General features: G+C 73.7%; 57 protein-coding genes (2 of these 57 cut by a window edge). 34 read left to right on the top strand and 23 right to left on the bottom strand.

Annotated elements, in window-relative coordinates:
• Both ispD and LG396_RS03510 read right to left on the bottom strand, forming a co-directional pair.
• Positions 1-598 carry the 5' portion of a 2-C-methyl-D-erythritol 4-phosphate cytidylyltransferase gene (ispD, locus tag LG396_RS03515; RefSeq protein ID WP_018841452.1) on the bottom strand. The gene continues 212 nt to the left of window position 1, outside the view, so the window shows 598 of its 810 coding nt (coding positions 1-598); the start codon lies at positions 596-598; the stop codon falls past the left edge of the window.
• A 607-nt stretch (positions 599-1,205) separates the two neighbouring features.
• Complete coding sequence (locus tag LG396_RS03510; RefSeq protein WP_018836077.1) at positions 1,206-1,688, bottom strand: CarD family transcriptional regulator; 483 nt, start codon at positions 1,686-1,688, stop codon at positions 1,206-1,208.
• 558 nt (positions 1,689-2,246) lie between these two features.
• Here LG396_RS03510 and LG396_RS03505 point away from each other — a divergent pair.
• Positions 2,247-2,987 carry a hypothetical protein gene (locus LG396_RS03505; protein ID WP_100299785.1) on the top strand — a complete coding sequence of 247 codons (741 nt, stop codon included), beginning with the start codon at positions 2,247-2,249 and terminating at the stop codon, positions 2,985-2,987.
• A 288-nt stretch (positions 2,988-3,275) separates the two neighbouring features.
• Here the strand turns inward: LG396_RS03505 and phoP are convergent, their stop codons facing one another.
• Positions 3,276-3,956, bottom strand: a complete 681-nt coding sequence (phoP, locus tag LG396_RS03500; RefSeq protein ID WP_018836075.1) for a two-component system response regulator PhoP — start codon at positions 3,954-3,956, stop codon at positions 3,276-3,278.
• An 88-nt stretch (positions 3,957-4,044) separates the two neighbouring features.
• Positions 4,045-5,319: a two-component system sensor histidine kinase PhoR gene (gene phoR / locus LG396_RS03495; protein WP_018836074.1), complete on the bottom strand. Its 1,275-nt coding sequence runs from the start codon at positions 5,317-5,319 to the stop codon at positions 4,045-4,047.
• Positions 5,320-5,489: 170 nt separating this feature from the next.
• Between phoR and phoU the strand changes: the two genes are divergently transcribed.
• A complete protein-coding gene (gene phoU / locus LG396_RS03490; protein ID WP_018836073.1) occupies positions 5,490-6,167 on the top strand; it encodes a phosphate signaling complex protein PhoU in 678 nt (225 codons plus the stop codon).
• Between the two features lie 497 nt (positions 6,168-6,664).
• On the opposite strand, the gene LG396_RS03485 is transcribed toward phoU, so the two are convergent.
• Positions 6,665-7,423: a phosphoglyceromutase gene (locus LG396_RS03485; RefSeq protein WP_225793512.1), complete on the bottom strand. Its 759-nt coding sequence runs from the start codon at positions 7,421-7,423 to the stop codon at positions 6,665-6,667.
• 140 nt (positions 7,424-7,563) lie between these two features.
• Here LG396_RS03485 and LG396_RS03480 point away from each other — a divergent pair, with 140 nt between their 5' ends.
• The 7 genes from LG396_RS03480 (at position 7,564) to LG396_RS03450 (ending at position 14,441) form a co-directional block, all read left to right on the top strand.
• Positions 7,564-8,901 carry an MDR family MFS transporter gene (locus tag LG396_RS03480; protein ID WP_225793511.1) on the top strand — a complete coding sequence of 446 codons (1,338 nt, stop codon included), beginning with the start codon at positions 7,564-7,566 and terminating at the stop codon, positions 8,899-8,901.
• Positions 8,902-8,973: 72 nt separating this feature from the next.
• A complete protein-coding gene (locus LG396_RS03475; protein WP_018836068.1) occupies positions 8,974-9,270 on the top strand; it encodes a hypothetical protein in 297 nt (98 codons plus the stop codon).
• Positions 9,267-10,472 (top strand): WXG100 family type VII secretion target, encoded by a 1,206-nt coding sequence (locus LG396_RS03470; RefSeq protein ID WP_225793510.1) that lies wholly within the window; start codon positions 9,267-9,269, stop codon positions 10,470-10,472. Before LG396_RS03475 ends, LG396_RS03470 begins: the two co-directional genes overlap by 4 nt.
• The gene (locus tag LG396_RS03465) at positions 10,460-11,131 is read left to right on the top strand and encodes a hypothetical protein (RefSeq protein ID WP_225793509.1); all 672 of its coding nucleotides are present in this window, start codon (positions 10,460-10,462) and stop codon (positions 11,129-11,131) included. The genes LG396_RS03470 and LG396_RS03465 overlap by 13 nt, the downstream gene beginning before the upstream one ends.
• A 270-nt stretch (positions 11,132-11,401) precedes the next feature.
• Positions 11,402-12,253 (top strand): class I SAM-dependent methyltransferase, encoded by an 852-nt coding sequence (locus LG396_RS03460; RefSeq protein ID WP_225793508.1) that lies wholly within the window; start codon positions 11,402-11,404, stop codon positions 12,251-12,253.
• 324 nt (positions 12,254-12,577) lie between these two features.
• Positions 12,578-13,927, top strand: a complete 1,350-nt coding sequence (gene mshA / locus LG396_RS03455; protein ID WP_225793507.1) for a D-inositol-3-phosphate glycosyltransferase — start codon at positions 12,578-12,580, stop codon at positions 13,925-13,927.
• Positions 13,920-14,441 (top strand): type III secretion system chaperone family protein, encoded by a 522-nt coding sequence (locus tag LG396_RS03450; protein ID WP_225793506.1) that lies wholly within the window; start codon positions 13,920-13,922, stop codon positions 14,439-14,441. The genes mshA and LG396_RS03450 overlap by 8 nt, the downstream gene beginning before the upstream one ends.
• On the opposite strand, the gene LG396_RS03445 is transcribed toward LG396_RS03450, so the two are convergent.
• Positions 14,413-15,030, bottom strand: a complete 618-nt coding sequence (locus LG396_RS03445; RefSeq protein ID WP_225793505.1) for a TetR/AcrR family transcriptional regulator — start codon at positions 15,028-15,030, stop codon at positions 14,413-14,415. The genes LG396_RS03450 and LG396_RS03445 overlap by 29 nt on opposite strands.
• Positions 15,031-15,109: 79 nt before the next feature.
• Here LG396_RS03445 and LG396_RS03440 point away from each other — a divergent pair, with 79 nt between their 5' ends.
• On the top strand, positions 15,110-15,526 hold the full coding sequence (locus LG396_RS03440; RefSeq protein ID WP_027768581.1) for a VOC family protein: 417 nt from the start codon (positions 15,110-15,112) through the stop codon (positions 15,524-15,526).
• Between the two features lie 15 nt (positions 15,527-15,541).
• Here LG396_RS03440 and LG396_RS03435 read toward each other — a convergent pair whose 3' ends face one another.
• From LG396_RS03435 to mshD, 4 genes are all read right to left on the bottom strand, one after another.
• On the bottom strand, positions 15,542-15,985 hold the full coding sequence (locus tag LG396_RS03435) for an NUDIX hydrolase (RefSeq protein WP_225793504.1): 444 nt from the start codon (positions 15,983-15,985) through the stop codon (positions 15,542-15,544).
• Positions 15,982-17,121: a hypothetical protein gene (locus LG396_RS39105; protein WP_443729171.1), complete on the bottom strand. Its 1,140-nt coding sequence runs from the start codon at positions 17,119-17,121 to the stop codon at positions 15,982-15,984. The genes LG396_RS03435 and LG396_RS39105 overlap by 4 nt, the downstream gene beginning before the upstream one ends.
• Before the next feature lie 463 nt (positions 17,122-17,584).
• Positions 17,585-19,846, bottom strand: coding sequence for an RNA degradosome polyphosphate kinase (locus LG396_RS03425; RefSeq protein WP_018836058.1), 2,262 nt, complete (start codon positions 19,844-19,846; stop codon positions 17,585-17,587).
• A 148-nt stretch (positions 19,847-19,994) separates the two neighbouring features.
• Entirely contained in the window at positions 19,995-20,939 is a 945-nt protein-coding gene (mshD, locus tag LG396_RS03420; RefSeq protein ID WP_037749770.1) for a mycothiol synthase, read from the bottom strand.
• Positions 20,940-21,069: 130 nt separating this feature from the next.
• On the opposite strand from mshD, the gene LG396_RS03415 reads away from it, so the two are divergent.
• Together LG396_RS03415 and LG396_RS03410 are read left to right on the top strand one after the other, a co-directional pair.
• The gene (locus tag LG396_RS03415; protein WP_263978685.1) at positions 21,070-22,926 is read left to right on the top strand and encodes a bifunctional metallophosphatase/5'-nucleotidase; all 1,857 of its coding nucleotides are present in this window, start codon (positions 21,070-21,072) and stop codon (positions 22,924-22,926) included.
• Positions 22,927-23,099: 173 nt separating this feature from the next.
• Positions 23,100-23,906 (top strand): SAM-dependent methyltransferase, encoded by an 807-nt coding sequence (locus tag LG396_RS03410; protein ID WP_225793503.1) that lies wholly within the window; start codon positions 23,100-23,102, stop codon positions 23,904-23,906.
• A 37-nt stretch (positions 23,907-23,943) separates the two neighbouring features.
• Here the strand turns inward: LG396_RS03410 and LG396_RS03405 are convergent, their stop codons facing one another.
• From LG396_RS03405 to LG396_RS03385, 5 genes are all read right to left on the bottom strand, one after another.
• Positions 23,944-24,366 carry an SSI family serine proteinase inhibitor gene (locus LG396_RS03405; RefSeq protein WP_037749761.1) on the bottom strand — a complete coding sequence of 141 codons (423 nt, stop codon included), beginning with the start codon at positions 24,364-24,366 and terminating at the stop codon, positions 23,944-23,946.
• A 358-nt stretch (positions 24,367-24,724) separates the two neighbouring features.
• Positions 24,725-26,161: a sensor histidine kinase gene (locus tag LG396_RS03400; RefSeq protein ID WP_225793502.1), complete on the bottom strand. Its 1,437-nt coding sequence runs from the start codon at positions 26,159-26,161 to the stop codon at positions 24,725-24,727.
• Positions 26,158-26,892 (bottom strand): response regulator transcription factor, encoded by a 735-nt coding sequence (locus tag LG396_RS03395; RefSeq protein WP_037749757.1) that lies wholly within the window; start codon positions 26,890-26,892, stop codon positions 26,158-26,160. The genes LG396_RS03400 and LG396_RS03395 overlap by 4 nt, the downstream gene beginning before the upstream one ends.
• Before the next feature lie 4 nt (positions 26,893-26,896).
• The gene (locus tag LG396_RS03390; RefSeq protein WP_225793501.1) at positions 26,897-27,850 is read right to left on the bottom strand and encodes a S1C family serine protease; all 954 of its coding nucleotides are present in this window, start codon (positions 27,848-27,850) and stop codon (positions 26,897-26,899) included.
• On the bottom strand, positions 27,847-28,647 hold the full coding sequence (locus tag LG396_RS03385) for a MerR family transcriptional regulator (protein WP_225793500.1): 801 nt from the start codon (positions 28,645-28,647) through the stop codon (positions 27,847-27,849). The genes LG396_RS03390 and LG396_RS03385 overlap by 4 nt, the downstream gene beginning before the upstream one ends.
• Positions 28,648-28,695: 48 nt before the next feature.
• On the opposite strand from LG396_RS03385, the gene LG396_RS03380 reads away from it, so the two are divergent.
• Together LG396_RS03380 and LG396_RS03375 are read left to right on the top strand one after the other, a co-directional pair.
• Positions 28,696-29,169, top strand: coding sequence for a DUF6194 family protein (locus LG396_RS03380; RefSeq protein WP_225793634.1), 474 nt, complete (start codon positions 28,696-28,698; stop codon positions 29,167-29,169).
• 109 nt (positions 29,170-29,278) lie between these two features.
• A complete protein-coding gene (locus LG396_RS03375) occupies positions 29,279-29,932 on the top strand; it encodes a hypothetical protein (protein ID WP_225793499.1) in 654 nt (217 codons plus the stop codon).
• A gap of 43 nt (positions 29,933-29,975) precedes the next feature.
• Here LG396_RS03375 and LG396_RS03370 read toward each other — a convergent pair whose 3' ends face one another.
• Together LG396_RS03370 and LG396_RS03365 are read right to left on the bottom strand one after the other, a co-directional pair.
• Positions 29,976-30,992, bottom strand: coding sequence for a LacI family DNA-binding transcriptional regulator (locus LG396_RS03370; RefSeq protein ID WP_037749745.1), 1,017 nt, complete (start codon positions 30,990-30,992; stop codon positions 29,976-29,978).
• 74 nt (positions 30,993-31,066) lie between these two features.
• Complete coding sequence (locus tag LG396_RS03365) at positions 31,067-31,804, bottom strand: response regulator transcription factor (RefSeq protein WP_018836043.1); 738 nt, start codon at positions 31,802-31,804, stop codon at positions 31,067-31,069.
• Between the two features lie 187 nt (positions 31,805-31,991).
• Between LG396_RS03365 and LG396_RS03360 the strand changes: the two genes are divergently transcribed.
• The gene (locus LG396_RS03360; RefSeq protein WP_225793498.1) at positions 31,992-33,026 is read left to right on the top strand and encodes an alpha/beta hydrolase family protein; all 1,035 of its coding nucleotides are present in this window, start codon (positions 31,992-31,994) and stop codon (positions 33,024-33,026) included.
• On the opposite strand, the gene LG396_RS03355 is transcribed toward LG396_RS03360, so the two are convergent.
• The 3 genes from LG396_RS03355 to LG396_RS03345 all read right to left on the bottom strand — a co-directional run bounded on the left by LG396_RS03355 (position 33,007) and on the right by LG396_RS03345 (position 37,438).
• On the bottom strand, positions 33,007-33,609 hold the full coding sequence (locus tag LG396_RS03355; protein ID WP_225793497.1) for a Uma2 family endonuclease: 603 nt from the start codon (positions 33,607-33,609) through the stop codon (positions 33,007-33,009). The genes LG396_RS03360 and LG396_RS03355 overlap by 20 nt on opposite strands.
• A gap of 89 nt (positions 33,610-33,698) precedes the next feature.
• Positions 33,699-35,537: an ABC transporter ATP-binding protein gene (locus LG396_RS03350; protein ID WP_225793496.1), complete on the bottom strand. Its 1,839-nt coding sequence runs from the start codon at positions 35,535-35,537 to the stop codon at positions 33,699-33,701.
• Positions 35,538-35,692: 155 nt separating this feature from the next.
• Entirely contained in the window at positions 35,693-37,438 is a 1,746-nt protein-coding gene (locus tag LG396_RS03345; protein ID WP_037749732.1) for an ABC transporter ATP-binding protein, read from the bottom strand.
• 119 nt (positions 37,439-37,557) lie between these two features.
• Between LG396_RS03345 and LG396_RS03340 the strand changes: the two genes are divergently transcribed.
• The 7 genes from LG396_RS03340 (at position 37,558) to LG396_RS03315 (ending at position 42,482) form a co-directional block, all read left to right on the top strand.
• Positions 37,558-37,815, top strand: coding sequence for a MoaD/ThiS family protein (locus LG396_RS03340; RefSeq protein ID WP_018836037.1), 258 nt, complete (start codon positions 37,558-37,560; stop codon positions 37,813-37,815).
• 7 nt (positions 37,816-37,822) lie between these two features.
• Positions 37,823-39,670 (top strand): hypothetical protein, encoded by a 1,848-nt coding sequence (locus tag LG396_RS03335; protein WP_225793495.1) that lies wholly within the window; start codon positions 37,823-37,825, stop codon positions 39,668-39,670.
• A 97-nt stretch (positions 39,671-39,767) separates the two neighbouring features.
• A complete protein-coding gene (locus LG396_RS03330) occupies positions 39,768-40,496 on the top strand; it encodes an LmeA family phospholipid-binding protein (RefSeq protein ID WP_225793494.1) in 729 nt (242 codons plus the stop codon).
• Between the two features lie 178 nt (positions 40,497-40,674).
• Positions 40,675-40,815: a putative leader peptide gene (locus LG396_RS39905; protein ID WP_372483220.1), complete on the top strand. Its 141-nt coding sequence runs from the start codon at positions 40,675-40,677 to the stop codon at positions 40,813-40,815.
• Positions 40,816-40,983: 168 nt separating this feature from the next.
• A complete protein-coding gene (locus LG396_RS03325; RefSeq protein ID WP_018836034.1) occupies positions 40,984-41,823 on the top strand; it encodes a sulfurtransferase in 840 nt (279 codons plus the stop codon).
• A gap of 44 nt (positions 41,824-41,867) precedes the next feature.
• Positions 41,868-42,155, top strand: coding sequence for a DUF1416 domain-containing protein (locus tag LG396_RS03320; protein WP_037749721.1), 288 nt, complete (start codon positions 41,868-41,870; stop codon positions 42,153-42,155).
• Positions 42,156-42,230: 75 nt separating this feature from the next.
• The gene (locus tag LG396_RS03315; RefSeq protein WP_225793493.1) at positions 42,231-42,482 is read left to right on the top strand and encodes a DUF3099 domain-containing protein; all 252 of its coding nucleotides are present in this window, start codon (positions 42,231-42,233) and stop codon (positions 42,480-42,482) included.
• A 46-nt stretch (positions 42,483-42,528) separates the two neighbouring features.
• Here LG396_RS03315 and LG396_RS03310 read toward each other — a convergent pair whose 3' ends face one another.
• Positions 42,529-42,891, bottom strand: coding sequence for a DsrE family protein (locus tag LG396_RS03310; protein WP_037749716.1), 363 nt, complete (start codon positions 42,889-42,891; stop codon positions 42,529-42,531).
• Positions 42,892-42,975: 84 nt separating this feature from the next.
• On the opposite strand from LG396_RS03310, the gene LG396_RS03305 reads away from it, so the two are divergent.
• The 6 genes from LG396_RS03305 (at position 42,976) to ygfZ (ending at position 47,978) form a co-directional block, all read left to right on the top strand.
• The gene (locus LG396_RS03305; protein ID WP_225793492.1) at positions 42,976-43,890 is read left to right on the top strand and encodes a hypothetical protein; all 915 of its coding nucleotides are present in this window, start codon (positions 42,976-42,978) and stop codon (positions 43,888-43,890) included.
• Positions 43,887-44,708, top strand: coding sequence for a hypothetical protein (locus LG396_RS03300; protein ID WP_225793491.1), 822 nt, complete (start codon positions 43,887-43,889; stop codon positions 44,706-44,708). Before LG396_RS03305 ends, LG396_RS03300 begins: the two co-directional genes overlap by 4 nt.
• A gap of 86 nt (positions 44,709-44,794) precedes the next feature.
• The gene (locus tag LG396_RS03295; RefSeq protein WP_225793490.1) at positions 44,795-45,622 is read left to right on the top strand and encodes a hypothetical protein; all 828 of its coding nucleotides are present in this window, start codon (positions 44,795-44,797) and stop codon (positions 45,620-45,622) included.
• Positions 45,623-45,823: 201 nt separating this feature from the next.
• Complete coding sequence (locus tag LG396_RS03290) at positions 45,824-46,390, top strand: heme-binding beta-barrel domain-containing protein (RefSeq protein ID WP_018836026.1); 567 nt, start codon at positions 45,824-45,826, stop codon at positions 46,388-46,390.
• Positions 46,391-46,479: 89 nt separating this feature from the next.
• A complete protein-coding gene (locus LG396_RS03285; RefSeq protein WP_018836025.1) occupies positions 46,480-46,923 on the top strand; it encodes a Fur family transcriptional regulator in 444 nt (147 codons plus the stop codon).
• 86 nt (positions 46,924-47,009) lie between these two features.
• Positions 47,010-47,978 (top strand): CAF17-like 4Fe-4S cluster assembly/insertion protein YgfZ, encoded by a 969-nt coding sequence (gene ygfZ / locus LG396_RS03280; RefSeq protein ID WP_037749710.1) that lies wholly within the window; start codon positions 47,010-47,012, stop codon positions 47,976-47,978.
• Positions 47,979-48,170: 192 nt separating this feature from the next.
• Here the strand turns inward: ygfZ and dtd are convergent, their stop codons facing one another.
• Positions 48,171-48,596, bottom strand: coding sequence for a D-aminoacyl-tRNA deacylase (gene dtd, locus LG396_RS03275; protein WP_225793489.1), 426 nt, complete (start codon positions 48,594-48,596; stop codon positions 48,171-48,173).
• Positions 48,597-48,778: 182 nt separating this feature from the next.
• On the opposite strand from dtd, the gene LG396_RS03270 reads away from it, so the two are divergent.
• From LG396_RS03270 to LG396_RS03260, 3 genes are all read left to right on the top strand, one after another.
• Positions 48,779-49,462 (top strand): RsiG family protein, encoded by a 684-nt coding sequence (locus LG396_RS03270; protein WP_037749707.1) that lies wholly within the window; start codon positions 48,779-48,781, stop codon positions 49,460-49,462.
• Between the two features lie 62 nt (positions 49,463-49,524).
• Complete coding sequence (locus LG396_RS03265; RefSeq protein ID WP_225793488.1) at positions 49,525-50,556, top strand: asparaginase; 1,032 nt, start codon at positions 49,525-49,527, stop codon at positions 50,554-50,556.
• Positions 50,557-50,626: 70 nt separating this feature from the next.
• A complete protein-coding gene (locus LG396_RS03260; RefSeq protein WP_225793487.1) occupies positions 50,627-51,883 on the top strand; it encodes a GNAT family N-acetyltransferase in 1,257 nt (418 codons plus the stop codon).
• 22 nt (positions 51,884-51,905) lie between these two features.
• Here the strand turns inward: LG396_RS03260 and LG396_RS03255 are convergent, their stop codons facing one another.
• The gene (locus tag LG396_RS03255; protein WP_018836019.1) at positions 51,906-52,121 is read right to left on the bottom strand and encodes a hypothetical protein; all 216 of its coding nucleotides are present in this window, start codon (positions 52,119-52,121) and stop codon (positions 51,906-51,908) included.
• A gap of 232 nt (positions 52,122-52,353) precedes the next feature.
• Here LG396_RS03255 and LG396_RS03250 point away from each other — a divergent pair, with 232 nt between their 5' ends.
• The 3 genes from LG396_RS03250 to LG396_RS03240 all read left to right on the top strand — a co-directional run.
• The gene (locus LG396_RS03250) at positions 52,354-53,271 is read left to right on the top strand and encodes a GntR family transcriptional regulator (protein ID WP_225793486.1); all 918 of its coding nucleotides are present in this window, start codon (positions 52,354-52,356) and stop codon (positions 53,269-53,271) included.
• 121 nt (positions 53,272-53,392) lie between these two features.
• Entirely contained in the window at positions 53,393-54,280 is an 888-nt protein-coding gene (locus tag LG396_RS03245) for a winged helix-turn-helix domain-containing protein (RefSeq protein WP_225793485.1), read from the top strand.
• A 354-nt stretch (positions 54,281-54,634) separates the two neighbouring features.
• On the top strand, positions 54,635-55,353 hold the 5' portion of the coding sequence (locus LG396_RS03240) for an HAD family hydrolase (protein ID WP_225793484.1). Its footprint extends 7 nt past the window's final position; the window shows 719 of its 726 coding nt (coding positions 1-719); its start codon is at positions 54,635-54,637; its stop codon lies off the right edge, out of view.

Below are 55,353 nucleotides of genomic sequence, written 5' to 3'. Positions count from 1 at the left end.
GCGGGGTCTGGACCGCGCGCAGGGCGGCGCGCTCGGGGGTGGCGACGACCGGCTCCGGGCTGCCCGGTTCGCCGCCGGGCACGACCTGCTTGACGGTGTCGGTGACGGGCAGCGCCGGTACGACGGCGGGCGCCCCGGCCCGTACCGCTTCGGCGACGGCCTCCACGGTGTCGACCGGGACGAGCGGGCGGGCGGCGTCGTGCACGAGAACGACGCCGACGTCGTCGGGGAGCGCCGCCAGGCCCAGGCGTACGGAGTCCTGGCGGGTGTCGCCGCCGGGGACGACGACGACCTCGGTCGAGTCGAGCTGCCCCAGGTGGTCGTCGAGCAGGGTGCGCACCTGCGCCGCCTCATCCGGCGGGCCGACCACGACGACCAGGGACACCGCGCGGGCCCGGGCGAGGGCGCGTACGGCGTGCACGAGCATCGGCGTGCCGCCGAGGGCGCGCAGGGCCTTGGGCGCGCCCGGGCCGAGCCGGACGCCGCGGCCGGCGGCGGGGATCACCGCGGCGCATCTGAGCGGGGCGGACGGGTCCGAGTGGCCGGGCCGGGTCCGTACGGACGCGGCGGGCGAGTCGGACGAGCCTGACGGAGACATTGCGGTGTTCAGGTTTGTGTCCTTGGACGACATGGGTATGGCCAAAAGCGTGCCGGGCACGTGCTTCGTGCCCCCACCGCGGAGCTCGCTGCGACCCCCTTCCGTGACGCACATGGTCGCAGCAGCTCACCGGGCCCGGCACGGCGTGTCCACATGAAAAAAGGGACAGCCGTCGGCCCGATGCGCCGCACGCGAGCATACGCACGCGTGGCGCAGGAGCCTACGGCTGCCCCGAGACCCGGCACGCTTTCAGGCCGTCGGATGACGCGAAAGGACGAGCGGGGACAAACGGACGACCACGTAGGACGTGACCGGGCAGCGCCGACACGCCGGCGTCGGGATCGACACCGGGACCGACGGAGAGTGGGCGCTTTTACGCCACGCGGCTTCGCGCCGCACAGCCGACGGCCGGTACCACGGCAGCCGACGCAACGGCAGCCGATCACCGGACGACGACAGCAGGCACCGACGCGGTGGCACAGAACGCAGCCGCGCAACCTCACCGGGCAGCCACGGCGACGCCCGGCGATCGGGCGATGCCGCAGCCGTCACGGCCACGGCGCCCGGGGGCACCGCCGACGTGACGTGAGGCGACGTCAGGCGCCGTTCAGGACGCCAGCACCTCGTCGAGCAGCGCTTCCGCCTTGTCCTCGTTCGTGCTCTCGCACAGCGCCAGCTCACTCACCAGGATCTGACGGGCCTTGGCGAGCATCCGCTTCTCTCCGGCGGAGAGACCGCGCTCGCGCTCCCGGCGCCACAGATCCCGGACGACCTCCGCGACCTTGATCACGTCGCCCGAAGCGAGCTTCTCCAGGTTCGCCTTGTACCGCCGGGACCAGTTGGTGGGCTCTTCCGCATACGGCGCACGCAGCACCTCGAAGACCCGCTCCAACCCTTCCTGGCCAACCACATCGCGTACCCCGACGAACTCGGCATTGTCCGCCGGCACGCGCACCGTCAAGTCGCCCTGCGCGACTTTCAGCACCAAGTAGGTCTTGTCCACACCTTTGATCTGGCGAGTTTCGATGGCCTCGATCAGCGCGGCCCCGTGATGGGGATAGACCACGGTGTCGCCAACCTTGAACGTCATGTGACAGGTACCCCTTCCGTGGCTATCCAGGGTAACACGGCACAGGCCGCTTCTGAATGGCGTTTTCGCAGGTCAGGGCCCGTCTCGGGGCTTGACAAGCGACCCTGGAACGTGCTTCGGCCGCTGCCGGAATCACGGTTTCTGCAGGTCGGATGGCCTCTGCGGGAAACCCGAAACGCGCAGGCCACCTGCCGCCGGAAGGTTCGACAGAGCGGCGATCGTCCCGATTTGTCGGAGTCGGCCGGTGAAGTCGTGCTGCTCCGTTCGGCCGATCACGAATGAATCCGGCCGGATTCCCGGAATTGATCACGCAGGCTGTGATCGATATCCCCGATCTCCCTCCGCAGCTCTTCCCCCGGTACTTCCAACACCGCTTCCCACGCGAATATTGCCGGGCATTAGCACTGCCGTACGCGCGACCCCCGGCGAAGGCGCGCGGGAGGCGAGAGGGCGGGTCGGGTCCGTGCCCTCAGAAGGGGGTCGGTACTGTTCCCTCCAGCACCAACGTCACCGCAGCCAAGCCGAACCGGCCTTCACGTCCAAGGAGATGCCGCCGCCGTGAGCAGCAGCATTCGACGCGGCACGCTCGCCGCGACCGCCCTCGCTCTCTCGCTCGCCGTCCTCACCGCGTGCGGGGCGGGCAACAACGCCGAGACCCTGAAGATCAACCCCGACAACGCGCGTGTCACCGCCGGCGACATCAGGATCCAGAACGCGGTGGTCATCACGCCGGCGGAGGCCGACGGGCCGGCCGCGGTCTCCGCGCGCATCTTCAACAACGGCGACCGGGACCAGGCGCTCCAGCGGCTGACGCTCGCGGACAGCGGCGAGGAGCTGGAGCTGTCCGGCAGGAACGGCCGGGGCGGCGTGGTGGTGCCGGCGGGCGGCTCGGTGATGCTGGGCGGCGAGGGCCACGCCTCCGCGGTGCTGCCCGACGGGCACGACGCCGGGCACGGCGCGACGAAGAAGCTCGCGTTCGAGTTCAGCGGGGAGGGCGAGGTGGAGCTGGCCGCGTTCATCGTCGCGGACGACGGCGAGTACGCGCCGTGGGCCGCCACCGAGTCGCCGAGCCCGCTGGAGACCGGGACCTCCTCCCCCGACGCCGAGCCGGGCGCGGGCGAGCCCGGCGAGTCCGGCGAGGACGCCGACACGGGCACGGACGCCGCCGAGGGCGCGGACGGCACCGGCACCGACGACTCCTCGACGCCGGCGGACGCCGGCGCCACCGGCGACGCCGCCGAAGGCACGCCGGGCGAGGACGGGGCGACGTCCTCGGACAGCCCGGTCAGCGAGCACTAGGGTCTGTCTGCAATCTCGCGTCTGCGGCGCGACGCCTGGCACGCACGCTCGCTGCGTTGTCGGGATCGACCGAATAGGCCCACTATGCGGTCGACCCTCCGCCTTGCGATCGCACGCACCAGACGCCGCGCCGCCCGCCCTTCGGGCGAACGACGCGAGATTGCAGACAGACCCTAGGCAGCTCACGGGGCGGTACGCCCCGGCGCCCCGGCGCTGCCGCGCGCCGGGGCCGGGTTCCCCCTAGTTCCGTACGGCGCATGCGCACGCGCACCCGCCGCACCGGCCGCTCTACGGCTCGAACTTGTAGCCCAGGCCGCGGACCGTCACCAGGTACCGCGGCGCGCCCGGGTCCGGCTCGATCTTCGCGCGCAGCCGCTTGACGTGGACGTCGAGGGTCTTGGTGTCGCCGACGTAGTCGGCGCCCCAGACCCGGTCGATGAGCTGCATCCGGGTCAGCACCCGGCCGGCGTTGCGCAGCAGCATCTCCAGCAGGTCGAACTCCTTGAGCGGCAGGTCGACCTTGCCGCCGGCGACCGTGACGACGTGCCGGTCGACGTCCATCCGCACCGGGCCGACCTCCAGCGCCGCCGGCTCGGCCTCCTCCGGTTCGCCGCGGCGGCGCAGGACCGCGCGGATCCGGGCGACCAGCTCCCGGGAGGAGAAGGGTTTCGTCACGTAGTCGTCGGCTCCTATCTCCAGCCCGACGACCTTGTCGATCTCGCTGTCCTTGGCGGTCACCATGATGACCGGGACGTTGGACCGGCCGCGCAGCTGGCGGCACACCTCCGTGCCGGGCAGCCCCGGCAGCATGAGGTCCAGCAGCACCAGGTCGGCGCCGTTGCGGTCGAAGTCGTCGAGCGCCTCGGGGCCCGTGGTCGCCACGGCCACCTCGAAGCCCTCCTTGCGGAGCATGTACGACAGTGCGTCGCTGAACGATTCCTCGTCCTCGACGACAAGAACCCGGGTCACGCTCTGACCTCCGAGGGGGACGGACAGCACGGGGATGGGGAGGCCGGGCGGCGGGGGGTGGGGCCGCGCCGGGCGGTGGGCACGCGGGTCACGGAATGACCTCCGGAGCTGTGTCGGGCGCGTCGGTCCCGTCGAGCCGGAGCCGGTCCTCGCCGTCGAGGTCCTCCGGGCCGATGAGAGCTCCGCTGCGGCCGGTGTCGGGCCGGCCGGCCTTCGGACGTGCGGCCTCGGGCAGCCGCAGGGTGAACGTGGAGCCCTGGCCCTCAGCGCTCCACACCGTGACCTCCCCGCCGTGCGAGGCGGCCACGTGCTTGACGATGGCGAGACCGAGACCGGTCCCGCCGGTGGCCCGCGAGCGCGCCGGGTCGACCCGGTAGAAGCGCTCGAAGACCCGCTCGCGGTCTTTCTCGGAGATGCCGATCCCCTGGTCGGTGACCGCGATCTCGATGAGGTCGCCGCCGGGGGCGGGCAGCCGGCGGGCCGCGATGCCGACCCTGGTACGGGCCGGGCTGTAGTTCACGGCGTTCTCCACCAGGTTGCCCAGGGCCGCGGCGAGCTGGCCGCGGTTGCCCCAGACACGGAGTCCGGCCGTGCCGCCGGTGGCGATGGTTATCTGCTTGGCGCCGGCCTGCTGCCGGCACCGCTCTATGGCCTCGCCGACCAGCTCGTCGGCCCGTACCGGCTCGGCGTCCTCCAGCGGGTCGTCGTTCTGCACCCGGGAGAGGTCGATCAGCTCCTGCACGAGGCTGGTCAGCCGGGTCGCCTCGCCCTGCATCCGGCCGGCGAACCGCTCCACCGCCTCGGGGTCGTCGGCGGCGTCCATGACCGCCTCGGAGAGCAGGGACAGGGCGCCGACGGGGGTCTTCAGCTCGTGGCTGACGTTCGCGACGAAGTCGCGGCGGACGGCCTCGATGCGGCGGGCCTCGGTCATGTCCTCGACGAGCAGCAGGACGAGCCGGGAGCCGAGCGGCGCGACGCGGGCGGAGACCGCCAGTGCCTCGCCGCGTCCGCTGCGCCGCGGCAGGTCCAGCTCCACCTGCCGTATCTCGCCGTCGCGCCGGGTGTCGCGGGCCATCGCCAGCATCGGGTCCACCGCCAGCCGGCCGCCGCGGACCAGCCCCAGGGCGTACGCCGCGGAGCTGGCCTTGACCACGGCGTCGTCCTCGTCGAGCACGACGGCGGAGGAGCGCAGGACGGACAGGACGGTGTCCACGCCAGGCGGCAGCACCGCGTCCGTGTGCAGCGAGGTGCGCGTGGGCCTGGCCTGCTCACGCTCGCTCCACCGGAACGCGAGCACCGCGATCACGCCGGTGCAGAGCCCGGCGATCGCCGCCGCCGCGGCGACAGCTGCGTCCACGTCCATGTCTCCAGGTTAGGCACCTCGTGCACCCCTTCCACAGCCATCCGGGTGCGGTCTCGAACACTGGTCGCCAAGAGTTCACCCTCAGGTCGGTCTCGATTCACTAAGTGGCGCGTCGTCCCCTGCATGGTGGATGCTGCATAAATCGGCAAAGAGGACGGACGGACACTGGGATGCGCGACTCTTACCACGAGGAGCTCGACTCGATCGGCGAGGGCCTTGTCGACATGGCCCGGCTGGTCGGCTCCGCCATGGGCCGTGCGACGGCGGCGCTGCTCGACGCCGACCTGCAGCTCGCCGAGAGCGTGATCGCGGGCGACGAGAAGGTGGACGACCTGCAGCGCGAGCTGGAGACGCGGGCCATCCAGCTGCTCGCCCGGCAACAGCCCGTGGCCACGGATCTGCGCATCGTGGTGACGTCGCTGCGGATGAGCGCCGACCTGGAGCGCTCCGGCGACCTGGCCAAGCACGTCGCCAAGCTCGCCCGGCTGCGCTACCCCGGCCGCTGCGTCCCCGACGACCTGCACGCCACCGTGCTGGAGATGGGGCAGCTCGCGCAGCGGCTGATGGCGAAGGCCGCGGAGGTCGTCACCACCAAGAACGTCGACCTGGCGCTGGAGCTGGAGCAGGACGACGACAGGATGGACTACCTGCACCGCAAGATCTTCCAGCACCTGATGGACGACCGCTGGAAGCACGGCATCGAGACCGCGGTGGACGTGACGCTGATCGGCCGCTACTACGAGCGCTTCGCCGACCACGCCGTGTCCTGCGCCGGCCGGGTGGTGTACCTGGTGACCGGCGAGCACGCCGACGAGCTGAGCGCGACGGCGCCGGTCGAGGGGGCGTAGCCGCCGGAGCGCGGGGGCACGGCCCCCGCGCGCGCCCGGCGCGCCCGCAGGCGGCTCACGCGCCGGGCGCGGCTTCGGGGGCGTACGGCCGTACGACGGCCGGAGATGCATCCGCGCGCCCGCATGTGCGCCCCGGCCGCCGGGGCAGCCTTCCGGTGGAAGGGAACACCCTGCTAGGAGGTCCCGCATGCCGGAAGAATTCACCTCCCGCACCCGTGCCGACCCGCGCGCCACGGCACGGCCGCCGCGGATGCGCCCGAAGATGACCCCGCTGCCGAAGCTGAGGGCCTGTAGCTGCGGCCCCGGCTGCTCCTGCGGGTGCCAGTCGGGCGGGTCGTGCAACTGCGGCGGGAGCTGCGGCTGAGCCGCCGGACGACGCCTGCGACGAGACGCCCGCAGCCCCTGCCCTGACGACGCCGGGCAGGGGCTGCGGTGTACGCGTACGGGCTGTGCTCGCGGGCGGTCCGTACGCGGTGTCCGTGGCGGGGGCGCTCCCCCTACTTCTTGCCCTGGTTCGCCACCGCCTGGATCGCCGAGGCCGCCGCCTCCGGGTCGAGGTAGGTGCCGCCGCTGCCGACGGGGCGGAGGTCGGAGTCCAGCTCGTACGCCAGCGGGATGCCGGTGGGGATGTTCAGACCCGGGATCTCCTCGTCGGGGATGCCGTCGAGGTGCTTGACCACCGCCCGCAGGCTGTTGCCGTGCGCCGCGACGAGCACCGTCCGGCCGGCCTGGAGGTCCGGCACGATGCTGTCGTACCAGTACGGCAGGGCGCGCTCCAGCACGTCCTTCAGGCACTCCGTCTTCGGCCGCAGCTCGCTGGGGATGTGCGCGTAGCGCGCGTCGTGCGCCTGCGAGAACTCGCTGTCGTCGGAGATCGGCGGCGGGGGCGTGTCGTACGAGCGGCGCCAGGTCATGAACTGCTCCTCGCCGAACTCGGCGAGCGTCTGCGCCTTGTCCTTGCCCTGCAGCGCGCCGTAGTGCCGCTCGTTGAGGCGCCAGGAGCGGGCGACCGGGATCCAGTGCCGGTCGCAGGCGGCCAGCGACAGGTTGGCGGTCCTGATGGCGCGCTTGAGCAGCGACGTGTGGACGACGTCCGGCAGCCAGCCGGCCTCGCGCAGCAGCTCGCCGCCGCGCACCGCCTCCTTCTCGCCCTTGTCGGTGAGGTTCACGTCCACCCAGCCGGTGAACAGGTTCTTGGCGTTCCAGTCGCTCTCTCCGTGGCGGAGGAGGATCAGCTTGTACGGTGCGTCGGCCATGGCACCGAGCCTAATCGAGCGGCCGGGCCCCCACCCCGCGGGCCCGGATTGACGGCAGCCGTCAATTCGGTGGCGAAACGGCGACCCCGCTTCGTAACATCCCCTTACTTGTCGCGCCACTTACATCCGGGGGTTCCGCCGTGCCCGTCGCCCGCATCGGTCGCGCCACCCGCGAGACGGTCTCCGGCCTGCCCCGCGAGTTCTGGTGGCTGTGGACCTCCACGCTCGTCAACCGGCTCGGCGGCTTCGTCGCCACCTTCATGGCCCTGTACCTGACGCAGGAGCGCGGCCACTCCGCCTCGTACGCCGGCCTGGTCGCCGCGCTGTACGGGCTCGGCGGCGTGATCTCCTCGCTCGGCGGCGGCGTGCTCGCCGACCGCCTGGGGCGCCGGCCCACGCTGATGCTCGCGCAGTCCTCGACCGCCGTGACCGTCGCCGCGCTCGGCTTCACCACCCACCAGGCGGCCATCCCCGCCGTCGCGTTCGCCGTCGGCATGGCGTCCAACGCCTCCCGGCCCGCGGTGCAGGCGATGATGGCGGACATCGTCCCGCCGAAGGACCGCGTACGGGCCTTCTCCCTCAACTACTGGGCGATCAACCTGGGCTTCGCGATCTCCTCCGCCGGCGCCGGCTTCATCGCCGAGTACAGCTACCGGGCCGGCTTCCTCATCGAGGGCGCCATGACCCTGATCTGCGCGATCCTCGTCTTCATCAAGCTCCCGGAGTCCCGGCCGGAGCGCCCCGCGGGCGCCGCGGGCGAGGCGGCGGACTCCGTGCGCCTCGGCACGGTGGTGCGCGACGGGCGGTTCATGGGGGTCGTCGGGCTGTCGTTCCTGATCGCGCTCATCTTCATGCAGGCGTACGTCTCGCTGCCGGTGGCGATGGGCGATCAGGGCTTCTCCAGCTCGGACTTCGGGATCGCCATCGCCGTGAACGGCGTGCTGATAGTCGTCATGCAGATACCGGTGACCCGGTTCATCGAGCACCGCGACCCGCGGATGCTGCTGATCGTCTCCTCGCTGCTGGCGGGGTACGGGTTCGGGCTCAACGTGTTCGCCGGCTCGGTCGCCGTGTACGCCCTCGTCGTCTGCGTCTGGACGCTCGGCGAGATCGTCAACGCGCCGACGCAGACGAGCATCGTCGTCCGCCTCTCCCCCGTCCACGGCCGCGGGCGGTACCAGGGCATGTACACCACGTCCTGGGCCGTCGCGTCGCTCGCCGCCCCGCTGCTGGGCGGGTGGATCATCGACGAGGCCGGGGCGGAGTGGCTGTGGGGCGGGTGCGCGGCGATGGGCACCGTGGCGGCGGCGGGGTACGCGCTGCTGATGCGCGGGCTGCCGACGGAGGACCCGGTTCCGGCCACGGAGGCGGTCGTGGAGCCGGCCGCGCCGGCCGGGTCGGCTGTGGGGGCGCCCGTGGCGGCCCCCGTGGAATCGGCCGAAAATGCTGTTGAGGAATCGTCCACCAGGTCGATGTAGCAGCCTCATACGTCACACGGGTAGCGTCTGCCCCTCGGAAGAGCCCACCATTCCGGTCCGAGGGGGACGTACATGTCCGACCTTTACATCGACAACGCCATGCTCAAACGCGTCCGCCACAACCTCGCCCACATCGGCGAAGTCCTGGACAAGCCGGCCCGCGCCATGGCCGATGTGGACGCCAGGGCCATGGGGGCGAGCGCGCTGGAGCGGCGCATGGACGAGTTCGGCGACGAGTGGTCGTACGGGTTCGGCCAGTTGCGTAAATTCGCCAAGGGTGCGGCGGAGGCGCTCGACCAGATCGAGAAGGGCTTCGCCGACCTCGACAAGGACCTCGCGGCCGCGCTGTCCGAGGCGGCGCGGAAGTGAGCGCACCCACCGCCGCGGACTACCCCACGCTGGGCTTCGTGCCCTGCCCCGGCGACTACGACACGGCCAAGGACACCGCCGCCACCGTCCGCCGCACCTCCGACGCGCTGGGCGAGATATGCCGGGTCCTGGAGGGCGCCGACGAGGGCGACTGGCGCGGCAAGGCCGCCGACGCCTTCCGGGCGCTGCTGGCCGACGACTTCCGCCCGAAGGTGAAGGACGCGTACAGCGCCTTCTCCACGGCCCGCACGGTGCTCACCGACTGGGCCGAGAACATCGACCGCCAGCAGCGGGCGGCGGCGCGGCTGGAGGACGAGGCCGCGGAGCTGAAGCGGACGGCGGACGCGGAGGCGAAGAAGGAAGCGGAGAAGGAAGCAGAGGGGGACGGGAAGGGCGGGGACGGTAAAGGGGAGAAGGGCGCGGATGCGGGCTCCGGATCCGACGAGGACCCCCTCGCCGACGTACGCCGCCGGGCGCGCAGCCTGCACGACGACTACGAGCAGGAGGGCCGCGAGGCCGCCACCCGGCTGCAGAAGGCCCTCGACATCGCCCCGAACGAGCCCGGCTTCTGGGACAAGCTCGGCGACGCGGTCGGCGGGGCGCTGGAGGCCATCGGCCAGGCCGTGACCGACCCGATGGGCACGCTCGCGGAGCTGGCCCCGCTCTTCAAGACGCTCGGCGACATCGCCGGCCTGCTCAGCACCGTCACCGGACTCCTCGCGCTCGTCCCCGGGCTGCAGTTCCTCGGCGCGGCCTCGCTCGCGCTGGCGGGCGTCGCGCTCGTCGCCCACTACCTCTCCGCGGTCGGCACCACGGGCAGCTTCCTCAAGGCGCTCACCACCAAGGACGTCATCATGGACGCCATCGGCTTCGGCCTGGGCAAGCTCGGCGCGCGCTTCGGCGACGAGATCCTGGCCGCCGCCAAGGCGAGCAACCAGCCGACGCGGATGGTCGCCCAACTCGGCGGCCGGCTGCCGGCGATGGAGCTGCCGCAGGGCTACTTCCAGCTCGCGCGCGGGGCGTCGTACAGCATGAGCGTCCGCGAGTTCGGCATGCGCACCGGGCAGTACTTCACCACCTGGACCGGCAACGCCTTCACCGCCGAGGGCTCGCACGACACCATCGAGACCGCCGGGAAGCTGCTCACCTGGGACTTCGGCCCGCTGACGAACAAGGACACGGTGGCGCCATGGGCACGCTGACCCCCGGCAGGATCCAGTTGTACGCGCCCGTCGACTGGTTCGACCTGATGGCCGACGGCGGCGACCGCGAGGCGACCCGGGCCCGCTGCGCGGAGCTGGTGCGGCTGACGTACCCGCGGACGGCGGCGGAGCGGCGGGAGCAGTTCACCGACGCGCTGGTGGCGTGGCACGACGTGCTGTACGCGGACGGGGTGCTGATGAACGGCATCGTCACGGCGCCGCTGCCGAGCAGCGGGGAGCAGGCGGCGTGGCTGGTGTTCGCGGGCGTGGTGGCGGTGCCCGAGAGCCCGTCGGACCTGGACCTGGGCGAGTTGATGACGTCGGTGTTCGCGGAGCACTACGGCGCGGCGCCGGCGTACACGGAGGCGTACGCGACGGACATGGGGATGGGGTTCGGCTTCGTGGCGCAGCCGGCGCTGCCGGCGGCGGTGGCCGCGGGCGCGGCGGTCGAGGGCGCCGGGGGCGCCGGCGACGGGCCGGTGCAGGTGGGGCTGGCCGGTGCGCTGGCCACGCCGGTGGGCGGCGGACTGGGCCTGCTGGTCGTCGGTACGAGCCTGAATCCGCTGCAGGCCGGGGAGTTGGCGGGGCTGGTGGCGGTGATCGCGGGCCGGTCGGTGTTCGTGGACGAGGCACCGGATGCGTACGGGCCGACGGGGTAGCGGCTCGGGGAACCCGGTGAGCCCGGCCGAGATCGTCGACGTCCACTGGCGGGCGGTGCGGTGCAGCTCCGCACACCGCACCGCAAGGAACTGATCGCGGCCCTGCGGGCGGCGGGGGTCCGGGTCCCCCGCTGAGGCGCGGGTGCGCGGCGGTCGGCTCGTGCGGAGGACGCCTGGCGGTCGGCGGCCGCGCCCGCGCACCGACCCGCATGCCCCGCGCCGCGGGCGGGCCCGCGGAGGTGCGGCGCGCGGGCTCGTACGCTGGGGGTCATGGCCTCTCCGCAGCGACCCGGGCGCCCTCCGCGCCACGCGCGGGCCGCGCGGCCGGTCGGGGCGGTGACGCGGGGGACGACCAACCCCAACCGGCTGCGCCGCATGGACCGCTGGATCGCCGCCGCGCACGGGACCGCCCTGCGCCGCACCGCGCGGGCCGCGGGCCGGGCCGTCGCCGTCGACCTCGGTTACGGCGCCGCCCCCTGGACCGCCGTCGAGCTGCTGGAGCGGCTCCGTACCGCCTGCCCGCTGGCCGAGGTCGCCGGCGTGGAGATCGACCCGGAGCGGGTGGCGGCGGCGCGGCCGTACGAGCGCGACGGGCTGACCTTCGTGCGCGGCGGGTTCGAGGTGCCGCTCCCCGGCGGCACCCGCCCGGTACTCATCCGCGCCGCCAACGTGCTGCGGCAGTACGGCGAGGAGGAGGTGCCGGCGGCGTGGGCGCGGCTCACGGCGCGGCTCGGCCCGGACGGGTTGCTGGTGGAGGGCACCTGCGATGAGGCGGGGCGCCGCCACGTGTGGCTGGCGCTGGGCCCGGAGGGCCCCCGCACCGTCACCTTCGCCGCCCACCTGGCGAGCCTGGAGGCGCCCTCGGACCTGGCGGAGCGGCTGCCGAAGGCGCTGATCCACCGCAACGTCGCGGGGGAGCCGGTGCACGCGTTCCTCCGCGACTTCGACCGGGCGTGGGCCACGGCCGCCCCGTACGCGCCGCTGGGCGCGCGGCAGCGCTGGATCCGTACGGCGAGCGCGCTGTCCGCGGACTGGCCCCTGGCCGACGGCCCGGGCCGCTGGCGCCAGGGCGAGCTGACGGTGGCCTGGCGGGCGGTGGCCCCGCGGGGCTGGGGGTTGTAGCCGCCTGCGGCCGGGCGCGGACACCTGGCTCCGGCAGGAGGCGCGCCGGAGGCACCCGCCCGCGGCGTGCGCGGGCGCCGGGGGCGCCCGCCCGCGGCAGCGCGGCGGTCACCCGCACGCATGCCCGGCCGCGGCCTTCCGCGCGCGCCGCCTGCCGGCGGCAGCCCGCACCGCGGCCGGCCGCGGCCCCGGCGGGCCGTCGTGCCGCGCTCCCGCACCGGCCCTCCCGGGGGCCCTCCGCGGGGGCGGGAATGAAGCCGCCACCCCCGGTGTTCACTTCCTCACGGCGGGGATGACGGCGAATGCGAGGAGGAGACAGCAGCCGTGAGCCACCACCTGTCCCGGTTCCGCGCGCTCTCGCGGCACCGGCGACCGCGTCGCGTCGCCATGCTCTCCGTGCACACCTCGCCCCTCCACCAGCCCGGTACGGGCGACGCCGGGGGCATGAACGTCTACATCGTCGAGCTGGCCCGCCGGCTCGCCGAGATCGGCGTCGAGGTCGAGGTCTTCACCCGCGCCACCACCGCCGCCCTCCCCCCGGCCGTCGAGCTGGCGCCCGGGGTGCTCGTACGCCATGTGGCCGCCGGCCCGTACGAAGGGCTGGCCAAGGAGGACCTGCCCGCGCAGCTCTGCGCGTTCACCCACGGCGTCATGCAGACCGAGGCGAGCCACCGCCCCGGCTACTACGACCTCGTGCACTCCCACTACTGGCTCTCCGGCCACGTCGGCTGGCTCGCCGCCGAGCGCTGGGGCGTGCCGCTCGTCCACGCCATGCACACCATGGCCAAGGTCAAGAACGCCGCCCTCGCCACCGGCGACAGCGCCGAGCCGCCCGCCCGCGTCATCGGCGAGAGCCAGGTCGTACGGGCCGCGGACCGGCTCGTCGCCAACACCGACGACGAGGCGCACGACCTGGTCCACCACTACGACGCCGACCCCGCCCGCGTCGCCATCGTGCGCCCCGGCGTGAACCTCGACGTCTTCCGCCCCGCCCCGCCCGGCGGGCCCGCCGCACCCGGCGCCCGCGCCGAGGCCCGCGCCGCTCTCGGGGTGCCGCAGGACGCCTTCGTGCCGCTGTTCGCCGGCCGCATACAGCCCCTCAAGGCCCCCGACGTGCTGCTGCGCGCCGTGGCGCTGCTCCTGGAGCGGACGCCGGCGCTGCGCGAGCGGCTGGTGGTGCCGGTGGTGGGCGGGCCGAGCGGGAGCGGGCTGACCAAGCCGGAGGCGCTGCAGAAGCTGGCGGCGCGGCTGGGGATCTGCGACGTCGTACGGTTCACGCCGCCGGTGGCGCAGGAGGCGCTGGCGCGCTGGTTCCGGGCGGCGTCGGTGCTGGTGATGCCGTCGTACAGCGAGTCGTTCGGGCTGGTCGCGCTGGAGGCGCAGGCGTGCGGGACGCCGGTGGTGGCAGCGGCGGTCGGCGGGCTGCCGGTCGCGGTGCGCGACGGCGTCACGGGGCTGCTGGTCGACGGCCACGACCCGGCGGACTTCGCCGCCGCGCTGGGGCGGCTCGCCGCCGACGCGGCGCTGGCCGGCCGGATGGGCGCGGCGGCGGCCGGGCACGCGGCGGGCTTCGGCTGGGACGCCGCCGCCCGCGCGACGGCCGACGTGTACGCCGCCGCGATCGCCGGGCACCCCGGCGGCGTACGGCCTCGCCTACGATCGCCGCATGGCTGAGGCGAGCGAGGCGGGCGGGCACACCGCGGGCGAGGTAGTCGAGGACACGCTGCGCGAGGCGGGGATCGAGTACGAGTCGCCCGCGCCCGGCACGTACGTCGTCTCGCTGCCCGGCACCCGGAAGCTGTCGACGACCTGCCAGCTCATCGTCGGCCGGCACTCCCTGTCGGTCAACGCCTTCGTGATCCGCCGCCCCGACGAGAACGAGGCCGGCGTCCACCGCTGGCTGCTGGAGCGCAACACCCGGCTGTACGGGGTGGGGTTCGCCGTCGACCGGCTCGGCGACATCTACCTCGTCGGGCGGCTGCCGCTGGCGGCGGTGACGCCCGAGGAGTTGGACCGGGTGCTGGGCACGGTGCTGGAGACGGCGGACGGCAGCTTCAACAGGCTGCTGGAGCTGGGGTTCGCGACGGCGATCCGCAAGGAGTACGCGTGGCGTACCGCGCGCGGGGAGTCCACGCGCAACCTGGACGCGTTCACGCACCTCACACGCGCGGAGCAGCCGCCGGAGTAGCGCGGAGCGCGTCCAGCATCCGCTCCAGCGCCGCCCAGGTGTCGGCGAGGTCGCCGGGGCCGGCGTCGGCGGCCAGCCACAGCGCCGCCTCGTTCATCGCGCCGGACAGCAGGTGCGCCAGCGGCGCCACCGGCTGCGGCGCCACGACGCCCGCCGCCACCAGCTCCGCCAGCGCCTCCGTCAGATGCCGCGCGGAGGCGGCCTCGTCCATCGCCCGCCACTCGCTCCACCCCAGCACCGCGGGCCCGTCGACCAGCATGATCCGCTGCAGCTCGGGGTCCGTGCTCGCGGCCAGGAACTCGCGGCAGCCGGCGGTCAGCTGGTCCCACGGGTCCGGGTGCCGCTCGGCGGCCTCCGCGACGCGCCTGCCGACCTCCTGCTGCGCCTCCTCCAGTACGGCGCGGAAGAGGTCCGCCTTGCCGTCGAAGTGGTGGTACAGCGCGCCCTTCGTCACGCCGGAGGCGCGCACGATCTCGGCCAGCCCCACGGCCCCGTAGCCCCGGCTCGCGAAGAGCCGCCGGCTCTCGCGCAGCAGCACCCGCCTGGTCTGCGCCCGCTGCTCCGCCCTGACTCCGCCGCGCGCGGCCATACACGCCTCCCCATTTGACGTACCGATGGTATGCGAACTACGGTTTTGACATACCGATGGTACGCGAAAGGAGTCGGCCATGGAGCTGACCAGTTTCTATCCCGTGATCGGCACGAGCCGGCTGACCGAGTCGCGCGACTTCTACGTCCGGCTGATGGGCTTCGAGGTGACCTTCGAGGCCGACTGGTACGTGAGCCTGCGCCGGCCGGGTGACCCGCCGTACGAGCTGGCCCTGCTCGACCCCGCCCACCCCACGGTCCCCGAGGGCTACCGCGAGGCCGCGCGGGGGCTGCTGCTCAACTTCGAGGTCGCCGACGTGGACGCGGAGTGGGAGCGGCTCGTCGTACGCGAGGGGCTGCGGCCCGAGCTGGAACTGCGCAGCGAGGACTTCGGGCAGCGGCACTTCATCGTCGCGGACCCGAACGGGATCCTCATCGACGTGATCACGCCGATCGCGCCGACCGGGGAGTTCGCCGAGCAGTACGCGACGGCGTAGGGACGCCGGGGCCCCTCAGGCCGCGTCGGAGGGCAGGGCCGCCAGCAGCGCGTCGACGAGGGCGCGGTCGTGCGGTTGGCTCAGCCGCCGGCGGGCCGCGGCGGGCGGCAGCCACACGACGCGGTCCACCTCGTCGTTGGGGACGAACGCCCCGGCGCCCGCCCGCGCGGCCCAGTAGCGGACCTCCTTGGGGCGGCCGTCGGCGACCCGGTAGCGGGTCGTCGGCAGCGGGGCGCCGGGCTCGCAGGCCATGCCGGTCTCCTCGGCGACCTCGCGGAGTGCGGCGGCCAGGGGCTCCTCACCGTGCTTGAGCTTGCCCTTCGGGTGGGACCAGTCGTCGTACTTGGGCCGGTGGACGAGGGCGATCTCCAGCCCGCCGGGGGCCCCGTCGGCGGCGGGCGCGGTACGCCACAGGACGCAGCCGGCGGCGCGGATCAGGTGGACCGGGTGCCCCTTCACGGCTGCTCCCCTCTCGCCTGCCAGAGCCTGCCGAAGGTGAAGCGGGCGGCCTCCACCTCGTGGCGCTGGTCGGCGTGGAGGACACCGAGGGCGTAGGCCGTGGCGGGGGCGATCCGGGGGGTCGCGGCGGCGGAGGCGGCAGCGGCGGCGGCCTCGACGGCCTCGCGGTCGCGGTCGAGCGCGGCGCCCGCGGCGGGCAGCGGCGGGCCCGCGGGGCGTACGGGGACGGTGCCGGGCGGGCACGCGGCGAGGATCTCCGCGGCGTGCCGGGCGCGGCGGACAAGGGCGTGCACGTGCCGCCAGGGGACGTCGTCGCGGTCGTCGGCGGCGGGGGCGCCGGCGGCGGCACGGCGGGGGGCGGCCAGGCCGCGGGCGAGGGCGGCGGCGTTGTACGGGCGGCCGGCGCGGGCCAGCGGCAGCGCGGCGACGGCGGCGGCCAGCAGGCGGCGCAGCTCGTCGTGGTGCTCGGGCAGCGTGGCGGCGGAGCGCCGGGCGGCGCCGGTCAGCGGCGCGTCGGAGACGAGCAGGGCGACGGCGTCGGCGAGCGCGTGGTACCGCGCGGACGTCAGCGCGTCCAGCGCCTCGGAGTGCGCCCGGCTCCGCGCCAGCCCCAACCGCCGCTGCAGCAGCGCCCCGGCCCGCGCCGCCCCCACGGCTCGCGGGCCGCCTGCCGCGGGCACGGCGGCGGTGGCCACCCCGGTACGGCGCCCACCGTCGCCGGCCGTCCGCCCGGAACCGGCTCCGGACACCGCCGTGCCCGGCGCGGGCCGGGTGGAGGCGGAGACGCCGGGGGCGGCACCGGAGGAAGGGGAGATGCCGGAGGAAGGGGAGATGCCGGAGGCGGGTCGCCCGGCCCCGTCCCGGGACCGGCCACCGCGGGCCGCGCCCGCGAGCGCGCCGCGCGTGGCACCGTCCGGCCGCCGCTCCGCGGCGGTGGCGGCGCCTGCGGCGGTGGTGGCGGCCTCCGGGCCCGGCCCGCCGGGTCCACCCGCCATCAGGGCGCCGCCCGCGGGCGCGGCTCCCCCGCCGCTCCCGGACCGCGCCCCCGGCACCGCACCGCCGGCACGGCCCGTACCGGCCGGGCCCGGGCTCCCGCCCGGCCGTCCCGCCGCACCCCCGGCCGCGAGTTCCGCCACCGGGCCGGGGGCACCCGCACCCCCGGCCGTCGTCTCCACGTCCACGGCCCGGCCCCGGTCCGCCGCGCCGACCGCGAGGTCGCCCGCGCCGGCCGCGAGGTCAGCCGCCTCCTCCTCCCCCGACAGCCGGCGCAGCGCCGCCACCAGCCGGTCCCGGCGGGCCGCGTACACGTGCTCGCGCAGCACCGTCGTGCCCAGCCAGTACAGCTCGCCCTCCAGCCGCTCCGCCCACTCCGCGTCCAGTAACGGACCGAAGCTGCCCAGCGCGTCCGCGATGCGGAACGCCGCGTCGTGGACCGCGCCCGCGACGGCCGCGGCGTCCGCCTCCGCGCCCGGGTCCTGCGCCGGGAGGTCCCGCAGGCCGCGCAGCAGCTCCGTGGCCTGCGTGCTCAGGTACCCCGCCAGCACCTCGCCCGCGGCGGTCGTGCCGCCGCCCGGCGCCGCGGTGGCCGCCACGGATGTCTCATGCCGCGATGACACGCCGGCGCCTCCGGGCGTCGATGAGCATTTCCTGTACGTTCGCCAGCCGGCTCCCCGCGTCGTCCACCGCGTTGCGCGTCCAGTCGCCGTTGGAGTCCAGGTGCCAGGAGTCGACGGTGTCCGACATCCCCGTCTCCAGCAGCCGGCTCAGCGCCTCGCGGTGTGCCGGGTCCGCGACCCGGACCAGCGCCTCGATGCGCCGGTCGAGGTTGCGGTGCATCATGTCCGCGCTGCCGATCCACACCTCCGGCTCGCCCCCGTTGCCGAAGGCGAAGACCCGGGAGTGCTCCAGGAACCGGCCCAGGATGCTGCGTACCCGGATGTTCTCCGACAGGCCCGCCACCCCCGGCCGCACCGCGCAGATGCCGCGCACCCAGATGTCGACCGGGACGCCCGCCGTCGAGGCCCGGTAGCAGGCGTCGATGACGGCCTCGTCGACGATCGAGTTGACCTTGATGCGTACGTACGCGGGCTGGCCGGCCCGGTGGTGCGTGATCTCGCGGTGGATCCGGTGGACCAGGCCCTCGCGCACCGACGTGGGCGCGACGAGCAGCCGGCGGTAGTTCTCCCGCCGCGAGTAGCCCGAGAGCCGGTTGAAGAGGTCGGAGAGGTCCGCGCCGACCTGCGGGTCGGCGGTCAGCAGGCCCAGGTCCTCGTAGAGCCGGGCGGTCTTCGGGTGGTAGTTGCCGGTGCCGACGTGGCTGTAGCGGCGCAGGGTCTCGCCCTCCTGCCGTACGACCAGCGACAGCTTGCAGTGCGTCTTCAGCCCGACGAGCCCGTACACGACGTGGCAGCCCGCCTCCTCCAGCTTCCGCGCCCACTTGATGTTCGCCTGCTCGTCGAAGCGCGCCTTCAGCTCCACCAGCACCAGCACCTGCTTGCCGCTCTCCGCCGCGTCGGTCAGGGCGTCGACGATCGGCGAGTCGCCGGAGGTGCGGTACAGCGTCTGCTTGATGGCCAGCACGTCCGGGTCGGCCGCGGCCTGCTCCAGGAACGCCTGGACGGAGGTGGAGAAGGAGTCGTAGGGGTGGTGCAGCAGCACGTCCCGCTCGCGCAGCGCCCCGAAGATGTCGGGCGCCGACGCCGACTCGACCTCGGCGAGGTCGCGGTGCGTGCCGGCGATGAACTTCGGGTACTTCAGCTCCGGCCGGTCCTGCGTCGCGATGCCGAAGAGCCCGGTGAGGTCGAGCGGACCCGGCAGCGGGTAGACCTCGGCCTCGGAGATCTTCAGCTCGCGCACCAGCAGGTCCAGCACGTACGGGTCGATGGACTCCTCCACCTCCAGCCGCACCGGCGGCCCGAAGCGGCGCCGCATCAGCTCCTTCTCCAGCGCCTTGAGCAGGTTCTCCGCGTCGTCCTCCTCGACCTCCAGGTCCTCGTTGCGCGTGACCCGGAAGGTGTGGTGCGCGAGGACCTCCATGCCCGGGAAGAGGTCTTCCAGGTGCGCGGCGATGACGTCCTCCAGCGGCACGAACCGCTGCGCCCCGCCGACCGTGGCGGTCTCCAGGAACCGCGGCAGCAGCGGCGGCACCTTGACGCGGGCGAAGTGCCGGTGGCCGCTGACGGGGTTGCGGACGACGACCGCGAGGTTCAGGGAGAGTCCCGATATGTACGGGAACGGGTGCGCCGGGTCGACGGCCAGCGGCGTCAGCACGGGGTAGATCTGCTGCCGGAAGAGGGTGAAGAGCCGGGCCTGCTCCTTCTCGCCCAGGTCGGCCCAGCGGATGAGCTGGATGCCCTCGTCGGCCAGCGCCGGCTGCACGTCCTGCTGGAAGCAGGCGGCGTGCCGCGCCATCAGCTCGCGCGAGCGGTTCCAGATGAGGTCCAGCACCTCGCGCGGCTGCAGCCCGGAGGCGGAGCGGGTGGCGACGCCGGTGGCGATGCGGCGCTTGAGGCCCGCGACGCGCACCATGAAGAACTCGTCCAGGTTGCTGGCGAAGATCGCGAGGAAGTTCGCGCGCTCCAGCAGCGGGGTGGCCGGGTCCTCGGCCAGCTCCAGGACCCGTTCGTTGAAGGCCAGCCAGCTGCGCTCGCGGTCCAGGAAGCGGCCCTGGGGCAGTTCCTCGTCCGCCTCCCGGCCGTCGTAGTCGTCGGCGTCGGCGTCGATGTCCGGGTCGATCTGCTGGGCCGCCCGCTGCATGGCGGGGGCCACCGCGTGCGGGCGGCGGGCGGCGATCGAGCCCACCGACGGCTGGGCCGGCTGCGCGGGCTGGGCGGCGGTGACGAGGGGCGAGCTGTCGTCCATGCCCCTATTCTCCCGTGTCCGGGCCCGACCCGGCACGGCGGAGATGTTCGCGGCGGAGCGCTGCATCCACCGATGGTCGCAACCGCGGTTGAACCGAGGGTAACGACGCGGCCAACCCTCGGTGCCGGTACGGGCCCGCCCGCCCCGGTCAGCCCTCCGTGCGGTACATCAGGTCCGTCTCGTGGGTGCGGAAGCCCATCCCCTCGTAGACGGCGACCGCCGGCGCGTTGTCGGCGTCCACGTACAGCATGGCCGTCGGCATGCTGCGGTCGTACGCCAGGTGGCGCAGCCCGATGGTCGTCAGCGCCTTGCCGAGCCCGCCGCCCTGCGCGTCGGGGTGCACCCCCAGGACGTACACCTCGCCGAGCTGCTCCGCGCTGTGCACCTTCGTCCAGTGGAAGCCGACGACCTTCCCGGCGCGCTCGGCGAGGAAGAAGCCGCGCGGGTCGAACCACGGCTCCGCCTTGCGGTCGTCCAGGTCGGCCTGCGTCAGCGAGCCCTGCTCGGGGTGGTGGGCGAAGGCGGCGGCGTTGACGGCCAGCCACTCCGCGTCGTCCTCGCCCGGCCGGAACGTACGCACCGTGACCCCCGCCGGCAGCCGCGGCTCCGGCGCACCCTCCCCCGCGAACCCGTCGAGCGGCATGCGCAGCTGGCGCAGCTCGCGGAAGAGCGTGAGGCCGAGGAGCTGCGCCAGGTGCCGGGCCGCGGGGTGGCCGCCGTGCGCCCACAGCCGCATCCGCTGGCCGGACTCGGTGAGCAGCGCGCGGCCCAGCGCCCGGCCGTGGCCGCGGCGGCGGTACGCGGGGTGGACGACCAGCTCGGCGGCGGGCGGCTCGACGGGGTCGGTCTCCTCCAGCTGCGCGTAGCCCGCGGGTTCCGTGCCGTCGTAGAGGAGGAGGTGCTTGACGCCGTCGCGGTGGCCTCTGCGCAACGTGAGCCGGCCCTGCTCGGAGACGGCCTGCCGGCCGTCGGTCCCGGCGGCGGCGTCGATGATGCCGAGCACGGCGTGGGACTGGGACGGCGTGAGCTCGTCGAGCACGTCGATGCGCCTGCCGCGCGGCTTCCCCGTGTCGGTCGTACCTGACTCCGTCATGGAGTGAAGCCTAAGGCCAGCGGGGCGCCGGACAAGCTTTGGGAATAGTTCAGTCCTTGTTGGAGACGCGCTACGCGCGTCGACCCTAAGCTGCCGAGCGGTGTTTCCGCGTCGCGCCGAGGGGGCGTTCATGGTGAGGTCTCGAAGAGCACAGCGGCCAGGCAGCGTTCGTACGACCCGGAGGGGGCGCCGGGCCGCGGCGGGCGTGGCCGCGCTCGCGGTCGCCGGCAGCCTCTTCGCCGCCGCACAGCCGGCGGGCGCGGACAGTACGGACCGGGCCGGCGGGGCGGACCGCAAGGACCGCGGCCGCACCGTCGACGTCCAACTGCTGTCCTTCAACGACTTCCACGGCAACCTCGAACCCCCGCAGGGCTCCTCGGGACAGGTCACCGAACTCCAGCCGGACGGCTCGAAGAAGAACATCGAGGCCGGTGGCGTCGAGTACCTCGCCACCGCCCTGCGCGACGCCCGCGAGGGCAACCGCTACTCCGTCACCGCCGCCGCCGGCGACCTCGTCGGCGCCAGCCCGCTGATCTCCGGCCTCTTCCACGACGAGCCGGCCGTCGAGGCCATGAACGGCCTCGGCCTCGACGTCGCGGGCGTCGGCAACCACGAGTTCGACGAGGGCCTCGCCGAACTGCGGCGCCTCGAGGACGGCGGCGACCACCCCAAGGACGGGAGCTACCGGGAGGGCCGCACCTTCGGGGGCGCCGACTTCCCCTACCTCGCCGCCAACGTCACCGAGGAGAAGACCGGCAAGCCGGCCCTCGACCCGGTGTACGTGTGGAAGGAGCGGGGCGTGAAGATCGGCTTCATCGGCGTGACGCTGGAGGCGACCCCCGACATCGTCTCCGCCGAGGGCGTCGCGGGCCTGGAGTTCCACGACGAGATCGAGACGATCGACAGGTACGCGAAGCAACTGCGGCGGCAGGGCGTGGAGTCCATCGTCGCGCTGGTCCACGAGGGCGGGTTCCCCGCGGCCTCGGCGGGCGGCGCGTACAACTACGACTGCGACAGCCCCGGTCCGGGCGCCGGGATCTCCGGGCCGGTCGCCGAGATCGCCGAGGGCACGACGGCGAGCGTCGACGCCTTCGTCACGGGCCACACCCACCAGCCGTACGCCTGCACCATCCCCGACCCGGAGGGCAACGCGCGCAGCGTCACCTCCGCGTCGTCCTTCGGCCGGCTCTACACCGACACCACGCTGACGTACGACCGCCGCAGCGGCGACATCGTGCGCACGGCGACCGAGCTGCCGGACGCCGAGAACCACGTGGTCGACCGCGAGCGGCCGAAGGCGCCGGACATGACCTCGCTGATCGAGGAGTGGAACGCGCTCGCCGAGCCGATCGCCGCCAAGCCCGTCGGCTGGGTCTCCGGCGACGTGCCGCGCTCCGGCACCGAGTCGCCGCTCGGCGACCTCATCGCGGACGCGCAGCTCGCGCACGCCAGGACGCTCGACGAGAGCGCGGTGCTGGCGCTGATGAACCCGGGCGGGATCCGCGCGGACATCACGTACGCGGCGTCCGGCGGCGAGGGCGACGGGGTCGTCACCTACGGGGAGGGCTTCACGGTCCAGCCGTTCTCCAACACCGTGAACCTGACCACCCTGACCGGCGAGCAGCTCCTGAAGGTGCTCCGCGAGCAGGTCGGCGGCGCCAACGAGGCGTCGCCGAAGATCCTCCAGCCGTCCGCCGGGCTGACCTACACCCTGGACTTCACGAAGTCGGGCGCCGACCGCGTCGTCGCCGACTCGGTGAAGCTCGACGGGCAGCCGCTCGACCCCGCGGCCACGTACCGGGTCGCGGTGAACTCGTTCCTCGCCGGCGGCGGCGACGGCTTCCCCACCCTCGCCGAGGGCACGGACCCGCTGGTCGGCGGGGACGACCTGGCGGCGCTGGAGACGTACCTGACGGCGAACTCCTCCGCGGACGAGCCGCTGGCGCCGCCGGCCGCGGACCGGATCACGGTGGTCGGACAGCCGTAGCCGGGGCGGACCGCCTCGCAGGACGGAGGGGTGGGCGGCGGAGCGGCCGGAACCGCTCGCGCCGCCCACCCCCTTCTGCTGTGATGGTCCCCCGGCGCGTCCACCGCCGACTCCCCGGCGGGACGGGCCCTTTCCGGCCTTCAGCGCAGCCCTCTCCCGGCAGGACGGTCACCATGAGCAGCGACGAGGACGCCGTACCCGCGGCGGTCGACCCCACCGTGCCGCACGCGGCGCGGATCTGGAACCACTGGATGGGCGGCAAGGACAACTACGCGTCCGACCGGGCCGCGGGCGACGCCGTGGCGCAGGTGTACCCGGACATCGTCGTCATGGCCCGGCAGTCCCGCCAGTTCCTCATCCGCGCCGTGTCCCACCTGGCCGGCGAGGCCGGCATCCGGCAGTTCCTCGACATCGGCACCGGCCTGCCCACGATGCAGAACACCCACGAGGTGGCGCAGCAGACCGCCCCCGAGTCCCGCATCGTGTACGTCGACAACGACCCGCTGGTGCTGGCCCACGCCCGCGCCCTGCTGCGCAACAGCCGCGCCGAGGGCGTGACCTCCTACGTCCACGCCGACTACCACGACCCGGAGCGGATCCTCGCCGGGGCGGCGGAGACCCTGGACTTCGGCGAGCCGGTGGCGGTGATGTTCATGGGCGTCCTGGGCTACGAGCCGGAGCTGGGCGAGCTGCTCCGCATCACCGGCCGGGTCATGGCCGCCGTGCCGTCGGGCAGCCACCTGGTGCTGTGGGACGGCACCGACACCGGCGCGGCCGTCGTCGAGGGCGGCGAGAAGCTCATCGAGGCCGGCGGCGTCCCGTACCACCTGCGCGGCCCGGACGAGCTGGGCCGGTGCTTCGAGGGGCTGGAGCTGCTCGAACCGGGCATGGTGCCGATCACCCAGTGGCGCCCGGCCTCGGCGAAGGTGGGCGCGGCCAGGCCGATCGACGCGTACGGCGCGGTGGGGCGCAAGCCGTAGGCGCCGGCGCCCCACCCGGCCCTGCCGGACCTGCCGGCTAGAAGTTGAAGACGTGCCCGCCGGTCGCGAGGTCCGCCATGCAGGGGTTGGGGAAGACCTCGGAGACGTAGTCGACGGGCTTGCCGCGCCAGGTGCCGGTGGCGTGCAGCTCGACGGGGTCGTACTGCATCGTGCACGCGCCCTGCTTGTCGCTCAGGTCCTCGAACCGCCCGTCGACCTTCGTCAGGTCCGTGCAGGCCGACTCCGCCGCCGGGTGCGTGCCCCCGACGGGTTCGCAGTTCAGGTACGTGAAGCCGCCCTTGGCGCGGTCGCTGACGTACTTCGTCGTCAGCCGCAGGTGCGTGGCGTCGAACGGCTCGGGCAGCGGGCGCTCGGCTGAGGCGGTGGCGGCGGCGGTCAGCGGCAGCAGCACGGCGGCCGCGGTGGCGGCCAGGAAGGCGGCGAGGGGCCGGACGGTCATGGGGGGTTTCTCCTCGGTGGACGTGACGCGGAGGCGTCGGGCGTCTGGCACGTCAGAGATACCCCAGTCGGTCAGCGGCGCGCGGCACCGTCACCCGAAGGAGGCATGTCCTTCGATTCGGCTCCCCTGGCCCGTACGGGGGACGCGGCCGGTTCCGCGGCCCCCGTACGGACTACGCCGACCGGCCCGGCCCTGGGCCCTGTCTGACAAATCCCGCCTGTGTCGCGACGCCTGGCACGCACGCTCGCTGCGTTGTCGGGATCGACCGAATAGGCCCACTATGCGGTCGACCCTCCGCCTTGCGATCGCACGCACCAGACGCCGCGACACCCGCCCTGCGGGCGGACGGCGCCATTTGTCAGACAGGGCCCAGCCCCCGGATCGCGGCTAAGGACCCCGGCGGCGGCTCCGGCGCCCCCGGCAGGCGCAGCAGCGCCTCCGTACCCCCGCCGGCCGCCCGGCGCAGCTCCACGGTGCCGCCGGCCTGCTGCACCGTACGGGCGACGATCGACAGCCCGAGCCCGCTGCCCGGCCGGCTGCGGGCCGACGGCGAGCGCCAGAACCGCTCGAAGACGTGCGGCAGCTCCGCCTCCGGGATGCCGGGGCCGTGGTCGCGCACCCGCAGCAGCCCGTCGCGGCCGAGCCGCACCTCGACCCGGCTGCCCGCGGGCGAGAACTTCACCGCGTTGTCCAGCAGGTTGACCACGGCCCGCTCCAGTGCCGCGGGCTCGGCCCGTACGAACCAGGGCGCCAGCTCCGCGTCGATCCGCACCTCCGGCGCCCGCAGCCGCACCCGCCGCACCGCCCGCCCGGCGATCTCGTCCAGCGCGACGACCTCCAGCTGCGCCCTGTCCGGCGCCGCGTCGGGCCGGGACAGCTCCTGGAGGTCGCCGATGAGCGCGGCCAGCTCGGTCATCTGCGCGGTCACGGACTCCAGCAGCTCCCTGCGCTGCCCCGGCGGCAGCTCGCGACCGGACTCCTCGCTGCGGGCGAGCAGCTCGATGTTCGTACGCAGCGAGGTCAGCGGCGTCCGCAGCTCGTGCCCGGCGTCGGCGATGAGCTGCTGCTGCCGCTCCTGGGAGGTGGCGAGGGCGGCGGTCATGGCGTTGAAGGAACGGGACAGCCGGGCGATCTCGTCGTCGCCCTCGACGGGGATCTCGACGGCGAGGTCCTCGGTACGGGCGATGTGCTCGACGGTATGGGTCAACCGCTCCACCGGCCGCAGGCCCGCGCGGGCGAGCGCCACCCCCGCGACGCCGGAGGCGACGACGCCGCCGGCGGCGAGCAGGGTGAGGACGAGGGCGAGGGTGTCGAGAGGGTCGGTGACCTCGCTGAGGGGACGGCCGACGGTGAAGGCGGCGCCCGGGATCCGGTCCAGCGGGCGGGTGAGCACCCGGTACTCGGTGCCGTCGTCGGCGGTCGCGTTGTGGGCGGCCCACTCCAGCTCCCCGCTGGCGACCCGGGTGTCCTGGTCCTGGACCTGGATGAGCCGTTCGCCGACCTGGTAGCACCGCTGGCCGTCGTGGAGGACGAGCTGCACCGTCGGACCGCTGGGCGTGAACGGCCCCTGGTCGTCCGGCACCGTCTGGGGGCACCGGAGCCTGCCGTTGTCGATCTGGAACCGGGCCGTCGTCTGCTGCGTCTGCTCCAACTCCTCGTCGAGCGACGACAGGAGCTGCGAGCGCACCAGGAACCACGCCGTCACCGCGCACGCCGTCACCGCGACCGCGACGGCCGCCGCGGTGAGCAGGGCCAGCCGGGACCGCAGCGGGAGCCGGCCGAAACGGGAGATCACCTGCCGCCCGCCCGGCTCTCCCCCTCCGGGGCGCGCAGCACGTAGCCGACGCCGCGGACCGTGTGCACCAGCCGCGGGGCGCCGCCGGCCTCCGTCTTGCGGCGCAGGTACATGACGTACACGTCGAGGGAGTTGGAGGAGGGCTCGAAGTCGAAGCCCCAGACGGCCTTGAGGATCTGCTCGCGGGTGAGCACCTGCCGCGGGTGGTGGAGGAAGAGCTCCAGCAGCGTGAACTCGGTGCGGGTCAGCTCCACCGCCCGGCCGCCCCGGGTGACCTCGCGGGCGGCGAGGTCCATCCGCAGATCGCCGAACTCCAGGGTTTCGGCGGTGTCGGGCTGTTCGCCGCCGTCGGCGTACGCGCGGCGGCGCAGCAGCGCGCGGATGCGGGCGAACAGCTCGTCCAGTTCGAACGGTTTGACGAGGTAGTCGTCGGCGCCCGCGTCGAGCCCCGTCACGCGGTCGCCGACGGTGTCGCGGGCGGTGAGCATGAGGATGGGCACCCGGTCGCCCGCGGCCCGCAGCCGGCGGGCGGCGGTGAGGCCGTCCATGCGGGGCATGAGCACGTCGAGGACGACGAGGTCGGGGCGGTAGGAGGCGGCCTTGTCGAGGGCGTCGAGACCGTCGACGGCGAGTTCGGTCCCGTAGCCCTCGAAGGCGAGGCTGCGCTCCAGCGCCTCGCGTACGGCCGGCTCGTCGTCGACGATCAGGATGCGCTGCTGCTGCTCGGTCACGGCCTCAATTGTTCCTGAGGTCGTCGAGGATCTGCTTCACATCGTTGACCGGGATGGCGAATCCGAGCCCGACGCTGCCCGCGGAGGAGTCGTCCGGCGGCGCGTACATGGCCGAATTGATGCCGACGATCCGGCCGTTCATGTCGACGAGGGCGCCGCCGGAGTTGCCGGGGTTCAGCGAGGCGTCGGTCTGGATGGCCTGGTACGTGGTCGTCTCCGACCCGAGCCGCCCGTTGTACTGGCCGCCGCCGAAGCCGAACGGCCACTGCTCGCCGCCCTGCGGCTGCTGCTGCTCCTTCTCGACGGTGACGTCGCGGTCGAGCGCGGAGACGATGCCGCTGGTGACGCTGCCGCTCAGGCCCTCGGGGGAGCCGATGGCGACGACCTCGTCGCCGACCTTCAGGGAGTCGGAGTCGCCGAGGACGGCGGGCTTGAGGCCGGACTTGCCCTGCACCTTGACGAGCGCCATGTCGAGGTCGGGGTCGGTGCCGACCACGTCGGCGGTGGCGGTGGAGCCGTCGCTGAAGGTGACCTGGACCTGCTGGGCGCCGGAGACGACGTGGTTGTTGGTGAGGATCTCGCCGCTCTCGGTGACGACCACCCCGGACCCGGTCGACTGCCCGGCGGTCGAGGAGGACTGGATCTCCACGACGCTGGGGCTGACGGCCGCGGCGACCCCGGCGACGGAGCCGCTGTCCCCGGCGGAGACCTGGGTGCCGCTGGCGGCGCCGGCGGCGCTGCTGCTGCTCGTACCGGGCGAGTCGGTCAGCTCGCCGACGAGCGCGGCGCTGCCGCCCCCGACGACGGCGGCGACGAGCGCGGCGGCGGCGAGCACCCCGAGGGGGCCCTTGGCCCGCCGCCGCCGCGGCGGGTCTGCGGGGTGCGGCGGCGGGGCGCCGAACCCGGCGTAGCCGGTGTGCGAGGGCTGGGTGCTGGTGCCGTATGTGTGCTCCGTCATGTCACAGACGATCCCGGGGGATTCTGAGAGGCGTCTGAGATGGACGTAAGAAGCGGAATAGAACCGTGTTCGCCCGAAATAAAGTCGGCGGGGCCGGGGCCCGACTCGATGATCTCGGCCAGCAGGGCTCCGGCTCGCAGCAGGGCGAGGGTGCGCCGGGTGAGGGCGTCCAGGTGGGCGTCGAGGGCGGCGAGCGACCGGCTCACGTCGCCCAGGCCGCGGAGGGCGGCCACCGCCTCCCGTACGTCCGGGATGCGGTGGCCGCCGGCGCGCAGGGCGGCGGTGACGCGTGCTTCGCGGATGGCGGCGAGCGGGTAGCGCCTGGCCGTCCCCGCGCGCGTGGCGACCCGCTCCGGCGCCACCAGACCGGCCTTCTCCCAGAAGCGCAGAGTGGAGGCTTTGACCCCGAGCGCGTACGACAGCTCGGTGATGGTCATGGAGTCCGCGTCGACGGGCTCGGCATCGGTCGCCGCCTCGGCGCGCACGGCCGCCAGCGCCCGCCGCGCGGCCACCGCCCGCTCGCGCTCGCCGTTGAGCCGGGCGTGCAGCCCGCCGACCACCGCCGCCCCGGGGCCGGGCGCCGTGAGCCGGATCTCCCGCATCGCGTGCCGGGCGTCGACGGGACCGACGGCGTGGGCCAGCTCGCGGTACGCGCGCAGGGCGCGCACGTGCGCGGCGGAGAACCGCCGGTAGCCGTTGGGCGCGCGCTCCGCGGCGGGAATGACGCCCAGCGCCTCCAGATCGCGGACCTGCTGCGCGGAGTAACCCGACGCGGCGGCGACGGCCGAGGTGCGCACGGGCCGAACCCTCCACTAGCACTTCACCTACATGCTCGAACCATGAGTATGGACCTGCTTCTCCGCACGATCCGGACATTCGACGGCGTGCTCGAACTCGCCCCCCGCGAGGGCGACGCGTACCCCGAGATCGCCTGGGGCGACCACTTCTTCTACTACGCCCCCTCCGGCGAGGTGCCGCAGCACGGGCAGCCCTACGCCACCGTCGTCACGAAGAACTACCCCGGTGACACCCTGTGCGGCCTCGACCACCCCGGCCGCCGGCGGCTCAACATCCACGTCGGCAGGGCCGCGTTCGCCGACCTGACCGGCGAGGACCCCCGCGCCGACCCGGCCCCCAGGGACTACACGGCGACCGACGTGGTCCTCCCCCACCCCGTCCACCGCGCCGGGGGCTGGATCGCGATCACCAACCCGGCCGCCACCACCCCGCTTGCCTCGCGCCTCCTCCTCGAAGCCCACGGCAAGGCAAGAGCCCGGGCGCAACGCCGCGGGGGCCCCGCCCCGGGAGCGCGCGGCTAGCGGGCCACGCCTGCGGGCGCCCCTCCCGCTTGCTGTAGCTTGGGCCGCCACCCGCGCTCGAAGGACGACTCCGGCGGCATGGCCCGCAAACCCTGACGAGGGGGGTGCCGTGCTGGCACTGATCATCTCCGCGTTCGCCGTTCTGGTGTCGCTCGGCTCGTTCGTCGTCGCCTACATGTCCGACCGCCGGTCCCAGATGCCCGTCCTGCAGTTCATGTGGGAGAGCGCGCAGAACGACGCCGCGGAACCGAAGTGGTGGCTGATGAACGTCGGCAGGGGCCCGGCCACCAACGTCGTGGTCGCCCAGACCGCGCGTACGTCCCTGACCCGCGGCCTCAACCGCGAGGTCTGGTACAACCCCGTGCTCGTACCGTCGATCCCGGCGGACGGGAAGCTGGCCCTCACCTGGCTCGGCGGCACCATGGGGCTCGACTGCGGACTGGGGGCGAGCTACACGGACGGGCACCGGTGCTTCTACACGACCAAGTGCGGGGACGACGTCAACATGGTCTACGTCGGCCTCCACATACCGCGTTGGCCGCTGCTGAAGCTCCATGGCCGGAAGGCCGTCAAGACGTGGTGGGGCGTGGAGGACCTGTCGGGCCCGCAGTGGTCGCCCGCCACGGACGGCCACGTACGGAGGCGCTGGTGGCTCCCCAGGCGCTTCGGCCTGAGCCGCCGCCTCGGCGGCTGGGCCGACCCCGTGAGGTCGTACAGCCCCCCGCCGGCGACTCCGACGTCCGCCGAAACACCCCTCGCCTGACGGCTGGAAGCCCCCGTGCCGACGGCGCCCGGCCCCGTCTCCGCTACGGGCAGCCGCAGGAGCGGCGGGTGACCAGGTGGGACGGGAACTGCTTCAGGCGTTCGCGGCGGGTGGCCAGGGGGGTCTCGTCCAGGACCAGGTCCACCGCCGCGCGGGCCATCGCCGGGCGGTCCGAGGCGACCGTCGTCAGGGGCGGGTCCGTGAGGCCGGCCTCCTTGACGTTGTCGAACGCAGCCACCGCCAGTTCGCCCGGGACGTCGATGCGCAGCTCACGGGCCGCCCGCAGCAGGCCGATGGCCTGGTCGTCGGTGGCGCAGAAGATGGCCGGGGGGCGGTCCGGGCCCGCGAGGAGCTTCAGGCCGACCTGGTAGGCGTCGTAACGGTTGTACGGGGACTGGAAGAGCCGGCCCTCCGTCGAGCGGCCCGCCGCGCGCATCGCGATGCGCCAGCCCTCGACGTGGTCGGTGACCGGGTCGCCCGTCGTCGGGGTCGTCTCGACGCCGCCCAGGCAGGCCACGTACGCGTGGCCGTGCTCCAGCAGGTGGCTCGTCGCCAGCCGCGCGCCGCCGACGTCGTCCGTGACGACGACCAGGTCCTCCGGCTGGTCCCGGCGCTCGTGCATGAGCACCACGCGCGCGTCCCACGCGTCGATCTCCGCCGCCGCCGCGGGACTCGGGCCCTGGCTGACGAGGATCAGGCCGGACACGCGCATCCCGAGGAAGGCCCGCAGATAGTGGACCTCGCGGTCGTCGAGATAGTCGGAGTTGCCGACGAGGACCATCTTCCCGCGCTCGGACGCCGCCTGCTCCACCGCGTGCGCCATCTCGCCGAAGAACGGCTGCCGCGCGTCCGGCACGATCATGCCGATGAGGTCCGTACGCCGCGAGGCCATGGCCTGCGCCACGCGGTCCGGGCGGTAGCCCAACTCCTTTATCGCCGCGAGCACCCGCTCCCGGGTGGCCGGGGCGACCGGCCTGGGTCCGTTGTTGATGACATAGCTCACGACCGCGGTCGAGGTCCCCGCCAGCCGTGCCACGTCGTCCCGCGTCACCTTGGCCACGGCGCAAGTCTACGCGTGATGACTCTCCGCACTACCCCGCCTCTGTGATGCCCCGGCCACCGCCTCGGGGCTTACTACGCGCGGTGCCGCGCCTCCTGCGCCGCGCCCCTCTGCTCCCGGTTCTCGGCCTTCTTCTCCGCCTTCTCCGGCACCACGAAGCGGTAACCCACGTTTCGGACCGTGCCGATCAGCGACTCGTGCTCCGGACCGAGCTTCGCCCGCAGCCGCCGCACGTGGACGTCCACGGTGCGGGTGCCGCCGAAGTAGTCGTAGCCCCAGACCTCCTGGAGGAGCTGCGCCCGGGTGAACACCCGCCCCGGGTGCTGCGCCAGGTACTTCAGGAGCTCGAACTCCTTGAAGGTCAGGTCCAGCACCCGCCCCTTCAGCTTCGCGCTGTACGTGGCCTCGTCCACCGTCAGATCTCCGTTGCGGATCTCCGTGGGGCTCTCGTCCGCGGGCAGCTGCTGCCGGCCCAGCGCCAGCCGCAGCCGCGCCTCCACCTCCGCGGGTCCCGCGGTGTCCAGCAGTACGTCGTCCACGCCCCACTCGGCGGTGACGGCGGCGAGCCCGCCCTCCGTCACGACGAGGATCAGCGGGCAGCCGGGGCCCGTGGAGTGCAGCAGCTGACACAGGCTGCGCACCTGCGGCAGGTCGCGGCGGCCGTCGACGAGGATGACGTCGGCGCCGGGGGTGTCGATCAGGGCGGGGCCCTCGGCGGGCGCCACCCGGACGTTGTGGAGCAGCAGGCCGAGCGCGGGGAGCACCTCGGCGGAGGGCTGCAGGGCGTTGGTCAGGAGCAGCAGAGAACTCACGGGCGCACCTCCCGGTGGCCGGCGGCGGTGACCGTGGGGGGCGGGCTCGGGGTCGTCGCGGTGGTCTCGGTCTCGGCTCTGCCTCTGCGTTTGCCCATGGTGTCGGCCTCCTCAGAAGGTGGCATGAAAGCACGAAAGGACCCGGGGGCAACCTTGCCCGGGTCCTTCACACGTCAGAATAGCCCACATGAGCTCGACCTCCGCGGCCTCGTCCGGCCGGCGAGACACCGCACCCGGTCCTTCCGCCCCCGCCCCGCCCGGCGCGCGCACGGCGCTGCTGCGGGCGGCGGACGGGGTGCCGATCGAGGCCGCGTACGACCCGGGGCCGGGCCCGGACGCCCCCGCGATCGTGGTGGCGCACGGCTTCACGGGCGCGCTGGAGCGGCCGGCGATCCGGCGCGCGGCGGCGGTGTTCGCGCAGCGTGCGGGGGTGGTCACGTTCTCGTTCCGGGGCCACGGCGGCTCGGGCGGGCGCTCGACGGTCGGCGACCGGGAGGTGCTGGACCTGGCGGCGGCGGTGGCCTGGGCCCGGTCGCTGGGACACGGGCGGGTGGCGACGGTGGGGTTCTCGATGGGCGGCTCGGTGGTGCTGCGCCACGGTGCGCTGTACCGCGCGGGGGCGCGGGGGGACGAACAGGAGCGCGGGGGGCGCGAGGGGCGCAAGGGGGCGTACGGACGCGCTGCCGCGGGGCCCGGCACGGCCGGCCCGGGCCCGGCCGTGGACGGCCCGGCGGCGCTCAGCTCCGGTACGGACGGCTCGGTGGCGCTCGGTGCGGATGCGCTCGGCGCCGGCGCGGTCCGTACGGGCACGGTCCCCTACGCGGACGCGGTGGTGTCCGTCAGCTCCCCGGCCCGCTGGTACTACCGCGGCACGGCGCCGATGCGGCGGCTGCACTGGATAGTGGAACGCCGTACGGGCCGGGCGGTCTCCCGCCTCGCCCTGAAGACCCGCATCCACCACCGCCGCTGGAACCCCGAACCCCTCTCCCCCACGGCCGCGGTCCCCCTGATCGCCCCGGCCCCGCTGCTGATCGTCCACGGCACCCGGGACACGTACTTCCCCCTGGACCACCCCGAGTCCCTGGCCGCCGCGGCGGAACCGGGCACGGCGGAACTGTGGCTGGAGGAGGACTTCGCCCACGCGGAGAACGCGGCGAGCGAGGAGTTGCTGACACGGATCGCCACATGGGCGGTGAGGGCCGTCAGCGGACGTAGTTCTTGAGCACCTCGGTGTCGAGTTCGATGCCCACGGGATCAGGGATGACGACGGGCTCGCCGAAGGGTGCTGTGTGTGAGTCCCGGTAGCAGGCGCGATCCGCATCCGGGTACGTAAGGACGGTCACGGTGCACGAGGACCGGTCGATCATCAGGTGCACCGGGATCCCCACCGCCGCGTACGCGGACGGTTTCTCACGCCGGTCGCGGCGGTCGGTGTCGGAGTCGGAGTCGGAGGATGTGACCTCGACGGTCATCAGCACACCGTCCGGCTCCGCCCACTCCTCCTTGCCGGCGAAGTGCTCCCACGGAGCCAGCACACCGTCCACGCGGGCCCGCCCCTGCCTGTAGGCCTCCACCTTGAGCTGCTTTTCGACGAAGAGCCCGAGCTCCGGCCTGCTCTGCATACAGCGGCGCAACAGCCACATGATGATCGTGTCGTGATCTCCGTCGGCCACGCGCTTTACCCTGATCTTCCCAGCGATGAACTCCAGCCTGACCGCCCCGTCGGACACCTTGTCGGCGGACCTGGCGATCGCTTCGAACTCCTCGACCGTCGCGTCTGCCCTGCGCTCTGCCATAACCGTCATGGTGCACCCCCTTCCGGGCCGCAGCCAGTCTCTCCCGCCCGCGCCGGGCCGATCATCGGTCCGGGGCGGAGACCACACGCGTGGGTGACCTAGATCGTTTCTGCTACCGGTTCCGCGAACTGCGCCTGGTACAGGCGGGCGTAGGCGCCCTGGGCCGCCAGGAGTTCCTCGTGCGTGCCCTGTTCCACGATCGACCCCGCCTCCATCACCAGGATCACGTCCGCGTCGCGGATCGTGGAGAGGCGGTGGGCGATCACGAAGCTCGTGCGGCCCGTGCGGAGTTCCGCCATCGCGTGCTGGATCAGGACCTCCGTGCGGGTGTCCACCGAGCTGGTCGCCTCGTCCAGGACCAGGATCGCCGGTTCCGCGAGGAACGCCCGGGCGATGGTGACGAGCTGCTTCTCGCCCGCCGAGACGCCCGTGCCCTCCTCGTCGATCACCGTGTCGTAGCCGTCCGGCAGGGTCCGTACGAAGCGGTCGACGTGGGTGGCCTTCGCGGCGGCGACGATCTTGTCGTGCGGGGTGCCCGCCGGGGCGCCGTACGCGATGTTCTCCGCGATCGTGCCGCCGAACAGCCACGTGTCCTGGAGCACCATCCCGATCTGCGCCCGCAGCTCCTCGCGGCTCATCTCCGCCACGTCGACGCCGTCGAGCAGGATCCGGCCGTCCGCCACCTCGTAGAACCGCATCAGCAGGTTCACCAGCGTCGTCTTCCCCGCCCCCGTCGGGCCGACGATCGCCACCGTCTGGCCCGGGCGGACCGTCAGCGACAGGTCCTCGATCAGCGGTTTCTCCGGGTCGTACGAGAACGAGACGCCCTCGAACGCCACCTCGCCCCGCACCGGCTCCGCCGGGCGGGCCGGGGCGGCGGGGTCCGGCTCCTGCTCGTCCGCGTCGAGCAGCTCGAAGACCCGCTCCGCCGAGGCGACGCCCGACTGCACCAGGTTGGCCATCGACGCGATCTGCCCCAGCGGCTGGCTGAACTGCCGCGAGTACTGCACGAACGCCTGCACGTCGCCGATCGACAGCGCCCCGGAGGCGACCCGCAGCCCGCCGACGACGGCGACCAGCACGTAGTTGAGGTTGCCTATGCACATCATCGCCGGCTGGATCAGCCCGGAGATGAACTGCGCCCGGTAGCCGGCCCGGAACAGCTCGTCGTTCTCCTCGCGGAAGGTCTCCGCCGCCTCCTCGCGGCGGCCGAAGACCTGGACCAGCGAGTGCCCGGTGTACATCTCCTCGATGTGCGCGTTCAGCTTGCCGGTGGACGCCCACTGCGCCACGAACTGCGGCTGTGCCCGCTTGCCGACCCGGGTCGCGACCGTGATCGACAGGGGTACGGTCACCAGCGCGACCAGCGCCAGCAGCGGCGAGATCCAGAACATCACCGCCAGCACCCCGACGATCGTCAGCAGCGACGTCACGATCTGGCTCATGGTCTGCTGGAGCGACTGCCCGACGTTGTCGATGTCGTTGGTCGCACGGGAGAGGATCTCGCCGCGCTGGTTGCGGTCGAAGTACGACAGCGGCAGCCGCGACAGCTTCGCCTCCACCTCCTCGCGGAGGCGGAAGACCGCCCGCTGCACGACCACGGCCGTCAGCCGCGTCTGCGCGAGCGCGAAGCCCCACGCGGCGACGTAGACGAGGGCCGCCCACAGCAGCGTGCGGCCGACGGCGTCGAAGTCGATGCCGTCGGTGGCGCGGGCGGAGCCGGTGTCGACCCGGTCGCCGTAGACGCCGGCGACGACGAGGTCGGTGGCGTGGCCGAGGAGCTTCGGGCCGGCGACGGTGAGCGCGATGCTGGCGGCGCCGAGGGCGAGGATGACGCGGATCAGGGTGCGGTCGGGACGCAGGGTGCGCAGGAGGCGGACGGCGGAGCCGCGGAAGTCGAGGGAGCGCTCGACCGGCGGGCCGCTGAACATGCGCATGGGCCCGCCGCCGGCGGCGGGGCGCGGGCCGGGCGGCCGGTTCCCCGGCTTGCCCGGGCCCTCCGTGCCTCCGGGGCCTCCCGGAGACCCCGGACCTCCCGGAGACCCCTGGCCTCCCTCGTTCCCCGGTTTCGGCGGCTCCTTCGCCGGTGCGCTCATGCCGCCGCCTCCTTCTCCGTGAGCTGGGAGAGCACGATCTCGCGGTATGTCTCGTTCGCCGCCATCAGCTCCGCGTGCGTCCCCGTGCCCGCCACCCGGCCCTCGTCCAGGACCACGATCCGGTCCGCGTCGCGGATCGTCGCGACCCGCTGCGCGACGATCACGACCGTCGCGTCCCCGAGCCGGCGCGCGAGGGCCGCGCGCAGGGCGGCGTCGGTGGCGTAGTCGAGGGCGGAGAAGGAGTCGTCGAAGAGGTAGATGTCGGGGCGGTGCACCAGCGCGCGGGCGATCGCGAGGCGCTGCCGCTGGCCGCCGGAGACGTTGGAGCCGCCCTGGGCGACGGCCGCCTCCAGGCCGCCGTCCATCTCCCGTACGAAGTCCGCCGCCTGCGCGGTGCGCAGCGCGTCCCACAGCTCGTCCTCGGTGGCGTCGGGCTTGCCGTACCGGAGGTTCGAGGCGACGGTGCCGCTGAAGAGGTACGGCTTCTGCGGTACGTACCCGATGGCCAGCGCCAGCGCCGCCGGGTCCAGGTCCCGTACGTCCACGCCGCCCACCTCGACGCTGCCCGCCGTGGCGTCGAACAGCCGCGGCACCAGGGCCAGCAGGGTCGACTTGCCGCTGCCCGTGCTGCCGATGACCGCCGTCGTCCGCCCCGGGCGCGCCACCAGGTCGACGTCCGTCAGCACCGGCTCCTCGGCGCCCGGGTAGCGGAACTCGACGCCGCGGACGTCGAGCCGGCCGCGCTCGCGCGGCCCGGCCGCCGCGGGCACCGGGGCCGCGGGCGGGACGACGGACGACTCGGTGTCCAGCACCTCCTGGATCCGCTCGGCGCAGACCTCCGCGCGCGGGATCATCATGAACATGAAGGTGGCCATCATCACGCTCATGAGGATGTACATCAGGTAGGAAAGGAACGCCGTCAGCGCACCGACGTCCATGGCGCCGCTGTCGATGCGCCCGGCCCCGAACCAGACGACGGCGACGCTCGAAAGGTTCATGGCGAACATCGGGGTGGGGAACAGCAGCGCCAGCAGCCGCCCGGTCCGTACGCCCACGTCCATCAGGTCGGCGTTCGCCGTGCCGAAGCGGCCCTGCTCGTGCTCGTCGCGGACGAAGGCTCGGATGACGCGGATGCCGGTGATCTGCTCGCGCATGATGCGGTTGACCTCGTCGATGCGCTTTTGCATGCTGCGGAACAGCGGGCGCATCCGGCGCACGATCATCGCCATGAAGACGCCCATGGCCGGCACGACGACCAGCAGCAGGGACGTCAGCGGCACGTCCTGGTTGAGCGCCATGACGACGCCGCCGGCGCACATGATCGGCGCCGAGACCATCATCGTGAACGCCATCAGGCCCATCATCTGGATCTGCTGCACGTCGTTGGTGGTGCGGGTGATCAGGGACGGGGCGCCGAAGCGGGCCATCTCGCGGGCGGAGAAGGACTGCACGCGGTCGAAGACGGAGGCGCGCAGGTCGCGGCCGAGGGCCGTGGCCGTACGGGCGCCGAGGAACACGGCGCCGGCGGCCGCGCAGAGCTGCACCACGCTGAAGGCGATCATCCAGCCGCCGGTGCGCACGATGTAGCCGTTGTCGCCGGGGATGACGCCGTGGTCGATGATGTCGGCGTTGAGCGTGGGGAGGTAGAGCGTCGTCAGGGTCGCTATGAGCTGCAGCGCCACGATCCAGCCGATGTCCCGGCGGTACGGGCGCAGGTGAGCGCGGAGGATTCGGACGAGCACGTCCGCAGCGTACGTCGAAGGTTGCCCGGGGCGACGAGAATTTCGCCAGGGGCATGATGGGACGGGACGCACCGCGCGACCGCGCGCGGGAGTCGAGGAGAAGAAGGGGGCGGCGCGCCATGACGGCCAGCGGCACCATCCGGTACTGGGCGGCGGCCAAGGCCGCGGCGGGCACCGCGGAGGAGCCCTACGCGGCGGACACCCTGGCCGAGGCGCTGGCCGCGGCCCGGGGGCGGCACGGCGACGACCTCGCGCGGGTGCTGGCCCGGTGCTCGTTCCTCGTGGACGGGCGGGCGGTGGGCGCCCGCGACCACGCGGGGGTGGCGCTGGCGGACGGGGGGACGGTTGAGGTCCTGCCCCCGTTCGCGGGAGGCTAGGCGCACGATGAGCGACCAGAGACACGACCCCGCGCCGTGGTCGGCTGCCCCCTCGGCGCCCGCGGGCTGGGCCCCGTACGAGGACCAGCGCGACGGCGACGGAGCCGGCCCTCCGCCGAGCGGGCACACGCAGTTCCCGCCGGCGGCGGGCCAGGGCGACGACGGGTACGGCGGGCCGGAGACGCAGTTGGGGATGGCCCTGCACGAGGAGTCGGCGGCGGCGCAGCAGACGTCGTACCTGCCCCCGGTGACGGACGCGGGGCCCTACGACGGCGGCTACGCGGGTTCGTACGGCGGCGGGCAGCCCGGCGGGAGCGGCGGGCCCGGAGCGCCGTACGGCGGCGGCCAGGACCCCGCGGGCGCGGGGCAGTCCACCGGTGCCGGCGCGGGGTACGGCGAGGCGCCGTACGGCGGCGGGCACGGCTCCCCGGCAGGGGGGCAGGCCCCGGCCGGCGGGCACGGCCCGGGGTACCGCGGCGGCACGGGCCCGGCCGGCGGGCACGCGGCGCCGTACGGCGGGGGCGGCCAGGAGCAGCTCGGCGGGCCCGGAGCGCCGTACGGCGGCGGCTCGCCCGGCGGCGGTACGGGCACGGGCGGAGGCCCGCAGGCGTACGGCGCCGCGGGTACGGCCTATCCCTCGCCCGCCGGGAGCGACGGCCGCGGCGCCGCGGCGCCGCAGGGAGCCGCGGCGGTCGACGAGACGGCGTACCTGCCGCCGGTGACGGACGACGCCCCCGCCGGGTACGGCGGCACCGGCGCCGGAGCGGCCGTCGAGCAGACCGCCTACCTTCCGCCGGTCACCGGGCACGAGCCGCCGGGCGGGACCGGCGCCCAGTGGCCCGACGGCTGGGACCGCGGCGGCACGGGCGCCCCCGCGACGGGCCCGGGCCACCCCGGCGTCCCGGCAGGGCCCCACGGCAACGCAGCCGGCCACCCCGGCGACGTGGCGGGCCAACCCGACGTCCCCGCCGCCGGCCGCCACGCCCATCCCGGCGCCCCCTCGCACCCCGGCGCCCCCGGCGCCGGCCCCGGCTTCCCCGGCCCCGGCGGCCCCGAGACCGGCACCCTCTACGGCGCCCCCACCCTCCGCCGCCCCAAGCCCCCCGCCGAGGTGCTCCGCGAGGAGGGCACCTCCGTCCTGATAGCGCCCGGCCCGCAGCCCGCCGCGCTCACCGCCGTGCTCGCCGGCCTCCTCGCCGTCGCCGCGGCGCTCGACGTGCGCCCCGGGCTCGCCGCCGCCGTAGCCCTGCTGCAGGGCGTCACCGCCGCCGGCTGGTTCCGGCTGAACGGCATGTGGCCCGCCCGCGAGGGCATCGCGCTGGCCGCGGCCGCCGGGCTGACCGCGACCGGCGCCGTCCTCGCGGTCGACGAGGACGACGCCACGATCGCCGCGATCGGCTCACTCGCCGGCTGGTTCCTCCTCATCGCCCTCGTCCAGCTGCGCAGCACCAGCGCGCCCAAGGAGCGCCTCACCGCGCTGAACGTCGCCCTCGCCGCCGCCGCCCTCGCCGTCCTCGCCTCCGGCTACCTGGCCGCCGAGCGGCACGCGGTCGTCGTCGGCGCCGTCGCCGTGGCCGCCGGGACGCTGGGCCGCGGGGTGCCGCTGCCGCCGAACGCCTCGCCCGTCGCCGCCGTGGCCGCGGCCGGGGCCGGCGGGCTCGCGGCGGGGCTCGGCACCGACATGGGCGCCGCCGGCGGGCTGCTGGGCCTGGCGGCGGGGGTGTGCGTGCTCATCGCGGTCCGGGTGGCCAGCTACGACTACCCGTCGCGGTTCGTGCACATGACGGCCGGGGTGTCCCTGCCGCTGACGCTCTCGGTGCCCGCGGTCCACCTGCTCGGGCTGGCGCTGCTCTGACCCGTACCCGCAGGCCGCCGCTCCCGCCATCCTGCGGGTACGGAGCCGTACACATGTCTAAGCTCTCAGGCACGACCGACCGGGGGGCGGAGAACCGATGCGCGCGTTGAAGATCACAGCGGTGGTGCTTGTCGTGGTCTGCGTGCTCGCGCTGGCCGCCGACCGCATCGCCCTCAGGGTGGCCGAGTCGGACGCGGCCGAACGCATCGAGAAGGAGTACGGCTTCTCCCAGCGGCCCGACATCGAGATCAAGGGGTTCCCCTTCCTGACCCAGCTCATGGCGCGGAAGTTCGACACGGTGGACGTGCGGATCGACGGCATCAACGCCGTCGGCGGCGGTGGCCGGACCCTGCGTCTGGACGGGGTGCGCGGCGAGCTGGAGGGCGTGCGGATCGAGGGCGACGACTGGGACCGGGCGACGGCGGACAAGGCCGACGGCAAGGTGACGATCACGTACGAGGACATCTCCGCGGCGCTGCCGGTGGTGGACGTCTCGTACGGCGGGAAGGGCGCGGCCGGCGAGAACAAGGTCAAGGCGACGGTCGGGACCTCCTTCCTCGGGCAGCGGCTGGAGGAGTCGCTGCTCGGCAAGGTCAGCGTGGTCGACGGCAACACGATCCGGCTGCGGGCCACGGGCGTCGACAACCTGAAGGGCGTGCCCGGCCTGGAGGACTTCGTGCGCGACCGGATGGACTACAACTGGACGATCAACGACCTGCCGCCCGGGATACGCCTGACGGACGTCGAGGTGACCGAGGACGGGATCGTCGTCACGGGCAGCGGCAAGGACGTGGAGCTGGGCGACGAGCGCTCGGCCAAGGGCTGAGCGTCCCCCGCGGGGGCGCCGCGGACGGCCCCCCGTCCGCCAGCTGAGACCGCCGCGTCCGTACCGCAGAAACCCGGGCCCCGCCACCCCCGCCCGCCCCGTCCGGCGGGGTCCGCATCCCACCCCTCGTCCCACATTCCGGACGAAGGCGTCTCATAGTCCGACACGCCGGTGACACATGCGCACGTCCCTCCGTACGATCGACGGCATGCTGTGCTCGAAGAGCGGTCCCCGCCCCCGGGGACAGGCAGATCACCTGACCAAGCGGCGCGCGGTCGACCTGTGCCGCGTCGCCGCCATGCTCTGTCGCACCGCCTGACCGGGGTCCGGGCCCGCAGCTCCCGCCCCCAGCCGGGCCTGTGCCTCCCCGCACCGCCCGCCCGGCTGTCCGCACACTTCCGCCCCCGGCGCACCGCCCTGCCTGCTGCGCGCGCCGGGTGCACACCCGCCCGTACCCCTGTCTCAGCGCTCCGGAGGAGAGAAGCAGATGAGCCGCAGTGACGTCCTGGTGGACGCCGACTGGGTCGAGGCCAACCTCGACAACCCGAAGGTCGTCCTCGTCGAGGTCGACGAGGACACCGCCGCGTACGACAAGAACCACATCAAGAACGCCGTCCGCATCGACTGGAAGACCGACCTCCAGGACCCGGTGCGCCGCGACTTCGTCGACCAGGCCGGCTTCGAGAAGCTGCTGTCCGAGCGCGGCATCGCCAACGACGACACGGTCGTCCTCTACGGCGGCAACAACAACTGGTTCGCGGCGTACGCCTACTGGTACTTCAAGCTCTACGGCCACGGCGACGTGAAGCTCCTCGACGGCGGCCGCAAGAAGTGGGAGCTGGACTCCCGCGACCTGGTCGCCGAGGTGCCGCAGCGCGCGGCCACCGCGTACAAGGCCAAGCCGCAGGACACCTCCATCCGCGCCTTCCGCGACGACGTCGTGGCCGCGATCGGCACCCTCAACCTCGTCGACGTCCGCTCCCCCGACGAGTTCTCCGGCAAGCTGCTCGCCCCGGCGCACCTCCCGCAGGAGCAGTCGCAGCGCCCCGGGCACGTGCCCTCCGCGCGCAACATCCCGTGGTCGAAGTCGGCCAACGACGACGGCACCTTCAAGTCGGACGACGAGCTGAAGGAGCTGTACGAGGGCGAGGGCGTGGACCTGTCGAAGGACACCATCGCCTACTGCCGCATCGGCGAGCGCTCGGCGCACTCGTGGTTCGTGCTGCACGAGCTGCTGGGCCAGGAGAACGTCAAGAACTACGACGGCTCCTGGACCGAGTACGGCTCGCTCGTCGGCGTGCCGATCGAACTGGGCGCCAACGACTGACTGCCGGCCGCCCGGTCACACCCCGAGAAAGGACACGACTCCACATGTGCGGAGCCAAGGCAGGAGGCCCCGACGCCGCCGGCGTCAAGGCCGGCGAGACGACCATCCAGGGTTCCGTGACCCGCGACGGCGAGCCCGTCACCGGTTACGTGCGGCTGCTGGACGCCTCCGGCGAGTTCACCGCCGAGGTCCCGACCTCGGCGACCGGCCAGTTCCGGTTCTACGCCGCGGAGGGCACCTGGACCCTTCGGGCCCTGGTGCCCGGCGGCACCGCGGACCGCACCGTGGTCGCCCAGCAGGGCGGCCTCTCGGAGGTCGCGATCGCGATCTGAGGCCGCACGAGCCGGCAGCAGGCCGCGCCGTCGGCGCCGGAGCCCCGCACCGCCTCCCGGGCGTACCGTGGAGGTATGCGGGGCTTCCGCCGTTCTGGCGTCCAGCCGGACCCCCGCGTGCCGCGGAGCCAGCCGCGGCGCCGGAGGCGGTACTTCCTGCTGATGGGCACCGCGGTACTGCTGTTCGTACTCGCCGGTGCCGTCGTCCACCCCTTCTCGGCGACCGCCGCCATCGCCATGTGCGTGGTCGCGGCCGCCCTCCTGCCGGTCGCCGTCATCCTCGGCAACCGCCGGGAGGAGGGCGACAAGTGGTGGGACGAGAAGTGAGCCGCCGGAGCGCCGGCCGCGCGAGGCGGCGACCGGCGACGCCCGCTCAGTAGACGAGCGCCTGGCTGCCGTCCGCCATCGCCTCGCTGACGAACACCTGCGCCCCGGCGATCCGTACGCCCTCCAGCACGTCCTTCTCCTCGATCCCGCGACGCGCGGCGCACTGCGTGCACAACGTGACCCGCCCGCCCGCCAGCACACCGTCGATCAGCTCCGGCAGCGGCGCGGCGTGCGGCAGCTCGAACTCCGCGGCCCGCCCGGGCAGCGCGAACCACGCGGACTCGCCGGTCAGCCAGAGCGACACCTCCACGCCGCTGGCGGCGGCGACGGCCGCCACAGTGAACGCCTGGGAGCAGCGCTCCGGCGCATCCGTACCCGCGGTCACCTTGATCACAAGCTTCTTGGCCATGCGCCAACTGTAGGTACTGCCGCGAGCGTGACGTTCTCACGCCACCGCGCGCTGTACAGGTATGAACCTGAGCAGGGGGCGCTTGTGACCATTCCGTACGGACCGGGGGAGCCGCCGGGCCCCCCGCAGCCGCCGACGGCGCGGCCCCACGACGACGACCCGCCGACCACCCGGCTCAGACCCGTCGCCCCGGGGCCGGCAGCCCCGAACTCCGCGGCGGCGCAGGGCATTCCGGCATACGCCGCGCAGGACCACCCCCCGGCGCCGGACGCCCGCACCCGCCGCCCCGGCCGCCGCATCGCCCCGCTCCTCGCCGCCGCCGTGTTCCTCGGCGTACTCGGCGGCGTCGGCTACGGCTACACCCAGCAGGCCGGCGAACCGCCCACCCCGCTCCCGCCGCTCAACCAGGCGCGCCTGGACTACCCCGAGAAGCCCCTGTCGGCGGACGAGGCCCCGGAGCCGCTCTCCGCGAAGCAGGACCGGCGCGTGCGGACCGACGGCGACCTGCGCGAGTTACTGATCGCCGAGCCGAAGGGCGCCGTCCCCGACGAACTCGGGCCCGAGTGGCTGCCCGTCGAGCAGTTCGCCGGCGGCTTCGAGGACCCCAACTTCGTACTGGCCGACCTGGTGACCGAAGGATTCCGGCGCGCGGCGGCCACCTCCTGGACGCAGGACGGGGACACGCAGGTGACCATCGCCCTGCTGCAGTTCCGCGACGAGTCCGCTCTGCAGTCCGAGGAGTACCTCCTCGGCCAGCAGTCGTACATGCCGAGCGACCAGGGCGCGGGTACCACCGGCGTGCCCATCCCCGGCAGCGTCGGCGGCGCGCTCTTCGTCTCCGAGAGCCCGGTGCAGGAGCCCGGTTACGTCCCCGTCTACGAGGCCAGGGCGCTGGCACGGCGCGGCGACATCGTGCTGGACATGCACATCGCCTCGTCGCAGGCGATCGCCGAGGACACCGCGATGGCCATCGCGCAACGCCAGATGGAGCGCCTGTGACCCACCACTCCCCGTACGCGGCCCACCAGGAGCATCCCGAACCGCAGCAGCACGCCGGGCAGCAGCCCCCCGCGCACCAGGGGCAACCGCGCCGCCGGGCTCCCCGCGTGCTGCTCTCGGGCCTGCTGGCCCTCGCCGCCGTGGCCGGGACCGCCGGCTACGTCTACTGGCAGACCGACGGCGCGGACCGCACCGTGCGCACCAAGCTGTGGCAGGCGGAGAAGAAGGTGGCGAGCAAGAAATGGCGGACGGGGGCCGAGGACGGCCGCCAGGACAACCCCCTCAGCAGGCAGTTGCTCAAGCCCACCGACGCCCGCGCCTACGGCCTCGGCCCCGACGTCGAGGGCTACGGCAACGACTTCGCGCTCAGCGGGCGCCGCGCCGCCGCGGTCCTCAAGGAGGGCGGGAAGGGTCTCCCCCCGCAGGAGCGCCGGCTGCACGGCGACTTCGTCGAGCAGCTCGACGTGCAGGGCATGGCCATGCGCTCGTACGCCACCGGCCGCGAGGTCGTCACGATCCAGATCGCGCAGATGGACAACGAGGAAGGGGTGCTCGCCCTCCAGGCCGGGCAGCGGCAGCTCTTCGAGTCCCTCGGCGACTTCCGCGAGGGGCCGGACATCGAGGGCAAGGACGCCGAGTGCTTCCTGCCGCCGCGGGACGAAGAGGCCGGCATGGACCAGATGTACTGCTCCGCCGCCCGCGGCAACCTGATGATCCAGCTCAACGCGTACGGCGGCGATCCCTTCGAGCCCAAGGATGTGGCCATGCTCTTCGAGAAGCAGCTCGACCAGGCGGAGTCGCCGGGGAAGTCGATTTGACCGCCCCGCCCCCGCCCCCGCCTCCGCCGCCTCCGCCCCCGCCGCCGCCTCCGTCCGCCCCGCTGCCCGGCCGAGGGCCCGCCCCGGTGCCCGGCCAGGCGCCCGCGCAGTGGGGCACGCAGCAGGTCCTCGGCACCCCCGGGCCCGCCCCGCGCGACCGCCGGCGGCTCCGTGCCGCGGGCGTCTGGGCGCTCGCGGTGCTGGTCCTCGCCGTGACCGCCGCCGGCACCGGCTACGGGCTCACCCGGCTGGACCGCACCGACCTGCCGGGGCTCGCCACCGAGTCCGACGGCCGCTGGGACTACCCCGCCCTCGAACTGCCCGCCCTGCCCTCCGGGTCCCCGCCGCCGTTCGTCGCCGGCAACAGCGCCGAGGAGCACCACGCCGACCTCCGCGACCTGGTGCTGCCGCCCCCCGCAGATGCCGAGCCCGACAAGAAGCTGCCCGCCGAGGCCGAGTGGGTGCCCACGGGCACGTACCTCGACGCGTACGACGCACGCGACCGCGGCGAGCTGCGCCGCGCGCTCCGCCACAACGCCGTCCGGCACATCGCCGCCACCGGCTGGCTCATGCCGGACGGCACCCGGACGCGCATCTATCTCCTGAGGTTCAACTCCGGCGCGTTCGCGACCGCCTGGTTCGACGAGGTGATCTCCCGGGGCGACAGCACCGGCTCCGACCTCGCCGGGGCGCCCGAGGCCGTACTCGACGAGAGCTGGCCGGTGGAGGCGGGGCCCGGCGCCATCGAGACGCACGTCTTCGACGAGCCCGAGCCGCGCGAAGAGGACCACGTGCGCCAGGCGTACCTGCGTGCCGGGGACGTCATCGGCCTGGTGGTGCAGTCGCGGGCGGGCGAGGTGGCCCCGACTCCGTTCCGGCAGACGGTGGTCCTGCAGTCACAGCTCCTCGGCTGACCCCCGCCCCGGCCCCCGGCGGATGCCCGCCGGGCCGGGGGCGGGGCCGGCGGCTAGACTCGGCGCGGTACGTCCCTCGTCGTTACGGAGCGCACTCGTGCTTGTCGTCACCTTCGACATCCTGCTCGTGCTGGTCTGCGTGGCCACACTGGCCTTCGCCGGCCTGGTCGTGAAGAAGCTCTACCAGGGCCAGCGCTGACGATGCCGATCGAGATCCCCTCCGACCTGCACAAGGACCTGGTCCCGCTGGCGTTCCTGCTGGGCGACTGGCAGGGTGCGGGCGTCTTCGACTTCCCCGGCAGCGAGAAGTGCAACTTCGGACAGGAGCTGCGCTTCGGCCACGACGGCCGGGACTTCCTCGCGTACACGTCGTACACCTGGGTGCTCGACGAGGACGGCGGGAAGGTGCGCCCGCTGGAGAGCGAGTCCGGGTACTGGCGGATCCGGCCCGACCGGCAGATCGAGGCCGTGATGGTGCGCGACCAGGGCGTCGCCGAGGTCTGGTACGGCGAGCTGGCCGAGGGCAAGCCCCAGATCGACCTGGCCACGGACGCGGTCGCGCGCAGCGCGGCCTCCCCGCCGTACGCGGGCGGCAAGCGGCTGTACGGGTACGTGAACGGCGACCTGATGTGGGTGGGCGAGAAGGCCACGCCCGAGGTGGAGCTGCGGCCGTACATGTCGGCCCAGCTGAAGAAGGTCGTCGACCCGCGGGAGTGGGCGAAGGACCTGAAGGACCTCCCGGACGACGGGATCTCCTTCTTCCGCTGAGCCGCCTCCTCCGGATGCCGCGGGCGCCCCCCGGGGGCGCTTTCCGGCAACCGGCCGGGGTTCCGCCGCGGCGCTCATACACTTGAGCCGTGGAGACCACCGACTGGAAGCGCGACCTGCGCGAACGCGGCTACCGGCTGACGCCGCAGCGGCAGCTCGTGCTGGAAGCCGTCGACTCCCTGGAGCACGCGACACCCGAGGGCATCCTCATCGAGGTCCGCAAGACCGCCGCCGGGGTCAACATCTCCACGGTCTACCGCACGCTGGAGCTGCTGGAGGAGCTGGGCCTCGTCAGCCACGCGCACCTCAACCACGGCCCGCCGACGTACCACATCGCCGACCGCCACCACCACCTGCACCTCGTGTGCCGCGTCTGCGACCGGGTCATCGAGGCGGAGAACGCGGTGGCGGAGCCGTTCGCGGAGGAGCTGCGGCAGCGGTTCGGGTTCGAGAGCGACGTACAGCACTTCGCGATCCTCGGCCGCTGCGCGACCTGCACCGAGTCCGGCAAGCCCGACGCCTCCGCCCCGTAGCGCCCCCCCGCCTCCCGGCGGTCGCCCGCGCGCGGCTTGCATCCGGCCCGTGACCCCGGGTGGCCGCCCGGACGTACTCTTGAAGCATGAACGCGCCTTCCCCTCTCCTCTCCCTGCCCGGGGCGGTCGCCGCCGAGGCTCCCGACGAGGGCGTCGCCGCGCACTACGGCGATCTCTTCCGGGAGCAGCGCGCGCTGGACGCCGGCGAGGGCTTCGTCGACCTCTCCCACCGCGGCGTCGTGTCGGTCACCGGCCAGGACCGGCTGAGCTGGCTGCACCTGCTGCTGACGCAGCACGTGGAAGCGCTGGCGCCGGGCCACGCCACCGAGGCGCTGGTGCTGTCCGCCCACGGGCACATCGAACACGCGCTGTACCTCGTCGACGACGGCGAGACGACGTGGGCGCACGTGGAACCCGGTACGCAGAAGGACCTCATCGCGTACCTGGAGAGCATGAAGTTCTTCTACCGGGTGGACATCGCCGACCGCACGGACGACCTCGCGGTCGTCCATCTGCCGGCCGGGTCCATCGCGGAGGCGCCCGACGGCGCGACCGTCCGCGAGACGGCGTACGGGCGCGACCTCTTCCTGCCGCGTACGGAGCTGGCGGCCTTCGCCGCCGCCGCGGGCCCGCCCGCCGGGGTGCTGGCGTACGAGGCGCTGCGGGTGGCGGCGCACCGGCCGCGGCTCGGCCTGGAGACCGACCACCGCACCATCCCGCACGAGGTGGGCTGGATAGGCACGGCCGTGCACCTGGAGAAGGGCTGCTACCGGGGGCAGGAGACGGTCGCGCGGGTGCAGAACCTGGGCCGGCCGCCGCGGCGGCTGGTGTTCCTGCACCTGGACGGCAGCGAGGTGACGCTGCCGCCGCACGGGGCGGCGATCCGGCTGGCGGCCGAGGAGGAGGGGCGCAAGCTGGGCTTCGTCACGACCTCGGTGCGCCACCACGAGCTGGGGCCGATCGCGCTGGCGCTGGTGAAGCGGAACGTTCCGGCGGACGCGGCGCTGCTGGCGGACGAGACGGCGGCGGCGCAGGAGACGGTCGTCGAGCCCTGACGACCGCGGGGGCGGCGCCCCCGCGTGCGGGGGCGTGCTCCCGTGCGCCTCGGATGTCGCGTACGCCCCCCGCGCTCCGCGGGTCCGTACGCCAGTACGCCGCGCGTGCGTACGTCTGCCCCCCGCGCCGCGCGATACGGACCCGCTGCGGGCCCGTACGGCCCGGTCCCGGTCCGTCCGGCCGCGTACCGCTCAGACCTCGACCAGCACCGTGAACGGGCCGTCGTTCGTCAGCGTCACCCGCATCCGCGCGCCGAACGCCCCGGTCTCCACCTGTGCGCCCAGCGCCCGCAGCTGCGCCACGACCTCGTCGACGAGCGGCTCCGCCACCTCCCCCGGCGCCGCCGCCTGCCAGGTCGGCCTGCGGCCCTTGCGGGGGTCGCCGTAGAGCGTGAACTGGCTGATCACGAGCAGCGGCGCCGCCGCGTCGGAGCACGACTTCTCGTCGTCCAGCACGCGCAGCGTCCACAGTTTGCGGGCGAGTTGCGCGGCCTTCGCGGGGGTGTCGTCGTGGGTGACGCCCACGAGCACGCAGAGCCCCTCGCCGACCACCTCGCCGACCGTCTCGCCGCCGACCTCGACCCGCGCGCCGTCCACGCGCTGCACCACCGCTCGCATGCGTCGCATTATCCCGTCGGCGCCACGTGCGCCGCCGTGCCCCCGGGCGCCGCAACGTGCGCGGGGCCGAACGGGCGCCGTCTCCCTGCGATACGGCCCTGTGCAATGGCACGATTGCCTACGGTGTCCGGAAGGTCGCCACGCCGATGCGGCATCTTCGGACGAAGGGGACTGACACTCGCATGAGCTCTCCCGGAGCCGGGCGGCCCACGCCGCCCGTACCGACCGCGCGCAGCAGCCCGGCCGCCGACCGCCGGGCCCGCCCGCCGGGGCCGCGCGCCCCGGACGGCTCACCTGCGCAGGCCGCCCAGGGGGCGCGGGCCGCGGCACCGACGCCGGTCGGGGCCGGCGCCACCGCCGTACTCGCCGCCCCGGGACCCGCCGCGCCGACCGCGCCGCTGGACGCGCTGGGCCTGCCCGAACTGCGCCTGCTGCGCCGCTCGGCGCAGCAGGAGGAGGCCGACCTCAGCTACGTACGCCGCCTGCTCCACGGCCGCATCGACATCCTCAGCGCCGAGCTGGGCCGCCGCGCGAGCCCGCACTCTCCGGTGCTCGACCGGCTGCCCGAGATCCTCACCGACGGCCCCTCCCCGCGCCAGGCCTCGGCCCGGCACGTGACGCTGGGCCCGCCGCTGCGCGAGGAGTACCGCGAACTGGCGGAGGAGATGCTCGCGGAGGTCGCACTCTCCGACCTGTCGGCCCGAACGGACGAGGAGCTGCACCAGGGCCTCGCCCGGCTCGCCGGCTACGAGGCGCGGATCTCCGGCCGCCGGCAGCGGTTGCAGCGCACGGCGGACGAGTGCAGCGCGGAGATCGCGCGCCGCTATCGTGAAGGGGAGGCGCAGGTCGACGACCTGCTGTCCTGAGTTCTGACCGCGTGACGGCGCGGAGATCCCGAGGCCGTCCCCGGCACGGAAGGCGCCCGCCCATGCACGACGACACCTGGATATCCCCGCCGCCGCTCCCCGCCCCGGCGCCGGCCGAGGAGGGCGCGTACGGCGGCGGGCCCGCGCCCGTGCTGGCGGAGGTGGTCCGCTCCGGCTTCGCCGAGGGGCGGCACCGCGGGTCGCTGGTGCTGCTGGCGCCCGACGGCGGGGTGGAGCGGGTGTGGGGGGACGTGGCGTCGCCGATGTTCCCGCGGTCGGCGAACAAGCCGTTCCAGGCGGCGGCGGTGCTGCACGCGGGGGCCCGTACGGACGCGGGGCCGCTGGCGGGCGAACGGCTGGCGCTGGCCGCGGCCAGCCACTCGGGCGAACGCTTCCACCTCGATCTCGTACGCAAGATGCTCGCCGGCACCGGGCTGCCGGAGGACGCCCTCCAGACCCCGCCCGACCTGCCGCTGGACCCCGAGGAGCGGGAGGCGTACCTCGCCGCCGGGCTGACCCGGGACCGGGTGGCCATGAACTGCTCGGGCAAGCACGCCGCGATGCTCGCGGCGTGCGTCGCGAACGGCTGGCCGCGGGAGTCGTACCTCGCCGCCGACCACCCGCTGCAGCGGCTGGCGCGGCAGGTGGTGGAGGAGACGGCGGGCGAGGAGGTGCGGCACGTCGGCGTCGACGGCTGCGGCGCCCCGCTGATGTCGCTGTCGCTGACGGCGCTGGCGCGCGGCTTCCGGCAGCTGGTGCTGGCGGCGGCGGGCACGCCGGAGCGGCGGGTGGCGGACGCGATGCGGGCGCACCCGGAGTACGTCGCGGGCACCCGGCGGTGGGACACGTGGCTGATGCGCGGGGTGCCGGGGGCGCTGGCGAAGGTCGGCGCGGAGGGCGTGCAGGCGGTGGCGCTGGCGGACGGGCGGGCGCTGGCGTTCAAGGTCGACGACGGGGCGCTGCGGGCCGTCGGCCCCGTGCTGGCGCGGGCGCTGGAGCTGCTGGGCGTGCGGTCGCCGGTGCTGGCCAGGATCGGGGCGGCGCCGCTGCTGGGCGGCGGGGAGCAGGTCGGGGAAATTCGCGCGACGTTCTGACGTACGGCGCCTAGCGTGTACGGATGATCGAGAACCCGGCAGAGCTGTCCCCGCGAGCAGGAGCGCGGTCATGAGCGACGGCATCGAGATCCGTACGGTCGCCGAGGGCGACGTGGGCGACTGGATGCGCGCCCTGCACACCGGCTTCATCCGCGCCCCCTCCGTCACCGAGGAGGACGTGGCGCTCTTCGTGAAGGAGCGCGACCTGGCCAGGACCCGGGGCGCGTACGACGGCAGGCGGTGGGTCGGCACGTACCGCAGCTTCGATCAGGAACTGACGGTTCCGGGCGGGGCCGCGGTGCCCTCGTGCGCGGTGTCCGCCGTCACGGTCCTGCCGACGCACCGCAGGCGCGGGCTGCTGAGCCGGATGATGCGGGCGGACCTGGCGGAGGCGAGGGAGCGCGGCGACGCGGTCGCCAGCCTGATCGCCGCCGAGTACCCGATCTACGGCCGCTACGGCTTCGGTCCCGCCGCCTGGACCACCAGCTACGACGTGAGTACCCGGCGCGCCCAGCTCGACCCGCGCTACGCGGGCCCCGACGACGGCGGCACGGTCGAACTCCTCGACGCCGCCGAGGTGAGGGAGATCGCCCCGCCGCTGCACGACCGCTTCCGCAAGGTGATGCCGGGCGCGGTGAACCGGAGCGACTACCGCTGGCGGGTGCACACGGGCGCGAGCCGCTTCAGCATCGACGACCCGTGGAAGGAACCCTTCTACGCGCTGTACCGCTCGGCTTCCGGCGAGCCGGACGGCCTCGTCACGTACCGCGCCAAGTGGGGCGACTGGCCGGGCAAGCTCTCCGACGACGAGCTGACGGTGACCGATCTGTTCGCCGTCACCCCGGCCGCGGAGCGGGCGCTCTGGCGCTACCTGGTCTCCTTCGACTGGATCACGACCATCCATACGGGCCACCGGGCGCCCGACGATCTCCTCCCCCTCTACCTAGGTGACCCTCGGGCGGCCCGGGTGACCACGCACGCGGACTACCTGTGGCTGCGGCCACTGGACGTCCCGCGTCTTCTGGAGGCCCGCGACTACGCGGCCTCCGGCTCCCTGGTGCTGGACGTGCACGACCCGGCCGGCCTGGCCGGCGGACGCTTCCTGCTGGACGCCGGCGGCCCGGGCGGCGCCGGCTGCGTACCCACGGACCGGCCCGCCGACCTCGCCCTGAGCGTGGCGGAACTGGCGCGGCTCTGCCTGGGCGACGAGTCCGCGGTGCGGCTCGCCGCCCTGGGCCTGGTCGACGAGGAGCGCCCGGGCGCCGCCGCGCTGGCGGACGCCCTGCTGCGCACCTCGCGCCGACCGTGGTGTCCCGACATGTTCTAGTTGTCTTCCGGTTTCCTCCGCCTCACTGCCCGGCCGCGGCGCGGCCGGGCTCGGCGGACTGGAGCAGCAGCACGGCGAGCGCGATGCCGCCGATGGTCATGCACGTGACGTTCTGCGCCTTGAGCCCCACGAGCAAGGTGGTGAGCCCGATCGCTCCCACCGTGCCGAAGCGCCATTCGACGAAGCGCTCGAAGCCCACGAGCAGCGCGGACATGGCCAGAGTGATTCCGACCGGCATGGTGGGTCCCTCCCTTCTGCGTACGCAGCGGTCCCCCCTCCCCCCATGCGCCTTCGGACAGCGGGAGAGCGCGAGCCCCGGGCGACGACCATCACCGCCAACTTCCTCCAGTTGCCGCCAGGGTCGCAGAGTTGGTGACCAACTCTGCTTAACTTGTGCCCAGTTGGTGACCAACTCAAAACATTTTCGAGACAACCCCCGCCGGTTGGCCGGAAGTTGTAAGGTTGGCGGGGTGAGCAGGGACCAGCCTTCGGCATCCGGCGGCCGGATCGCGCGCGACCGCGTCGCCGACGCGCTGCGCGCACGCATCGACTCCGGCGATCTCCGCCCGGGCGACAGCCTGCCGACCCAGAAAGCCCTGATGGACGAGTTCGACGTGGAGCGGGGCGTCGTCCGCAAGGCGCTCGACCTGCTCAAGCGCGAGCAACTGCTCGCCGACGTCGGCCGGGGCTCACCCCCCACCGTCGCGGAGCCCACCGCCGCCCGCGAGGAAGCCCCGCCGCTCACCGCGGGCGTGGAGTTGGCAGAACGGCTCGACGTGGCATTTCAGGCCACCCACGTGACCCTCGACGCCTTCAGCCTGACCACCGAGACCCTCAACCAGGCGATCGCGCCCACCCTGATGGCCATCGCCGCCGGCCGCGCCGCCCCCCGCTCGGTCACCTGCCGCCTCATGGTCCCCAGCCCCGACGCCCACCTGGCGCTCCCCCTGCTGGTCGCGGACCCGGCCGACCCGCGCCCGCTCAAGCGCCTGGACCGCCTGGTCGAACTGCACGCGCGCGCCTTCGCGCACACCCTGCAGTACCTGCGCGAGCGCGGCCGCGTGAAGGACCTCTCCGTCGAGGTCCGCGGCGTCGCCCTCACCCCGACCACCAAGCTCTACGTCCTCAACGGCACCGAGGCCCTCACGGGCTTCTACGAGGTCGTCCCCAACCGCGTCCCGGCCCCGGCCGGCGACGAGTCCATGGACGCGTACATGGACATCTACGATGTACTGGGCGTCGACACCCCCCTGTTCCGCCACTCTTCGACCCACGACTCCCGCGACCGCCACGAGGCGGCGTACGTCGACAGCGCCAAACGGTGGTTCGAATCGGCATGGCAGAAAATCGCGAAGCCGCACCCAGGGATAGCCAGGGAGCTGTCATGACACCAGGACACGCTGCCTCGGAGGCGGTCCGCCATCCTTGTCGGCCCGCTTCTGGTCGGCAGCCAACCTGCCAACCAGACCACAACCCGTCAGAGTTGGCCGATAGTTGTACGGTACCCACGTGGACAAGGGTGATCGCGTGAAGCAGGGCACCCAGAGCAGGCGCGACCAGGTCGCCGACGCGCTGCGCACGCGCATCCAGTCCGGCGACCTGCTCCCGGGGGACAGCCTCCCGACGCAGAAGGCGCTGATGGAGGAGTTCGACGTCGAGCGCGGCGTCGTACGCAAGGCGCTCGACCTGCTCAAGCGCGAACAACTCCTCGCCGACGTCGGCCGGGGCTCACCCCCGAGAGTCGCCGAGCCGCGTTCTCCGGACACGGAGGCACCGCGGGCCGCCGGGGTGGAGTTGGCGGATCGCATCAAGCTGGCCTTTCGGGCCCCCCACGTGACCCTCGACGCACTCAACCTGACGACGGAGACACTCACCCAGGCCTTGGCGCCTACGGTCATGCGGATCGCGACCGGCGAGCAACGCGCGCCCGCGTCGATCACCGCCCGCATCCTGGTGCCCAGCCCGGACGCGCAACTCGCCATCCCCCAGCTGATCGGCGACCCCACCGACGACCGGCCGCTGCAGCGCCTGCACGACCTGGTGGAACTGCACGCCCGCAGCCTCCACCACACCCTGCGGAACCTCCGCGAGCGCAACCTCGTGCCGAAGGTGTCCGTCGAGGTCCGGGGCGTACCCCTCACCCCCACCAGCAAGCTCTACGTACTCAACGACACCGAGGCGCTCATGGGTTACTACCGGGTACTGCGGCGGGAGGTGGAATACAAGAACGAGATGATGGCCATCCACGACGTCCTCGGCCTCAATGCCCCGCTTTTCCACTACTCCTCGGGTCCCGACAGCCGCGACGAACACGACGCGGCCTTCGTCGAGCACTCCCGGATGTGGTTCGAGTCGCTGTGGACGAGCATCGCCGTGCCGTACCCCATCGGCTACTGAGAACGGCAGGCTGCGCGGCACGAGGCGAGACGCACCGGCGGCTCACGGTGGCCGGACACGACTGGGATGCCGGTTCCGTCCGATCGTGAGCAGCGCGGTGCATTGGCTGTACTGCCGACTGCCCGAAAATGACCGGCCGTTGTACGGTGCAGTCCGGGCACTGATCCCCCGGCGTTCGGCGAGTCAGAGCGGACTCGGAGAAACGTCACGGCATCCAGGACGCGTACGGGATGGAGACCCCCCTTGCGGCATTCTCACCGGCAGGTGCACGACGGCGGCGCGCACTCACCTCGTCGACCGGTTCCGCGGTCGGCCACTGAACCCGTGGGATGGCGGCCCCGTACGACGGATCGGATGCGGATGACCCCCCTCGCAGCAGCGCTCGACTCGGCCAAGTGCGTGTTCTTCGACTTCGACGGACCGATCTGCCGGCTGTTCTCCGAGCACCCGGCCGCCCTCGTCGCGGGGCGGCTGCGCAAGCTGCTGGACGACAAAGCACCCCGCCTGCTGGCGGGTGACGAGTACGAGCCGCACGACCCGCACAGCATCCTCCGTGCCGCCCTTCACGCGGCGCCGGGCCACGAGTTGATACGTACCGTCGAGCAAAAGCTCACGCAGGAGGAGGAGACGGCGGCGGGCTCGGCCGCCAGCACTCCGAGCGCCCACGCGCTGATCGAGGAGTTGCACGGTCAGGGCCGGACGCTGGCCGTCACGTCGAACAACTCGGCGACCGCCATCCGCGTCTATCTGAACCGGTACGGACTCGACAAGTACTTCTCCCCCCACGTCCACGGCCGTCAGGCAGACCCGATCCTGCTCAAACCCGACCCGGACTGCCTGTCGCGCGCGCTGAAGTCGACCGGCACCGAGCCCGGTGAATGCCTCATGATCGGGGACACCCCTTCGGACTGGGCGGCCGCCAAGGACGTGGGCGTCGCCTTCGTCGGCTACGCACGTACAACGCCGAAGGCCGAGGCCCTGAAGCAGGAAGAAGTGCAGCTCATCGTCGGCTCGATGAAAGAAGTACTCCAGGCGATACGCGGCACCGCCGGTGCCGTCGTCCGTCCCCCCGA

Origin of the sequence: Streptomyces aculeolatus, assembly GCF_020400605.1 — a bacterium.
In the GTDB taxonomy this organism is placed as follows: Bacteria; Actinomycetota; Actinomycetes; order Streptomycetales; family Streptomycetaceae; genus Streptomyces; species Streptomyces aculeolatus.
Note: the sequence above shows the minus strand (reverse complement) of the source record. Positions and strands in the feature narration are given on the sequence as shown.

Excerpts from the sequence above, each read along its gene's own strand:
- LG396_RS03415 (WP_263978685.1), top strand. The coding sequence starts at position 21,070 with ATGGTGAGGTCTCGAAGAGCACAGCGGCCAGGCAGCGTTCGTACGACC.
- phoR (WP_018836074.1), bottom strand. The coding sequence starts at position 5,319 with ATGGACGTGGACGCAGCTGTCGCCGCGGCGGCGGCGATCGCCGGGCTC.
- LG396_RS03425 (WP_018836058.1), bottom strand. The coding sequence starts at position 19,846 with ATGGACGACAGCTCGCCCCTCGTCACCGCCGCCCAGCCCGCGCAGCCG.
- LG396_RS03440 (WP_027768581.1), top strand. The coding sequence starts at position 15,110 with ATGGAGCTGACCAGTTTCTATCCCGTGATCGGCACGAGCCGGCTGACC.
- LG396_RS03380 (WP_225793634.1), top strand. The coding sequence starts at position 28,696 with ATGGACCTGCTTCTCCGCACGATCCGGACATTCGACGGCGTGCTCGAA.
- mshD (WP_037749770.1), bottom strand. The coding sequence starts at position 20,939 with ATGACGGAGTCAGGTACGACCGACACGGGGAAGCCGCGCGGCAGGCGC.
- LG396_RS03340 (WP_018836037.1), top strand. The coding sequence starts at position 37,558 with ATGACGGCCAGCGGCACCATCCGGTACTGGGCGGCGGCCAAGGCCGCG.
- LG396_RS03360 (WP_225793498.1), top strand. The coding sequence starts at position 31,992 with ATGAGCTCGACCTCCGCGGCCTCGTCCGGCCGGCGAGACACCGCACCC.
- LG396_RS03405 (WP_037749761.1), bottom strand. The coding sequence starts at position 24,366 with ATGACCGTCCGGCCCCTCGCCGCCTTCCTGGCCGCCACCGCGGCCGCC.
- ygfZ (WP_037749710.1), top strand. The coding sequence starts at position 47,010 with ATGAACGCGCCTTCCCCTCTCCTCTCCCTGCCCGGGGCGGTCGCCGCC.
- LG396_RS03350 (WP_225793496.1), bottom strand. The coding sequence starts at position 35,537 with ATGCGCATGTTCAGCGGCCCGCCGGTCGAGCGCTCCCTCGACTTCCGC.
- LG396_RS03310 (WP_037749716.1), bottom strand. The coding sequence starts at position 42,891 with ATGGCCAAGAAGCTTGTGATCAAGGTGACCGCGGGTACGGATGCGCCG.
- LG396_RS03445 (WP_225793505.1), bottom strand. The coding sequence starts at position 15,030 with ATGGCCGCGCGCGGCGGAGTCAGGGCGGAGCAGCGGGCGCAGACCAGG.
- LG396_RS03475 (WP_018836068.1), top strand. The coding sequence starts at position 8,974 with ATGTCCGACCTTTACATCGACAACGCCATGCTCAAACGCGTCCGCCAC.
- LG396_RS03260 (WP_225793487.1), top strand. The coding sequence starts at position 50,627 with ATGAGCGACGGCATCGAGATCCGTACGGTCGCCGAGGGCGACGTGGGC.
- LG396_RS03465 (WP_225793509.1), top strand. The coding sequence starts at position 10,460 with ATGGGCACGCTGACCCCCGGCAGGATCCAGTTGTACGCGCCCGTCGAC.
- LG396_RS03460 (WP_225793508.1), top strand. The coding sequence starts at position 11,402 with ATGGCCTCTCCGCAGCGACCCGGGCGCCCTCCGCGCCACGCGCGGGCC.
- LG396_RS03510 (WP_018836077.1), bottom strand. The coding sequence starts at position 1,688 with ATGACGTTCAAGGTTGGCGACACCGTGGTCTATCCCCATCACGGGGCC.
- phoU (WP_018836073.1), top strand. The coding sequence starts at position 5,490 with ATGCGCGACTCTTACCACGAGGAGCTCGACTCGATCGGCGAGGGCCTT.
- LG396_RS39905 (WP_372483220.1), top strand. The coding sequence starts at position 40,675 with ATGCGCACGTCCCTCCGTACGATCGACGGCATGCTGTGCTCGAAGAGC.
- LG396_RS03255 (WP_018836019.1), bottom strand. The coding sequence starts at position 52,121 with ATGCCGGTCGGAATCACTCTGGCCATGTCCGCGCTGCTCGTGGGCTTC.
- LG396_RS03390 (WP_225793501.1), bottom strand. The coding sequence starts at position 27,850 with ATGACGGAGCACACATACGGCACCAGCACCCAGCCCTCGCACACCGGC.
- LG396_RS03325 (WP_018836034.1), top strand. The coding sequence starts at position 40,984 with ATGAGCCGCAGTGACGTCCTGGTGGACGCCGACTGGGTCGAGGCCAAC.
- LG396_RS03450 (WP_225793506.1), top strand. The coding sequence starts at position 13,920 with ATGGCTGAGGCGAGCGAGGCGGGCGGGCACACCGCGGGCGAGGTAGTC.
- LG396_RS03355 (WP_225793497.1), bottom strand. The coding sequence starts at position 33,609 with ATGACGGTTATGGCAGAGCGCAGGGCAGACGCGACGGTCGAGGAGTTC.
- LG396_RS03335 (WP_225793495.1), top strand. The coding sequence starts at position 37,823 with ATGAGCGACCAGAGACACGACCCCGCGCCGTGGTCGGCTGCCCCCTCG.
- LG396_RS03485 (WP_225793512.1), bottom strand. The coding sequence starts at position 7,423 with ATGGCCGACGCACCGTACAAGCTGATCCTCCTCCGCCACGGAGAGAGC.
- LG396_RS03330 (WP_225793494.1), top strand. The coding sequence starts at position 39,768 with ATGCGCGCGTTGAAGATCACAGCGGTGGTGCTTGTCGTGGTCTGCGTG.
- LG396_RS03290 (WP_018836026.1), top strand. The coding sequence starts at position 45,824 with ATGCCGATCGAGATCCCCTCCGACCTGCACAAGGACCTGGTCCCGCTG.
- LG396_RS03315 (WP_225793493.1), top strand. The coding sequence starts at position 42,231 with ATGCGGGGCTTCCGCCGTTCTGGCGTCCAGCCGGACCCCCGCGTGCCG.
- dtd (WP_225793489.1), bottom strand. The coding sequence starts at position 48,596 with ATGCGAGCGGTGGTGCAGCGCGTGGACGGCGCGCGGGTCGAGGTCGGC.
- LG396_RS03320 (WP_037749721.1), top strand. The coding sequence starts at position 41,868 with ATGTGCGGAGCCAAGGCAGGAGGCCCCGACGCCGCCGGCGTCAAGGCC.
- LG396_RS03410 (WP_225793503.1), top strand. The coding sequence starts at position 23,100 with ATGAGCAGCGACGAGGACGCCGTACCCGCGGCGGTCGACCCCACCGTG.
- LG396_RS03265 (WP_225793488.1), top strand. The coding sequence starts at position 49,525 with ATGCACGACGACACCTGGATATCCCCGCCGCCGCTCCCCGCCCCGGCG.
- LG396_RS03270 (WP_037749707.1), top strand. The coding sequence starts at position 48,779 with ATGAGCTCTCCCGGAGCCGGGCGGCCCACGCCGCCCGTACCGACCGCG.